This window comes from Microbacterium sp. NPDC091676 (assembly GCF_044756645.1).
Classification (GTDB): Bacteria; Actinomycetota; Actinomycetes; order Actinomycetales; family Microbacteriaceae; genus Microbacterium; species Microbacterium paraoxydans_D.
In genome coordinates, this window is the sequence record NZ_JBIVTI010000001.1 from 445,838 (window position 1) to 501,830 (window position 55,993).

The window sequence follows — 55,993 nt, forward strand, 5'->3', positions numbered from 1 at the left end:
GGACTGCGAGCCGCTGCTGAAGGATGTGGAGCCGATCGCCGTCATCGGCCCACACGTGCTGCTCGAAGCGCGGGAACGGTACGAGCGCACCTTCGATGCGGGGCGCGGACCCGCCGACGACGGGGAGGCACGGGGATGAGCAGAGCACCGGAGTGGACCGAGGTGGTGCCGGGGTTCTTCGGCATCAGCGTGGCGGAGGTCAATTGCTACCTCGTGCAGACCGCGGATGGGCTGACGCTGTTCGATGCGGGGCTGCCGCGCAGCAGGGGCGTGCTGCGCGACGTGCTCGGCCACCTCGGGGCGAAGGAGACCGACATCGATGCGGCCGTCCTGACGCACGGGCACTTCGACCACGTCGGAGTCGCGCGCCGGCTGCATGAGGAGGGCGTCTCCGTGCTCGTCCACCCTCGCGACGCAGAGCTGGCCCGTCACCCGTACAGCTACCGTCCCGCCTCCCCGCGCGTCCCCTACGTGCTCACCCATCCGCGGGGGATCCCCACCATCACCCGGATGGCTCTCGCCGGAGCGCTCAACGTCCGCGGCGTCGATGCGCAGCCCCGCGTGACGCACGAGCATCCGATCGACGCCCCCGGGACCCCGATCGCCCTGTGGACTCCGGGACACACGGCAGGGCACTGCGCGTACTTCTTCCCCGAGGTCGGGGTCCTCGTCGCGGGCGACGCCCTCGTGACGCTCGACCCGTACACGGGGGAGGCCGGGCCCCAGATCGTCGCCAGGGCCGCCACGGCCGACACCACGGAGGCGATGGAATCGCTGGACACCCTGGCACGGACGAGCGCGCGCGTCGTCCTGACGGGTCACGGAGAGCCCGTGCTGGACGGTGTGGGGCCCGCGGTCGCTGCGGCGCGGCGACGCGGACCCCACTGACCCCGCGCCTCAGTCGAGCAGCGTCTCCCCGATGTAGCCGCCCTCCGCGCATCCCGGGGGCACGGCGAACACGGCGGATCCGATCGGGACGGTCCACTCGTTGAGCAGGTCGAGCTCGTCGAGCCGTTGCTGCATGGGGACGAACTGCCGCGCGACGTCGGCCTGGAACGCGGCGAAGAGCAGTCCGGACTCGGAGACGCCGTCTGCGGCCGGGCGCTCGTCGTAGTTGTACGCCCGGCGGAAGATGCGCTCCGCGCCGTCGCCGCGCGCGCGTCGGATGTGCGCGAACGCCGGGATGACGGGGAACCCGATGGCCGTCGTCGCGTCGAAGTCCGGCTCGTCGAACTCCGACGTCCCCGTGAGGGGCGCGCCGTCGCGGAGCGTCCGCCCCACCGAGGCCTCGCGGCCCCCGCGATCCAGGCGGTCCCAGGTGTCGAGGTCCATGCGGATGCGGCGGAGGACCATGCCCGTGCCGCCGGCGAGCCAGCCGTCATCGCTCCACACCACCCGGTCGAAGTCCTCGGTGCCCGGCTGCGGATTGCTCGTGCCGTCGACCTGACCGAAGAGATTGCGCATGGTCGTGCCCGGTCGCTCGGTGCCGTGTGCCCGGCGGAAGCCCTGCTGGATCCATCGCACGGTCGCGAAGCCGCGCGCGTCCTTCAGGAGCATGCGCTGCGCGTGCGCGACGGTCAAGGGGTCGTCGGCTGCGATCTGCAGGAGCAGGTCTCCGTCCGAGAACTCCGGCTGCAGGCGGTCCACGCGGAAGGCGGGCAGGGGAGCGAGCCACGAGGGGGCGCTACCGCCCGCCCGTGCCACGAGCGTCGGACCGAAGCCGAACGTGACGGTCAACCGGGCGGGGGCGACGGCGAGCTCCGGCTCGGAGTCCGCCAGCGCCCCGCGTCCTCGGGTGAGCCGCGCCGCATCGTCCGTGAGGATCCGCAGGAGCCGGCGGAGCGCGTCGCGGTCGACCTCCGGGCGCAGGTCGAGCGCGACGAACGAGCCGTGCGCCTGCGCCGCGGTGTCGATCCCGGCCTGATGGACGCCGTGGAACGGGACGGTGAGGGAGCCGTTGAGCGGAGCGGGGGCCGCGGGAGCCTCCGTGTCCGCTCGCGTGAGGGCGAGGTCCGCCCCGACCGCGACGGCGGCCCCGACACCGGCGACAGCCCCTCCGAGGAGGAACTGCCGCCGGGTCGAGCCGGTGCGGCCGGTGCGCGCGCCCGAGACGCGCGCGGACATCAGTGGTCCATGCCCTCGTGGTCGTCGGCACCGTCGTAGTTCTCGTTCGCGCCGGAGTAGTCCTTCACCGGCGCACGGAAGTCGAACGTGGAGTCATCGGACAGGGTGACCGTGAAGGCGACCTCGTCACCGGCGCGCAGCGGCTCGGCGAGGTCCATCATCATGATGTGGTTCCCCCCGGGCTCGAGGGCGAGGGTGCCGCCGGCGGGGACGACGAAGCCCCCGGCGATCTCCCGCATGACCATCTCCCCGGCCTCGTTCTCGACGGTCTCGTGCAGCTCGATCATCGGCGAGGCGGCGGAGGTGACCGACGTCACCGTCACGTCCTCCTCGCCCTCGTTGACGAGCACGCCGAAGGCCGCGGACATGCCTTCATCGGCCGACTTGACCCAGGCGTCGTCGATCCGGAGGACCTCACCGGCGGGGGCGCTGGTCGGTGTCTCGGCTGTGGGCGTGGTGCATCCGGTGAGCGCGACGAGCGCGAGGACGATCGCCGCGCCGAGGCGGGGGAGGGAGGTGCGAGTGTTCATGATGATGCCTTTCAGGAGTTCTCTGCCGTGTCGTCGCCGGATTCCGGCGCCATGGCGGCCGCGCGACGGCGGCGGAGGATGAGGAGGACGGCGAAGGCGGCGACGGCGAGTGCCGCTCCCGCCCCGCCGACGAGCAGGACCCGGATCGGGTCGCCCGTCTCGTCTGCGTTCTGATCCGATGCGGTCGACGTGTCGTCCGTGGCGGAGGCGGTCGGCTCCGGATTCCCGGTCGACTCCAGCGGGACGGCGTCGCCGATCGCGAAGGGGATGATCCCCGCGATCGGATGTCCGTCCTCGGAGACGACCTGCCACCGCACCTGGTACCCGCCGTCCGGCATACCGGGGACGAGGGCGGCGGTGACATTCCGGCCGCGGACCTCCACCTCGCCCGTCGCCCAGTCCTCACCCTCCGCGTCGACGACGAGGACGACGGCCCCGGCGGTCGACTCGTCGAGGACGAGGAGCTCGCCCGAGAACGTCATCGTGACGCTGACGGGCGCGGTGTCGAGCCGTTCCCCGTCGGCGGGGCTGCTCTCGATGAGTTGGTCATGGGCGGTCGCCGGCGCTGCCGTCGCGAGGATCGCGACAGCCGCCAGCACCGCCCCGGCCGCGAATCTGCGGACAGGGGTCATGGGAAGTGCCTCTCTTCGAACGTCGCCGAGCGACGGGGTACCTGCGTTCGTGCGCGCGTCACCGGGACAGCGCGAGGACGCACCGCGCGGCCGGAGGCCGCGGGCGCGGATCAGAGCGCGGGGAGAGCGGGCGGGGCGCGTCCGAGGAGCGGGGTGAGGAGACGGAGGCGGCGGGCCGTCCGGACGAGGAAGAGACCGGCCAGGCGGAACGGAGAAGCGGCGGAGCGCGGGGCGAGCGTCACGTCCGCCCGTCGACGCACCCAGCGGACCAGTCGGACGGCGAGATCGCGCAGGGTGAGGAGCAGCCGCTCCCCGCGATGGAGCGCCGTCACGGTGACGACCGCCGCGAGGGCATGCCCGAGCCACATCGCGGCATCCGCGGTCGCGACGACCCCGGAGCCTTCGGCTGCGGGGAGCACGAGCGGAGCGCCGTGCACGTGACGGATCGCCGCGCCGGACGGGGTGACCGTGCCGAGCACGAAGAGCACGTGGAAGAGGAACTGGCTCACGGCCACGGAGAGGGTGAGTCGGGTGAGGGAGAGCCTTCGTCCGGCGAGGAGCACGCTCACCATGAAGGCGAACAGCCAGGGCACGAGGATCCCCAAAGGGCCCGGCATCTCGCCGCCGCCGCTCACGTGACCCGCCAGGGCCACGAAGATCGCGAGCGACGAGGTCGCGAAGCCCCGCACGACGGCGGGCTTGCGGGACGGGCTCACGGGCACCAGTCTGCCATGCGCCGGAGATCGTGACGGGCGGGAGCCGTGCGTCAGCTCCGCGGTGCTCCGGAGCGCTTGACGACGTCGTAGGCGGCGAGCGCTGCCTTCCGGGTCTCACCGAGGTCGACGATCGGCTCGGCGGGGGCGTCCGCAGCCCAGCGGCCGATGTACTGCCCCTCGCCGTCGAACTTCTTGGCCTGCAGCTCCGGGTTGAACACGCGGAAGTACGGGGCGGCGTCGGCACCGGAGCCCGCGACCCACTGCCAGTTGAACGGGTTGCTCGCGTCGTCGGCGTCCACCAGCGTGTCCCAGAACCACTCCTCGCCGAGCCGCCAGTCGATGAGGAGGTTCTTGACGAGGAACGATGCCGTGACCATCCGCACCCGGTTGTGCATGTGCCCGGTGTGCCAGAGCTCGCGCATGCCCGCGTCGACGAGGGGGACTCCGGTCTCGCCGTGCTGCCAGAGCTCCAGCCGCGCGGGGTCCAGGGGAGGCCAGGGGAACGCGTCGAACTCGCGCCGCAGGTTCTTCGTCGCGAGATCCGGGAAGTGGAACAGCGTGTGCCAGGCGAACTCGCGCCAGCCGAGCTCCGAGAGGAATCCGCCGGCCCCGTCGACGTCGATCGCCTCGTGCCACACGGTGAAGGGGCTGAGCTCGCCCCAGCGCAGACGCGGAGACAGCCGGGAAGTGGCACCGGCGGCCGGCGCGTCGCGAGCGTGGTCGTACGTGCGGAGTTCTTCGGCGAGGAAGTGCTGCAACCGGCGGCGCGCGGCGGGCTCGCCGGGATCCCACGTGTCGCGGAGACCGCCCGCCCAGTCCGGGGCGGTGGGCAGCAGCCCCCAGTCGTCCAGCGCGTCGGAGGGGAGCCGCCTGGCGGCGCCGCGGAGCTCTCGAGGCTCGGGAAGCGGGGCGCGCGGGGCCGGAAGGGCCAGACAGGCCCGCCAGAACGGTGTGAAGACCGAATAGTGCGTGCCGCTCCCGGTGGTGACCGTCCACGGCTCGTGCAGGAGCGACCCGGCGAACGATCGCACCAGGAGCCCCTCGTCGCGCAGCGTCGTCTTCAGCCCGGCATCGATCTCGCGCCCGGCGGCGCCGTAGCGACGGTTCCAGAAGACCGCTCCCGCACCCGACTCGGCGACCAGCTCTCGCACGACCCGGTCGGCGGGCCCGCGCCGCAGCACCAGCGTCGCCCCCTTCTCACGCAGTCGTCCGGCGAGCGAGGCCAGCGAATGGTGCAGCCACCAGCGCGCCGCGCCGCCCAGCGGACGGATGCCGGGGGACTCCTCGTCGAGGACGAAGAGCGCGATGACCGGCTCGTCGCGCTCGACGGCGGCACGCAGCGCGGAATTGTCGGCCAGGCGGAGATCGTCGCGGAACCAGACGATCGAGGGTGAGGTCATCGGGTCGCCCACAGGGCCCAGGCGATGAGCAGAGGCTGCAGGAACAGGCGGCCGAACCGCCGCCGGTCCGTGTCGAGCCCGGGCGTCGATCGCCCGGTGCGCCACTGATGCCAGTTGCCGGGGAAGACCGCGGCGAAGAAACCCGCCGTGGCCACTCCCATCCGTCGACGCTCGCGCGGCAGAGCCACCAGGCCCGCCGCGAGCGCGACCTCGGCCGCACCCGACGCCAGGACGATCGTGTCCTTGTCCATCCGGGTCAGGCGGGTCGCCCAGTCGGGCACGACGACCCGGAACCCGCGTGTCTGGGTGAAGTGCAGCACGCCCATCGCCCCGAGGGCGAGAGCCAGGAGCCAGCGGGCGATCGTCCGAGTCATGCGCCCACGCTATCGTCCCCGTCGGACGCCGCGGCTGTCACACTGAGGCGATGACCGTGCTGCGCATCACCGTCCTCTTCCTCCTCGCCGCCATCGCCGAGATCGGCGGCGCCTGGCTCATCTGGCAGGCGGTGAAGGAGGACAGGGGCTGGCTGTTCGCGGTCCTGGGGGTCATGGCGCTCGGGGCCTACGGTTTCCTCGCGGCCCTGCAGCCGGATGCGAACTTCGGCCGTGTCCTGGCCGCGTACGGCGGGATCTTCATCGCCGGATCCCTCGCCTGGGGCGTCATCGTCGACGGATTCCGCCCCACCTCGTGGGACGTCATCGGCTCCGTGGTGGCTCTGGCCGGGGCGGCGATCATCATCTTCGCGCCGGCGGCCGCGGATCCGCTGTCGGAGAGCGCCGCGTGACGGTCGGCGACCTGCGAGCGGACGAGTAGCCTAGATCCAGACCCAGATGGAGTGATCAGTGCCTGAAAACGCCCAGCCGACCGACGGCTTCGCCCTGTTCTCTGACCGAAACGTCGTCGCCATGCGCGTCGGCGGCGTCCTGAAGGACCTCGCTGCGACGGTCACCGAGACCGACGACGTCGAGCCCGTCACGATCGACAGCCCCGACGGCCTGAACATCCTGCGTCACTCGACCGCGCATGTGCTCGCGCAGGCGGTGCAGCGGATCAACCCGCAGGCGAACCTCGGCATCGGTCCGCCCATCACCGACGGCTTCTACTACGACTTCGGCGTCGACACCCCGTTCACGCCGGAGGACATCAAGGCGATCTCCAAGGAGATGCAGCGCATCGTCCGCGAGGGCCAGCGCTTCGTCCGTCGCGTCGTGACCGACGAGGAGGCTCGTGCGGAGCTCGCGGACGAGCCGTTCAAGCTCGAGCTCATCGGGCTCAAGGGCCCGTCGGCGGGCTCCGAGGGCGAGATCGCCGAGGGGGCATCCGTCGAGGTGGGCGAGGGTGAGCTCACGATCTACGACAACACCACCCGCGACGGCGAGGTCGTCTGGAAGGACCTCTGCCGCGGTCCGCACCTGCCCAACACGCGCATGATCGGCAACGGCTGGGACCTCACCCGCATCGCCGCCGCGTACTGGCGGGGGAGCGAGAAGAACCCGCAGCTCCAGCGCATCTACGGCACCGCATGGCCGACGAAGGACGAGCTGCGCGCCTACCAGGAGCGCATCGCCGAGGCCGAGCGCCGCGACCACCGCAAGCTCGGCGCCGAGATGGACCTGTTCTCCTTCCCGGACGAGATCGGCTCGGGACTGGCGGTGTTCCACCCCAAGGGCGGCATCATCCGCTACGAGATCGAGGAGAACCTGCGCAAGCACCTGCTGCGCAACGGCTACGACCTCGTCAACAGCCCGCACATCACGAAGAAGGATCTCTTCATGACGTCGGGGCACCTGCAGACCTACGCGGACGGCATGTTCCCCCCGATGCACCTCGACGAGGTCGTCGATGACGAGGGCAACGTCACCCGCCAGGGCCAGGACTACTACCTCAAGCCGATGAACTGCCCGTTCCACAACCTCATCTTCCGTTCGCGCGGGCGTTCCTACCGGGAGCTGCCGCTGCGTCTGGCCGAGTTCGGCACGGTCTACCGCTACGAGAAGAGCGGAACGCTGTCGGGGCTCACCCGCGTGCGCGGCCTGACCCAGGACGACGCGCACATCTACGTCGCCCAGGACCAGGTCAAGGAGGAGCTCACCACCAACCTGAACCTCGTGCTCGACCTGCTCCGCGACTACGGCCTCAACGACTTCTACCTCGAGCTCTCGACGAACGAGGAGGGCAACCCGAAGTTCCTGGGCGAGCCCGAGCAGTGGTCGACCGCGATCGACACGCTGCGCGAGGTCGCGATCGAGTCCGGTCTCGAGCTCGTGGCCGACCCGGGTGGCGCCGCCTTCTACGGCCCGAAGATCTCGGTGCAGGCCCGCGACGCCATCGGCCGTACCTGGCAGATGTCGACCATCCAGCTCGACTTCAACCAGCCCGACCGTTTCGAGCTGGAGTACACCGGTCCCGACGGGCAGAAGCACCGGCCCGTGATGATCCACCGGGCGCTCCTCGGCTCCGTCGAGCGCTTCTTCGCGATCCTCCTCGAGCACTATGCCGGCGACTTCCCGCTCTGGCTCGCACCGAGTCAGGTCGTGGGCGTGCCGGTGGCGGAGCAGTACGGCGACTACCTGGACGACGTCATCGCGCAGCTGCGCGCGGCGGGCGTGCGGGCCGATGTCGACCACTCCGACGACCGCATGCAGAAGAAGATCCGCACCCACACCACGGCGAAGGTCCCGGTCATCCTCATCGTGGGGGAGCAGGACCGCGCCGCCGGCACGGTGTCGTTCCGCTTCCGCGACGGCACGCAGGAGAACGGCGTGCCGGTCGCCGATGCGGTGCGCCGGATCAGCGCCGCCATCGCGTCGCACGCGCTGGTGCTGAAGGCGGGAGACCTCGCATGACGGGCGGTGAGGCGGACCTCGAGGACGCCTCCCGTCTCGTCGGGGTGCCCGACGAGTTCCAACGGCTGTGGACCCCGCATCGGATGGCGTACATCCAGGCCGGGCCGGAGCCGCTGCGCGAGGAATGCCCGTTCTGCGAAGCGCCGAAGTACCCGGATGCGGAGCGGCTCATCGTGGCGCGCGGGGAGACCGCGTACGTGCTGCTGAACCTCTTCCCGTACAACTCGGGGCACCTGCTCGTGTGCCCGTACCGGCACATCGCCACCTACGACCAGGCGACGCCCGAGGAGGTCGCCGAGATCGGCGCCCTCACGCAGACGGCGATGCGCGTGCTCCGCGAGGTCTCCGGCTGCGACGGCTTCAATCTCGGCATGAACCAGGGTGCGGTGGCCGGAGCGGGCGTGGACGCGCATCTGCACCAGCACGTCGTGCCGCGGTGGCGCTCGGACGCGAACTTCTTCCCGATCATCGCCAAGACGAAGGCGCTCCCGCAGCTCCTCGGTGAAGTGCGGGAGGCCGTCGCGGAGGCGTGGCCCGCCGCCGATCGCTGAGTCGTCGCGTCGGCGTCCCCGGGTCGAGGAGGAGTCAGCGCACCTGGCGGGCGGTGAACTGCATCCGCGGGGTCGCGTAGAACTCCTGCGCCTCGACGAGCTGCAGCTCGCGCTCGCCCGAGTCGAGCGTGGCCTGCAACAGGTCGTAGACGCTGGAGGCGGTGCGCTCCAGAGCGGTCTGCGCGCTGCCGGTGTCGACGTAGTGCGCGGTGAACAGCGCCGCCGTCACGTCGCCGGAGCCGTTCGCCTTCATCGGCAGGTGCGGGGTCTGCACGAGCCACGCGCCCGCGTCGTCCACGGCGAGCATCTCGATCGTGCCCTCTTCGCGGTCCGGCCGCTCGACGCTCGTGACGAGCACCGTGCGCGGCCCCATCGCCCGCGCGAGGTCGACGGAGGCGAGGGTCGACTCGAGCGTGTCCGGCTCGGTCTCGGTGAGGAAGCCCAGCTCGAACTGGTTCGGCGTGATGATGTCGGCCACCGGCACCACGCGCTCACGGAGCAGGATCGGGATCGCCGGAGCGACGAAGCAGCCGGACTTGGCGTTGCCCATGACCGGGTCGCAGGCGTACAGCGCCTCGGGGTTCGCCGCCTTCACCCGGGAGACCGCGTCGATGATGACGTCGCCGATGCCCTCGCTGCCCTGGTAGCCGCTGAGCACGGCGTCGATGGAGCCGAACACGCCGCGTTCCTCGATGCCGGTGATGACCTCGCCGACATCGGCGGGGTCGATCAGCGGTCCGCGCCACGCGCCGTAGCCGGTGTGGTTCGAGAAGGTCACGGTGTAGACCGGCAGCACCTCCACGCCGATGCGCTGCAGCGGGAAGACGGCCGCGGAGTTGCCGACGTGACCGTACGCGACGGCGGACTGGATGGACAGGATCTTCATACCCGGTCCCTTTCATTCTGGGCGGGCCGGTGCCCGCGACGGGTGGTCATCGTCCGGCGGCGACGAGGTCGGCGATGAGGGTCTCCGCGTCGTCCTCGGAGAGGTCGTGCACGGTGAGGCGGAGGTGGTGTGAGGGGTCGTCGCGCTCGTCGAGGGCGAAGTCGTCCCCGGTGCGCGCGAGCCACCCGCGGCGCATCAGATGGTCGGCGATGGTGCGTGCGGGCTTCGCGAAGCCGACCCACAGGCTCAGGCCGTCCGGGTCGGGGGCGTCGATCCCCGCGGCGCGCAGGCGTTCCGCGAAGGCGGCGTTGCGCGCGGCGTAGTGGCGACCCGCCTCCGCGATCTCCTCGCGCACGGCGGGGTCGGTGAGCTGGGCGAGCGTGAGCCGCTGCAGCAGGTGGCTGACCCAGGTGGTGCCGGGGCTGAGCCGCATCGCCAGGCGCTCTGCGGTCTCCGGGTCGGTCGCCGCGAGCGCCAGGCACATGTCCGGCCCGAGGAACTTCGACACCGAGCGCACCAGGGCGAACCGCCGGTGGTCGGGGCCGATCAGCGACTCGTACGGACGCTGGGAGAGCAGGGAGAAGTGGTCGTCCTCGATGACGAGCACGTACGGGTGGTCGGCGAGCACCGTGCGCAGCGCCGCCGCCCGAGCGGGGGAGAGGCTCACCCCCGTCGGATTCTGCGCGCGCGGGGTGCAGATGACGGCGCGGACGCCCGCGTCCAGAGCGGCGCGGAGCCCCTCGACCGTCATGCCCTCGCCGTCCACCGGGACCGTGATGGCGCGATACCCGCCGAGCCGCACGGTATGGATGCTCGCGAGGAAGCAGGGATCCTCGAGGGCCACCGCATCGTCGCGCATGAGCGCCTGGGCGAGCAGGCGCTCGACGGCGTCCACCGCTCCACTGGTGACCGTGACCCGGAAGTCCTGGCCCGCGAGATCGGCGCCCATCCACTCCCGTGCCCAGTCCTCGAGCCCGCGGTCGATCACCGGCTCCCCGTAGAGCACGGGGCGGCGACCGATCGTGCCGAGAGCCGCGGACGGGTCGGGGATCCGGGCCGGGTCGGGGTTGCCCGTGCCGATGTCGCGGAGGACGGTGTCGGGCGCGTAGCCCTCCTGCGGCACGACGTCGACGCCGGCGACGACGGTGCCCGCACGCCCCCGCGAGTGCACGAGACCCGCCTGCGCGAGCTGGCGGTACGCGGCGACCGCGGTGTTGCGGTTGACCCCGAGGGTCGCCGCGAGCTCGCGCACGGGAGGAAGGACCTCGCCGGGCCGGAGCGTGCCGCGGTCCCGGAGGGCGCGTACGCTGTCCGCGATCTCCGCCGCGGTGGTTCCCCTGATCTGGTCGCTCATGATCCTCCTCCGCGATTCTAGGTGGAGTGGACAGTGCTACCTTTGATCTAGATCAAAACACATTTCGGATCATCCGACAGGAGACCCCCATGACCGAGCAGCCCACCACCGGATCCGCACGCGTGAAGCGCGGTCTCGCCGAGATGCTCAAGGGCGGCGTCATCATGGACGTCGTCACCGCCGAGCAGGCGAAGATCGCCGAGGACGCGGGAGCCGTGGCCGTCATGGCGCTGGAGCGGGTCCCCGCGGACATCCGCGCGCAGGGCGGCGTCTCGCGGATGAGTGACCCCGACATGATCGACAGCATCATCGACGCGGTCTCCATCCCCGTCATGGCGAAGGCGCGGATCGGGCACTTCGTCGAGGCCCAGGTGCTGCAGGAGCTCGGCGTCGACTACATCGACGAGTCCGAGGTGCTCTCGCCGGCCGACTACGTGAACCACATCGACAAGTTCGGCTTCACCGTGCCGTTCGTCTGCGGCGCCACGAACCTGGGGGAGGCGCTGCGCCGCATCAACGAGGGCGCCGCGATGATCCGCTCCAAGGGTGAGGCCGGCACGGGCGACGTGTCCGAGGCGATGAAGCACATCCGGAAGATCCGGGGAGAGATCGCCGCACTGACCGCGCTGCCGAAGGACGAGCTGTTCGTGGCCGCGAAGGAGCTGCAGGCGCCGTACGAGCTCGTCGCGGAGATCGCCGAGACCGGAAAGCTCCCCGTGGTGCTCTTCGTCGCGGGTGGGGTCGCGACCCCGGCCGACGCGGCGATGATGATGCAGCTCGGCGCTGACGGCGTGTTCGTCGGCTCGGGCATCTTCAAGTCCGGGAACCCGGCCGAGCGGGCGAAGGCCATCGTGAAGGCCACCACGTTCTTCGACGACCCGAAGGTGATCGCCGAGGTGTCCCGCGGGCTGGGCGAGGCGATGGTCGGCATCAACGTGAGCGACCTGCCTGCGCCGCATCGCCTCGCCGAGCGTGGCTGGTAGCCCGCGCGTCGGCGTCCTCGCCCTGCAGGGGGACGTGCGGGAGCACGCCGCGCTCCTGGAAGAGCTCGGCGCCGACGTCACCCTGGTCCGTCGGCCCGAGGAGCTCGCGCGCGTCGACGGTCTCGTGATCCCCGGAGGCGAATCGACCGTGATCGACAAGCTGTCCCGGCTGTTCGGGCTGCAGCAGCCGATCCGCGAGGCGATCGCCGACGGGATGCCGGTGCTCGGCACCTGCGCGGGGCTGATCCTGCTGGCCGACGAGGTGGTGGACGCGATCGACGGGCAGGAGAGCTTCGGTGGACTCGATGCCGTCGTGCGGCGCAATGCGTTCGGGCGGCAGGCCGAGTCGTTCGAGGCGGAGCTGACGGTGCCCGCCTTCGACAACCCGGTCATGGCGGCCTTCATCCGCGGACCCGTCGTGGAGGCGGTGGGATCGCGGGCCTCGGTGCTCGCGACGCTGCCCGACGGCCGCGTGGTCGCCGTGGAGCAGGACGGACTGCTGGGGTTGAGCTTCCACCCGGAGATCACGAACGAGACGCGGTTCCACCGACGCTTCCTCGACCGGGTCGCCCGCCGCTGACGGTGCCGTGGGGTGCCGTGAGTTCAGGCATCGGCGCGAGGACAGGCGCGTCCACGCATGCGCGCCTGAACTCGCGCGACTGCCTGGGTCAGCGCGAGTGCGAGCGCGACCAGAGCGGCGCCGCGGCACGGTTCGATAGACTGGACGACGCCCTGGGCGGCGTTCCGGGGCGCAGACGACGAGCGGAGACTTATGTCCGGGCATTCCAAGTGGGCCACGACCAAGCACAAGAAGGCCGTCATCGACGCGCGCCGTGCGAAGTCCTGGGCCAAGCTCATCAAGAACATCGAGGTCGCGGCCAAGCTGGGCGGCGCCGATCTGCAGGGCAACCCCACGCTCTTCGACGCGGTGCTCAAGGCGAAGAAGACCTCGGTCCCCAAGGACAACATCGACCGCGCCATCAAGCGCGGCGCCGGCATCGGCGGCGAGGCCGTCGAGTACACCTCGATCATGTACGAGGGCTACGGGCCCAACGGCGTCGCCCTCATGATCGAGTGTCTGACCGACAACAAGAACCGCGCAGCGGCCGAGGTGCGCACGGCGCTCAGCCGCAACGGCGGCACCCTCGCCGATCCCGGCAGCGTCGCGTACAACTTCAGCCGCAAGGGCGTCATCGTCGTCGGCTCCGAGGGCACGACCGAGGACGACGTCATGATGGCGGCGCTGGACGCCGGCGCCGAGGAGATCGAGCCGCACGCCGAAGGCTTCGAGGTCATCACCGAGGCGAGCGACCTGGTGGCCGTCCGCTCCGCGCTGCAGGACGCCGGCATCGACTACGAGTCGGCCGACGTCGAGTTCGTGCCGAACCTCAAGGTCGAGATCGACGCCGAGACCGCCCGCAAGGTGTTCCGCCTCATCGATGCGCTGGAGGACAGCGAGGACGTGCAGAACGTCTTCAGCAACTTCGACCTGTCCGCCGAGGTCCAGGCGGAGCTCGAGAACGACGACGCCTAGGCGCGGCGCGAGCCGGCCACGGGGCACGCGGCCTAGCCTGGTCGGGTGACCACTTCGCTGCGTGTGCTCGGCATCGACCCCGGACTGACCCGGTGCGGTGTGGGCATCGTCGACGTCGATCGCGCCCGCCGCGGCACGTTGGTCCACGTGGGGGTCATCCGCTCCGCCCCGGACGCCGAGATCGGTGACCGTCTCGCGATCGTCGCTGCGGGGATCCGCGCCGCGATCGCCGAGCACCGGCCCGACGCGGTCGCCGTGGAGCGGGTCTTCGCGCAGCAGAACACGCACACGGTGATGGGCACCGCGCAGGCGAGCGGGGTCGCGCTGCTGATCGCCGCGGAGGCGGGTCTGCCGGCGGCGACCCACACTCCCAGCGAGGTGAAGGCCGCGGTGACCGGGTACGGCTCCGCCGACAAGCGTCAGGTCCAGGCGATGATCGCGCGGATCCTCCGGCTGGACGCGCCTCCGCAGCCCGCGGACGCGGCGGACGCCCTGGCGATCGCGCTGTGTCACGCCTGGCGCCGCGGCGCTCCGTCGACGAGCCGCACGGGTGGCGGTCTCACTCCCGCGCAGCGTGCGTGGGCCGACGCGGAGCGTGTCGCTCGAACATATCTACGAGCCGGCTCCTAGACTGAGAGGATGATCTCCTCTCTGCACGGCACGGTGCTGCACACGACGCCGGACCAGGTCGTCATCGACGTCGGAGGCGTGGGCTTCGCGGTCGCCGTCCCGGCGGATGTCGCCCACACCGCGACGGTGGGGGAGAAGCTCCTGCTGCACACGAGCCTCATCGTGCGGGAGGACTCGCTGTCCCTGTTCGGCTTCGCCGATCGCGGAGAGCTGGAGATCTTCGGTCTGCTGCTCAGCGTCACCGGGGTCGGCCCGAAGTCGGCGCTCGGTGTGCTGTCGCACCTCACCGCCGACCAGATCGCGGAGGCGGTGACGGCAGAGGACGACGCGCCGTTCCGCCGCGTCTCCGGCATCGGCCCCAAGACGGCGAAGCTCATCGTCGTGCAGCTCGCGGGCAAGGTCCAGGCGGTGGCCGCCCCGTCGGCCGCTGCCGCCTCGAGTGGTGACGACGTCGTCGCCCAGGTCTCGGTCGCCCTGGTGGGCCTCGGCTGGTCGGAGAAGGTCGCGGCGGAGGCGGCCACCCAGACGGCGACGGAGGCGACGGATGCCGAGCGGGCCTCCGTGGCGCTTCTCCTGCGGCGTACGCTCGCGCTCCTCGGTCCGGCGCAGGGAGGCCAGGGCCGTGGCTGACGCCCTCGATCCGACCGAGCCGACCGACGAGTCCGAACTCGCCATCGAGGGCGCTCTCCGCCCGTCGAGCCTCGGCGAGTTCGTCGGACAGCAGAAGGTGCGCGGGCAGCTGCAGCTCCTCCTGGAGGCGGCCCGCATCCAGTCCCGGCCCGCAGACCACATCCTGCTCGCCGGTCCTCCCGGATTGGGCAAGACCACGCTGGCGATGATCGTCGCCCACGAGAGCGATCGTCCGCTGCGCATGTCCAGCGGCCCCGCGATCCAGCACGCCGGCGACCTCGCGGCGCTGCTGTCGAGCCTCGTGCCCGGCGAGGTGCTCTTCATCGACGAGATCCATCGCATGGCCCGGTCGGCGGAGGAGATGCTGTACCTCGCCATGGAGGACTACCGGATCGACATCATGGTCGGCAAGGGCGCGGGGGCCACCAGCATCCCGCTGGAGCTGTCCCCGTTCACGCTCGTCGGCGCCACGACGCGCTCCGGACTGCTGCCGAACCCGCTCCGCGACCGCTTCGGCTTCACCGGTCACCTCGAGTTCTACGACGAGGGCGAGCTGGAGCAGGTCATCGGGCGATCCGCCTCGGTGCTCGGCGTCGACCTCCCGACGGACTCGCTCTCCGAGATCGCCCGACGCTCCCGCGGGACTCCGCGCATCGCGAACCGCCTGCTGCGACGGGTGCGCGACTATGCGCTCGTGCACGGCGGAGGCGAGGCGACCCTCGGGGGTGTGCGGGCGGCGCTCGACCTCTACGACGTGGATGCGATCGGCCTGGACCGCCTGGACCGCGCGGTGCTGGACGCCCTGGTCCGTCGGTTCCGCGGCGGGCCTGTCGGCCTGAGCACACTGGCGGTCGCGGTGGGGGAGGAACCGGAGACCGTGGAGAGCGTGGTCGAGCCCTACCTCGTCCGGATCGGCTTCCTCGGCCGCACGCCCCGGGGGCGGGTCGCGACGCCGGAGGCCTACGCCCACCTCGGCGTGGCGCACCCGGACGGGATGCTGAAGTTGGATGACCTATAATCGCTGAAGACTTCCCCGATACCGCTGTGCGCCCAAAGGCTGGTGCGTGCACCTGAGAAAGGCGCCATCCCCATGCCCATGGAATTTGTCCTCTTCGGACTCCTCGCCGTCCTGCTGATCTTCATGATCTTCAACACGCGCAAGCGCACCCGGCAGATGAAGGCCGAGCAGGAGGAGAAGGCGACCAAGACGGTTCCCGGCGCCAAGGTCCTGCTGCAGGGCGGCATCTACGGCACCATCGTCGCGTACGACGCCGAAGACCTCGACTCCCCGGCGCTCGTGGAGATCGCTCCCGGCACCGTCATCGAGGTGCACAGCCAGGCGATCCTCCGCGTCGTGGAGCCCAAGGACGCCATCGTCGACGCGCCCGTCGACGCCGCGGACGACCACGTCGTCGACGAGACCGCTGCTCCCGCGCTGGAGACGCCGGAGGAGACCCGCGCCCGCCTCGAGCGGGACGCCGACGACAAGTAAGACGAGGGCCGTCGCGGCCTCCCGGATCACCGTCCTTCCAGAAAGCTGAACACACGTGGCTTCATCCTCTCCTGTCCGTCACGCCTGGCGGGTCCTCCTCGGCCTGCTCCTCGTGACGGGCGTGCTCTTCGGCATCAACGCGCTGGGTGTGTACGTCTTCAAGCAGAGCTCGTGGACACCCGAGCTCGCGCTCGATCTGCAGGGCGGCACCCAGATCGTCCTGAGCGCCGAGACGGAGGACGGCGCCGCACCGACACAGGAGCAGCTCGACCAGGCGGCGGCGATCATCCGCCAGCGTGTCGACGCCTCCGGTGTCGCCGAGGCCGACATCACGACCGAGGGCGGACGCAACATCGTCGTCCAGATCCCCGGTCAGGCGGACGAGCAGACGCGGGAGCGCATCCAGTCCAGCGCCCAGCTCGAGTTCCGTCCGGTGCTCTACACCACGGCCGCGAGCACGGAGTTCGTCGGGGAGGACGGTAACTCCACGCCGTACCCGAGCCCCGACCCCTCGCTGAACGACCAGCCGACGGCCGAGCCCACCGACGCCAGCGACCTGTCCTGGGTGACCGACAAGCTCGCGGCGGAGTTCCAGGCGTACGACTGCGCCAATCCGTCCAACGACCCGTCGAAGGCGCCGAAGGACGAGCCGGTCATCGCCTGCTCGCCCGATGACACCGCCAAGTTCATCCTCGGCCCGGCCGAGCTGGACGGCCGCGCGATCACCGACGCGACCGCGGGGCGCGACCCGCGCTCGGGCGCCTGGATCGTGCAGCTCACCATGAACGGCGAGGGCGCGGACGCGTTCGGCCAGGTCAGCACGCGGCTCAACCAGAACCGGATCGACGGGCTGTCGCCGCGCGACCAGTTCGCCTTCGTGCTCGACGGCGAGGTCATCAGCGCACCGCGCATGAACGGCGTCATCCTCGACGGCCGCCCCAGCATCTCGGGCAGCTTCACGCAGGAGAGCGCGACGACCCTGGCCGATCAGCTCAAGTTCGGTGCCCTCCCGCTCAGCTTCGAGGTGCAGAGCTCGGACACGATCTCCGCGACCCTCGGCACCCAGCAGCTCCAGATCGGCCTCATCGCGGGCCTCATCGGCCTCGCGCTCGTGGCGGTGTACTCGCTGCTGTCGTACCGCGCGCTCGGGACGGTGATCATCGCGTCCATCGCGGTCATGGCGGTGCTGACGTACATCGTCATCTGCATCCTGGCGTGGCGGATCGGCTTCCGCCTGTCGCTCGCCGGCGTCGCGGGCTTGATCGTGTCGATCGGCTTCACCGCGGACTCCTTCATCGTCTACTTCGAGCGCATCCGCGATGAGCTGCGCGACGGCAAGTCGATCACGGGTGCCGTCGAGGACGGCTGGGGTCGGGCGAAGCGGACGATCTACATCTCCAAGTCGATCAACGTCCTGGCCGCCGTGGTGCTGTACATCCTCGCCGACTCGACGGTGAAGGGCTTCGCCTTCACGCTGGGCCTCACGACCGTGATCGACGTGCTGATCTTCGTGATCTTCACCCATCCGGTCATGCAGCTGCTCGCGCGTACGCGGTTCTTCGGCGGCGGGCACAAGCTCTCCGGTCTGGATCCGGAGGCGCTGGGCGCCGTGTACCGGAGCCGCTCGCAGTACCGCGAGGTCGCGACGGCGTCCGCGGGACGCGGGGCGAAGAACGCGCGTTCGCGCGGGGAGGCGGATCGCCGGCAGACCATCGCCGAGCGCAAGCGGGCGGAGGCCCTCGCCGCCGAGAGACAGACCACGGCCGGAAGTGAGGGAGACAACTGATGCCTTCCATGAATGAGTTCGGCAACAACCTCTACACGGGCAAGACGTCCTTCCCGTTCGTCGGCCGCCGCCGCCTCTGGTTCATCATCGCGATCGCTCTGGTCGTCGGCTCGGCCCTCGTGCCGCTGTTCCGCCCGATCCAGTTCTCGATCGAGTTCACCGGCGGCTCGCAGTTCACCGTCGCCGCGCCCGACACCACGGATCAGGACACCGCGACCGAAGCGGTGCAGTCCGTCGTGCCCGGGGCCGCGACCAAGGTCGTCATCGTCAACGACCAGGACGTCCGGGTGCAGACCGACCAGATGACCGAGGCGGAGACGCAGCAGGTGGCGCGCGCCCTGGCCGACGCCTACGGCGTCGAGCCGGATGCGGTGGCCTCCTCGTTCATCGGCCCGGCCTGGGGCGAGAGCGTGACCCGACAGTCCCTGTGGGGCCTGGCGATCTTCCTCGCACTGACCTTCCTCATCCTGGCCATCTACTTCCGCACGTGGAAGATGTCGGCGGCGGCGATCATCGGCCTGCTGGACGTGCTCGTGATCACCGTCGGCGTCTACGCCCTGGCCGGGTTCGAGATCTCGCCGGCGGCCGTCATCGGCTTCCTGACGATCCTCGCCTACTCCCTGTACGACACCACCGTCGTGTTCGACAAGATCAGGGAGAACACCACGGAGGACGGGGAGAAGACCTCGCGGCTCTTCGGGGAGTCGGTCAACCTCGCGGTGAACCAGACCCTCATCCGCTCGATCAACACCTCCGTGGTGGCCGCGCTGCCGGTCGGCGCGATCCTCTTCATCGGCGCCTTCTGGCTCGGTGCGGAGACGCTGACCGACATCTCGCTTTCGATCTTCGTGGGCATCCTCGTGGCGACCTACTCGACCCTGTTCGTGGCGGCGCCGCTGTACTCGCTCTTCCGCGAGAACGAGCCGCAGATCAAGGAGCGCGACGCCCGCATCCGCGCGGCACGGAGCAAAGCGGCTGTCGACGTCTGACGCCCCGCCGCGGGGCCGACCCCCGCTCAGCGCGCGTAGGATTGTCTGATTCGGAGGTGAGTGGATGGCGGAGCCGCAGACGGCATCGCAGGGTTCGAGTCTGCGACGGCTGGTGCCCCGCATCTTCTCGCGTGCGTCCCGGATCAACGATCTCGACAATCTGATCCGCACCGTCAGGGCCAACCACCCCAAGGGTGACTTCGCCGTCATCTCCCGTGCCTACGCCGTGGCGAAGGAGAAGCACGAGGGACAGAAGCGGCAGAGCGGCGAACCCTACATCACGCACCCGCTCGCCGTCGCCCAGATCCTCGCGGAGCTGGGACTCGGACCGCGGGCGATCGCCGCCGCGCTGCTGCACGACACCGTCGAGGACACCGGCTACGCCCTCACCGATCTCACCGCCGAGTTCGGCGACGAGGTCGCGATGCTCGTCGACGGTGTGACCAAGCTCGACAAGGTCAAGTACGGCGAGAGCGCCCAGGCCGAGACCGTCCGCAAGATGATCGTCGCGATGTCCAAGGACATCCGCGTGCTGCTCATCAAGCTCGCCGACCGGCTGCACAACGCCCGCACCTGGGGCTTCGTCCCTCCGGAGAAGGCGGCGAAGAAGGCCAAGGAGACGCTGGAGATCTACGCGCCGCTGGCCAACCGCCTCGGTATCCAGGCGATCAAGTCGGAGCTCGAGGACCTCTCCTTCGCCGTCCTGCACCCGAAGATCTACAACGAGATCCACAGCCTCATCGCCCAGCGCACCCCGCAGCGGGAGAAGTACCTGAGCCAGGTCATCGAGGAGATCGACGAAGACCTCCGCGACCTGCGCATCCGCGGCAAGGTCGTCGGCCGGCCCAAACAGCTCTACTCGGTGTACCAGAAGATGGTCATCCGCGGCCGCGAGTTCGACGACATCTACGACCTGATCGGGATCCGTGTCCTCGTCTCGTCCGTGCGCGACTGCTACGCCGTGCTCGGGGCCATCCACGCCCGCTGGACGCCGCTGCCCGGCCGGTTCAAGGACTACATCGCCACCCCGAAGTTCAATCTCTATCAGTCGCTGCACACGACAGTGATCGGCCCGGCCGGACGCACGGTCGAGATCCAGATCCGCACACACGAGATGCATCACCAGGCGGAGTACGGTGTCGCCGCGCACTGGATGTACAAGGAGCGGATGAACGGCGGCGGCAAGGCCGAGGTCCGTGCCTCCGACACCGACATGGCGTGGCTCGCGCACATCTCCGACTGGCAGGCCGAGACCGCAGACCCCGGGGAGTTCCTCGACTCCCTGCGGTTCGAGATCGGCGCCAAGGAGGTCTACGTCTTCACGCCGAAGGGACGCGTGATCGGTCTCCCGGCCGGCGCCACCCCGGTCGACTTCGCCTATGCCGTGCACACCGAGATCGGGCACCGCACCATGGGCGCCAAGGTCAACGGACGCCTGGTGCCGCTGGAGTCCGAGCTGAAGAGCGGCGACGTCGTCGAGGTCTTCACGTCCAAGAACCCGGATGCGGGGCCCAGCCAGGACTGGCTCGGCTTCGTCAAGAGCACGCGAGCCAGGAACAAGATCCGCGGCTGGTTCACGAAGGAGCGCCGCGAAGAGGCCATCGAGCAGGGCAAGGAGGCCATCGCGCGCGCGATGCGCCGGCAGAACCTGCCGCTGCAGCGGCTGATGAGCCAGGACTCGTTCACCGAGGTCGCCCACCAGATGCACTACGAGGACGTCTCGGGTCTCTATGCCGCCGTCGGCGAGGGGCACGTCTCGACCCAGTCGGTGCTCGAGAAGGTCACCGCGCTCGTCGCCACCGACGAGCCCACGACCGGGGCGATCGACCTGCCGGGAAGCGTCCAGACCCGCGAGACCCGGGGCGGCGATTCCGGTGTGCTCGTGCGCGGCGCGAACGACATCCTGGTGAAGCTGGCGAAGTGCTGCACGCCCGTCCCCGGCGATCCGATCGTCGGGTTCGTCACCCGGGGGAGCGGCGTCTCCGTGCACCGGGCGGACTGCGTGAACGTGAAGGCCCTCAGCGGCGAGCAGGACCGCTTCGTCGAGGTCTCCTGGGCGCCGACCAAGAAGAGCGTCTTCCGGGTGCAGATCCAGGTCGAGGCCCTCGATCGTTCCGGCCTCCTCTCGGACGTCACACGGGTGCTCAGCGAGCATCATGTGAACATCCTCTCGGCGACCGTGTCGACGACGGACGAGCGCCTGGCGCTGAGCCGTTTCGTGTTCGAGATGGGCGACGCCGTGCACCTGGACCGCGTCCTGAACGCGGTGCGCCGGATCGATGCGGTCTACGACGTGTACCGCGTCACCTCCTCCTGACCAGACGCTCCAGCGCGGCGAGGCCGCTGACGCTCCCGGGGACCCGGTTCCGGGTCCGCAGGGCCTCCATCGCGTCGTCGAGCGCCGCGGGGTGGACCTGGGCGAGCGCCTGCATCCACGGGAGCACGCGGGGATCCCGATGCAGCGTGGTGGCGAGATCGCACAGCGTGCGGACGGGCGTGGACACGGCGATGCCCCCGATGATCTGCACGTCCGTCCGCGGAAGCCTGGTGTCGTGGAAGACCACCCTGCTGTCCATCCGCGGGCGTACCCGCCGCTCGACCCACCGACGCGCATGGTGGACGGTCGGCGGGCGATCGCCGGCGCCGTGGATCCAGGCGGCGCTGGGCCCGCAGGCGGCGGCGCCTTCCTGGATGAGCGAGGCGATGCTGCTCGCCCGGACGTCGGCGGACTCCGGCAGATCGGCAGGGATGTAGGCGTCGCCGATCTCGACGACATGCCCGTCGAGGCGAGCAGCGCAGAGTTCCGGTTGGCTGAGCCGCAGGCCCGGCAGATAGAGCAGAGCGGGGTGCATGACGCCAGTGTGGCGTCGCGCGCCCCGCTCAGACGGAGTTGGCCGGACCTGTGGAGAGCTCAGCCGCCGAGAGCGTTGAGCCAGGCGCGACGGGCCTCGAGGGCGTCCGCGGCCTCCTTGGCGGCCTTGCTGTCGCCGGAGGCCTCGGCGGCGGCGAGCTCCGCCTCCAGCTTCTCGATCGCCTCGTGGAGCTGCGAGCTCATGTCGTTCGCACGCGCCTTCGTCTCCGGGTTGTTCTTCTTCCAGTCGACGTCCTCGCGGGCCTTGAGCGCCTGCTCGATGACGCGGAGCTTGTCGTCGAGCGCACGCTCCTTGTCACGCGGGAAGATGCGACCGACCTCGTCCCACTCGCGCTGGATGCGCGTGAGCAGGGCGCGGGCGCGCTTGATGTTCGGCTCGTCGGCGACCGCCTTGGCCTGCTCGAGCAACGCCTGCCGGGCTTCGATCTTGGGAGCGGAATCCGCCTCCTCGGCGGCGGCCTGCTCCGCGCGTGCGGCGTAGAGCGCGTCGCCGGCGGCCTTGAAACGCGCCCAGAGGGCGTCGTCGGCCTTGCGTCCGGCGCGTCCGGCCGTCTTCCACTCATCGAGGAGCGAGCGGTAGGCGGGGATGCCGTCGACGCCGCGCGGGGCCAGGGCCTCGGCGCGCTCGACCAGTCGGGACTTCGCGTCGCGCGCCGCCTTGTGCGCATCGTCGAGCTCGGAGTAGAACGCCCGGCGGTGCTTGTCGACGACGGCCCTGGCATCGCGGAACCGCTTCCAGAGCTGCTGCGAGACGCCCTTCGACAGGCGCGGACCGTTCTGCTGCTGCGCCTGCCAGGATTCGAAGAGCTCGTTGAGCTCGGCGGTGACCTGCTTCCACTGCACCTTGCTCAGGTCGCGGGCGGCGATGGCTTCGGCACGCTCGACGAGGGCGGTGCGCTCGGCGACGGCCTGCTCGACGAGCTCCTTCGCCTGCTGCGCCTCCTGGGCGGTGGCCTCGGACAGCGACGCGGTCAGAGCGGTGAGACGGTCGCGGAGCCCGGCGAGGTCTCCGACGGCCGCGGCATCCGTGGCCTCGTCGATGAGGTGCGCGGCCTGCTTGGACAGGTCGCTCGCGGAGGCGCCGCCGGCCTGGTGGCGCTGCTCCAGGGCGACGACCTTGAAGGCGATGTCGTCGTACTTGCGGACGAAGTAGGCCAGAGCCTCGTCGGGGGTCCCGTCCGGGTACTGACCGACGACGCGCCAGGACTCGCCCTCGCGCACCTCGACGGTGCCGTCTTCGGAGACGCGGCCCCATTCGCCGGCGGAGGAGACCGGGGTCGGCTTCGTAGCGGCCGGGGCGACGGCGGCCGGAGTCGGCGTCTTCCGCGGCATCGGCACGGCAGGCGGGGTGGGAACGGGCGGGGTCGGCTTCGCGGGCTCGTTGGCAGACACGGTGATTCTCCTTGCGCGGTCACGCCGCGGGAGGCGGAAAGGACGAGGCTCAGCCTAGTACGCCCTCTCTGATCCGCGAGACCCCGTCTTCCCGCCGAGACCCCGCGTTTCGTGCGTGAATGAGGCGGGGTGTGGGCGACGACCCGGGGGCTCACGGCGCGGGACGTTACCGTTTCGTGAGCAGAACGTTCGACGCAGGAAACACTCCGCGTCATCTCCGGGTAACACGGCGCTCCTATCGTCGCGACCACGACAGTCCCCAGGTCGACAGGAGTTCCATGGACGACAACGCAGCGCGTACGGCGGAGATCGTCGTCGTGGGGGCGGGGGTGGCGGCGCACCGCTTCGTCGCGCGGATGCTGGAGGATCCGGACCGCGCCGTGCGGATCACGGTGTTCGGAGACGAGGGGCGTCTGCCCTACGACCGCTCCGTCGTGGCTCGCGTCGTCGGCGGAGCCCCGGCCTCGGCGGGGGACCTGGACCGCGCGCCGTTCCGCGACGATCGTGTCCGCCTCATCGACGACGACCGGGTCCTGCGGATCGACAGAGCGGGACGCCGCGTGCGCACCCGCGCGCAGCGCTGGTACGACTACGACACCCTCGTGCTCGCCACCGGGACCCACGCGCATCGGCTGGACGTGCCGGGGATCGCCGCGCGCGGCTCGTTCGCCTTGCGCACGATGGAGGACGCGCACCGGCTGCGTGCGTTCCTCGCGGTCCGCGCGACCGAGGTGCCGCGTGCGCTCCGTGCGGTGGTCGTGGGCGGCGACGAGGGCGGAGTGGACGCCGCGTGCGCGCTGCAGGACGCGGGGGTGCAGACGACGCTCGCGGACACCGCGGATCGTCTGCTTCCCGCGAGGCTCGGGACGGCCGCCGCGGCTGCTCTCCGCGGGATCGTCGAGGACCGCGGCATCACCGTCCGGTCGCGGACGCGGGTCACGCGCGTCGACCCCGACGCGACGGGCGCGGTGACGGCCGTGGAGTTCCAGGACGGGACGTTCACCCGGGCCGACCTCATCGTCACGGTGGGGGCGCGCGCACGGGATGAGCTGGCGCGGAACGCCGGGCTGCCCACACGGGCGGAGGGCGGTGTCCTCGTGGACGCCGCCGGGAGGACGGCCGACCCGCGGGTGCTCGCCATCGGCGATGTCGCCGCGGGCGCGGGGGAGAGCGGACGGGCGGCGGCGCAGGTATCCGCGGATCGGGCGGCGGCAGCCCTGTGCGGGTATCCGGTCGCGAACGCCGCAGGACGCGAGTGGCGCGGGGCGCCCGGCGGCGTCGAGATCGCCGTCCTGCACCTCGCGGACGGTGACGAGGGCGGAGCGCCCTTCGGGGTGCCGCTTCCCGCGGACGGCGACCGCATGTTCGGCGAGGTGCTGCTCTCCGCGGATGGCCGCGTCGTGCACGGCGCGACGTTGATCGGGAGGCACGCGCACGTCACGCTGGCGGGCCTCGGGCGCGATGCCGCCGGCCGTCGGGAGGCGGTGCGCGCGCTCCTGGTCGCCGCGGCCGTCGGGGACGGCACGGGAACCTGCGGCCACGAGCTCCTGGCACCGTCCGTGGAGGCTCTGGCAGCGCAGCTGCGCAGCAGCGGGATCCGCACGTTCGCCCAGGCCCTCGACGCGACCGGGGGGATCCGCGACTGCGGCCCGTGCCTGCGGCGCCTCGCGCTCGCGCTGCCGGAGCACACCCTGCCGGAAGCCGTCCTGTGGTCTGAAGGTCGGGGGAGAGCCCCCGTCGAGGTCCGTGTTCAAGGCACCGCGGTCGCTCCGGTCCTGGAGGTGCGGGTCGGGACCGAGGTCGGGTCGGCGCTCCTCGTCGTGATCGGGCGGCTCGCTGCGCGACGCGATGCGACGGTGCGGATCGATCGGGGTCTCCTCAGCGTCGACGGACTCCGCGCGGACGACGTGCCGGAGGCTGTGAGCGCCCTCCGGGATGCCGGCGCCGTCATTCCGGAGGCACCGATCCGCGGGGTCGGGCCCGTGCTGTCGGCGTCTCCGCGCGCCGGTCGTCCGATCGGCGCGGTCCGTCCGGCGGCGACGGGGCGGCGCGAGCGCGGACGTGCCGGTGGTGCGAGGTCGGCGGAGGGCTCGGCGTGAGTGCGCCCCCGCGCCCCGCTCCGGCGCTCGTCGGCTGCCGCGTCGTCGTGGTCGAGGTGCCGCGGCCGGTCCGGCCGGAGCCGGTCGATGTCGACACCCTCCTGCGCACCCTCGCCGCGACCGGGTCGGAGGCCACGCGGATCATCCCGCCGCGGGCGGACCATGCGATCCCGGCAGGCACGAAGCGGACGCTCTACCGGATCGCGTCCGGTCAGGTGGACGCCGTGCTCTTCCCGGCCGCGGAGGGCGTGGCCGCGTGGCTGGCGGCCGTGGAACGACTCGGCATGCTCGAGGCGATCCGCGGCCGGACGCAGGCGGCGCGTCTGCTGCTGGTCACGACCGACGTCGCCGCGACCACGAGGCTGGCGGAGAGCGGGCTGCCCGCAGCGACGTCGTGCGGGCCCACCGCGGACGACCTCGCGCGCACCGCTCTCGGTCCGCTCGCGCGCGGCGTCACCGAGAGACGGACGGTGATCGGACGCGTGGCCGTGCGCAGCGGGGGCGCGCTGATCGACGGCGGCTTCGTCCCGCTCTCCCGCGGCGCCGTCGGCATCCTCGAAGCGCTGCTGGTCGCCGACGGCCGCGTGCTCACCAGGGCGGAGATCGGCCAGGTGCTTCCGGGCGGCCGACGCAGCGCCCGAGCGGTCGAGGTCGCCGTGGCGCGGCTGCGCGAGTCCCTCGGCGACGCGGATCTGGTGCAGACGGTCGTCAAGCGCGGGTACCGGCTCGCGGTCGTCGACGACGAGTGACGGGCCCCGACGCCGAGGAGGTCACTCCGACGGCGTGGCGGGAGCGCTGGGCTCGAGGGTGGGGCCGTCGCTCGGGGACGGCGAGGGGGCTGTCGACGAGGAGGGCGACGGCGTCGGCTCGGGTGCGGCCACCTGCGCGTGCACGACCTGGCTGACGATGGCGCCCACGACGATGAGAGATCCCACGGTGACCGCGATGATGTTGTCGCGAGTGCGTCGACGGATCTGGTCCTGGTGCCAGCGGGTGCGAGCGGTGTGCAGCCGAGCGCGCTCCGCCTCGGTGCGTGTCTGCGCCTTCTTGGAACCGCGTGCGGCCATGCCCTGCTTCTCCCGTCCGACGCCGGTCCACGACGTCGCCTGAGAGCCTACCGGGGCCCCGGCCTCGCCTCGTGTCCCCGGCCGCCGTTAGCCTGGAGGAATGTCCTCTCCCTCCGCCCTGCTCTCCGGGCAGACACCGCTCGCCGTGCGCATGCGCCCGGTGTCGCTGGACGAGGTCGCGGGGCAGCGCCACCTGTTGCGGGCCGGGTCGCCCATCGTCGCCCTCGCCGACCCGGAGGCGAGCTCTCCCGGTGCGGTGTCGATCATCCTGTGGGGGCCGCCCGGAACAGGGAAGACCACACTCGCCCAGGCGATCGCCCGTTCCTCCGGCCGCCGGTTCGTCGAGCTCTCGGCCATCACCGCCGGCGTCAAGGACGTCCGGGAGGTCATGCAGGAGGCCATCACCCAGCGCGACCTCTACGGACAGACGACGATCCTCTTCCTCGATGAGATCCACCGCTTCACCAAGGCCCAGCAGGATGCCCTGCTTCCCGGCGTGGAGAACGGGTGGGTCATCCTCATCGCCGCCACCACGGAGAACCCCTCGTTCTCGGTGATCTCGCCGCTGCTGTCCCGGTCGCTGCTCCTCACCCTGCAGCCGCTCACCGATGACGACATCGGGGTGCTCGTGGACCGCGCGGTGGCGGATGCTCGCGGCCTCTCCGGCGCAGTCGCGCTCAGCGACGAGGCGCGCTCCGCCCTCGTGCGCCTGGCGTCGGGGGACGCCCGTCGCGCCCTCACCGGGCTGGAGGCCGCTGCCGCCGTGGCGCTGTCGCACGCGGCGACGGCCGACGACGAAGGCGAGGGCGAGGGCCAGGAGACGGCCGTCCCCGAGGTCACCGCGGACGACGTGGCCCAGGCCGTCGACAAGGCGCTGCTCCGCTACGACCGGCAGGGCGACGAGCACTACGACGTCATCAGCGCCTTCATCAAGTCGATCCGCGGTTCCGACCCCGACGCCGCGCTGCACTACCTGGCCCGCATGATCGAGGCCGGGGAGGACCCGCGGTTCATCGCCCGTCGGCTCGTCATCTCCGCCTCCGAAGACGTGGGGCTCGCCGACCCCCAGGCTCTCGGCATCGCCGTGGCCGCGGCCGACGCCGTGGCCTTCATCGGGATGCCGGAGGGGCGTATCCCGCTCGCCGAGGCCACCGTGTATCTGGCCACGACCGCGAAGTCGAACGCGGCGTACGTCGGCATCGACGCCGCCATCGCCGACATCCGCGCCGGCGGATTCGGCCGCGTGCCGCTCCACCTCCGGGACGCGCACTATCCCGGTGCGAAGCGCCTGGGCCACGGCCGTGGCTACCGCTACGCGCACGACAGCGAGTACGGCATCGTGCCGCAGCAGTACCTGCCGGACGAACTCGACGGACGGCACTACTACGAGCCGAAGAACCTGGGCGCGGAGCGCGACATCAGCGCGCGGCTGGAGCGCATCCGCCGCATCCTCGGAGACCGCTGATCCGCCACTCATGGCCTCCGTCGTCGTCTGATAGACTTGAGCGGCTCGAAACCGAGTTTTCGGGCATCTCCTCGTTCACACCTCACCTTGCTGGCGCCCCGGCGTGCGCTCCAAGGAAGAACGCGGGTGATACGTCCGCGAGTCGCGAAAGTCGCGACCGCGTCATCGGAAGGACAGCTTCGTGACCACGAAGTCCCAGGACCGCCGCAAGGTGCGTCTCAGCCGCGCCCTCGGCGTCGCTCTCACCCCGAAGGCCGCCCGCTACCTCGAGAAGCGTCCCTACGCTCCGGGCGAGCACGGCCGCACCAAGCGCAAGGCCGACAGCGACTACGCCGTCCGTCTGCGCGAGAAGCAGCGTCTGCGCGAGCAGTACGGCATCCGCGAGAAGCAGATGCGCAACACGTTCAACGAGGCCCGTCGTCAGGACGGTCTGACCGGTGAGAACCTCGTCGAGCTGCTCGAGATGCGTCTCGACGCCCTCGTGCTGCGTTCGGGCTTCGCCCGCACCACGGCGCAGGCTCGCCAGCTCGTCGTGCACCGTCACATCCTCGTCGACGGCCAGCTCGTCGACCGCCCGTCGTTCCGCGTGAAGCCGGGCCAGCTCATCCACGTCAAGCCCAAGAGCGAGGGCACCGAGCCCTTCCAGGTGGCGGCCGCCGGCGGTCACGCCGAGGTCCTGCCGGCCGTTCCGGGCTACCTCGAGGTCGAGCTCGACAAGCTCCAGGCCCGTCTGGTCCGTCGTCCGAAGCGCGCCGAGGTCCCCGTGACCTGTGAAGTGCAGCTCGTCGTCGAGTACTACGCGGCTCGCTGATCCAGCGGAAGAGCATCAGGCAGGAGGCGTCGGGGTTCCCGACGCCTCCTGTCGTTTCCGCCTACGATGGAGAGACCGCGCCTTCGCGGCTCTAGGGCAAGGATGACGACATGAAGACTGTGCTGTGGTTCCTGATCGGCGTGATCGGCGGCTTCGTCGCGGCTCACTTCATGAACAAGGACCCGCGGGGCCACGACATCCTGGCCGACGTCGACGCCCGCCTCAACGGCCTCGCCGCGATCCTCAGCGACGCGTATCGCGCGCAGGAGGCTCGGCTGACCGAGCCGGGCGAGAACTGACCCCCCGCATCTGCGCCTCGGCGCGCCCCCTCACGCAAGGACATCCGGCACTCCTATGAAAACTGCGGAAATCGCGCAGCGCTACCTCTCCTACTTCGAGAAGAACGACCACCTCATCGTCCCCTCGGCGTCGCTGGTCAGCGACGACCCGTCGCTGCTGTTCACGGTGGCCGGCATGGTCCCGATGATCCCGTACCTCACGGGCGTGGTCCCGGCGCCGCACCCGCGCATCGCCGACCTGCAGAAGTGCATCCGGACCAACGACATCGAAGAGGTCGGGCGGACGGCGCGCCACGGCACCTTCTTCCAGATGCTCGGGAACTGGTCGTTCGGCGACTACTTCAAGGAAGGCGCGATCCGTTACGCCTGGGAGCTCCTCACGAGCTCGGAGGCCGACGGCGGCCTCGGCTTCGACGAGAAGGACCTCTGGGTCACCGTCTACGAGACCGACGACGAGGCCGAGGCGATCTGGCGCGACATCATCGGGCTCAAGCCGGAGCGCATCCAGCGCCTCGGCCGCGCGGACAACTACTGGAACACCGGCCAGCCCGGTCCCGGTGGCCCTGACTCCGAGATCTTCTTCGACCGCGGCCCGGCCTACGGCAGGGACGGCGGCCCTGCCGTCGACGACTCGCGGTTCCTGGAGATCTGGAACCTCGTGTTCATGCAGGACTTCATCGAGAACATCCGCGGCAAGACCGAGTTCGACATCGTCGGCGAGCTGCCGATGAAGAACATCGACACCGGCATGGGGCTGGAGCGCGTCGCCTTCCTCAAGCAGGGCGTCGAGAACATGTACGAGACCGACCAGGTGCGTCCGGTGCTCGACCGCGCCGTCGAGCTCTCCGGCCGCCGTTACGGGGCCGTGCACGAGGACGACGTCCGCTTCCGTGTAATCGCGGACCACGTGCGCTCCTCGCTCATGCTGCTCTCCGACGGCGTGCGTCCGTCGAACGAGGGCCGCGGGTACATCCTGCGGCGCCTGATGCGCCGCACCGTGCGCGCCATGCGGCTGCTGGGCGTCGACGACCCCGCGTTCCCCGAGCTGTTCGCCGCCTCCCGCGATGCGATGAAGTCGTCGTACCCGGAGCTGGAGCGCGACTGGTCCGTGCTCTCCTCGGCGGCCTTCGCCGAGGAGGAGACCTTCCGGCGCACCCTGGCGCAGGGATCGACCATCCTCGACCTCGCCCTGGACGAGACGAAGAAGGGCGGCGGGAAGACCCTCAGCGGCTCCGAGGCGTTCCTGCTGCACGACACCTACGGCTTCCCGATCGACCTCACCCTGGAGGTCGCCGAAGAGGCCGGGCTTGCCGTGGACCGCGCCGCGTTCGACTCGCTCATGCAGGAGCAGCGTCAGCGCGCCAAGGACGACGCCCGCAACCGCAAGCGCCAGCTCGCCGACGTCTCGGTGTACCGCGACCTGCGCGCGCTGGGCGAGACGGGCTTCGACGGCTACACGGCTCTCGAGGTGGAGTCCCGCGTGCTCGGCCTGCTCGTCGACGGCGCGCCGGTGCGCAGCGCCGCCGAGGGCCAGATCGCCGAGGTCGTGCTCGCCGAGACGACGCTGTACGCCGAGTCCGGCGGTCAGGTCGCCGACAAGGGCACCATCGTGGGCCCCGGCTACGAGCTCGAGGTGCTCGACGTGCAGCGTCCCGTCCCCGGGCTGATCAGCCACACGGTCGAGGTGTCCCGCGGCACGGTCGCGGTCGATGACATCGCGACGACGATCGTCGACGCCGCGAACCGGCGCGCCGCCCGTCAGGCGCACTCCGCCACCCACCTCGTGCACGCCGCCCTCCGCGACACGCTCGGTCCGACGGCCACGCAGTCCGGCTCGCTCAACCGCGCCGGGTACATGCGGTTCGACTTCGCCTGGTCGCAGGCGCTGTCGACGGACACCCGCACGGAGATCGAGGAGATCACCAACCGCGCCGTGCAGGACGCCCTCGAGGTGACCACCCGCATCGTGACGCTCGACGAGGCCAAGGAAGCGGGCGCCATGGCGCTCTTCGGCGAGAAGTACGGCGACGTCGTGCGGATGGTCGACATCGGCGGCCCGTGGTCGCGCGAGCTCTGCGCCGGCACACACGTGTCGACCAGCGCGGAGATCGGTCTGGTCAGCGTGGTGGGGGAGTCGTCGGTCGGCGCCTCCAACCGCCGGATCGAGGCTCTCGTCGGCGCGGATGCCTTCCGTGAGCTCGCGGCGGAGCGGGCTCTCGTCTCGCAGCTCACCGCCTCTCTGAAGACCCCGCGCGAGCAGCTCCCGGAGCGGATCGCCGATCTCGCCGCGAGCCTCAAGGCCGCGGAGAAGCGCATCGCGCAGTTCGAGGCGAAGGAGCGGGCGGGGCGCATCCCCGCGATCACCGAGGCCGCGACGCGCGTGGGCGACTTCCGCGTGGCGGCACAGACGCTGGGTGACGTGGCCTCGGCGGACGACGTCCGCGAGCTCGTCAACGGCGTGCGCGACCGGCTCGGCTCCGACCCCGCGGTCGTCGCGCTCGGTGCGGTCGTCAACGGTCGCCCCGTCGTCGTCGTCGCCACGAACGAGGCCGCGCGCGGTGCCGGTGCGAAGGCGGGGGCGCTCGCGAAGCGCGCCGCCGGTGTGCTCGGCGGAGGCGGCGGCGGTCGGGACGACGTCGCTCAGGGCGGCGGTACCGACGCAGCGGCACTGCCCGCCGCGCTCGAGGCCGTCTCCCAGGAGCTGCGCGGCGCGTGAGCGGCTACCGCCGCGGTGTCCGGCTCGGCATCGACGTCGGGCGCGCCCGTGTGGGCGTGGCCCGGTCCGATCCGGACGGGATGCTGGCCGTCCCCGTCGAGACCGTGCCGCGCGACGAGCGCTCGCTCACGCGCATCGCGGAGCTGGCCGCGGAGTACGAGCCGCTGGAGATCGTCGTCGGGCTGCCGGTGAACATGCAGGGCGCGGACACGCCGTCGACGGTCGATGCGCGGGAGTTCGCGGCCGCGCTCCAGGGGCGCAGCGGCGTGCCGGTCCGCCTCGTCGATGAGCGTCTGAGCACGGTCTCCGCGCATGCGGCGTTGCGGAGTTCTGGGCGATCACAGAAGAACTCTCGTAGCATTGTGGATCAGGTCGCCGCCGTGGTGCTGCTGCAGCAGGCGATCGACACGGAGAAGAGCACCGGAAACCCGGCCGGTGCCCCGGTCCCCGTTGACGAGGAGCCCGCCTGAACATGTCCGAACGCGAGAGCCGTGCGCCCGAGCACGAGCAGAGCACCCCGTTGGGGGATCTGTTCGAGAACCTCCCCGCTCCGTCCCCGCAGGTCCCGACCGCCGGGGACGACACGCCGGCACCCGGATCCCGCCGCGCGGCCAGGGAGGCCGCGGCGCGCGAGCAGGACGCCCCGCCCGCTCCGGACGCACCCGGTGCCGCTGTGCCCGCCCGTCCGGTCTCGGCGTCGGCGGCGACCACCGCGGAGACACCGGCGGACGACCACCGGCCGGCGGTTCCCCGCGCGGATGCCGAACCGGTCGTGACACGCGCGATGCCCGTCGCCGCGACGAGCGCGGACGAGGCCCCCGCCCCGGGCCCGCGCCGGTCGACCGGCACCGAAGACCCCGCACCGGCGCTGGGCGGAGGACTCGACGAGATCTTCGCGGCGCAGGACGACGGCCGCGATCACGGTGCGCCGACCAAGAAGAAGCGCCGCAAGGGCTGCCTCATCGCCCTGATCATCGTCCTGGTGATCCTCGGCGGCATCGCCGCCGGCGGCGTCTGGGTCGCGAACACCTTCGGCGACCGCATCGCCGACGCCATGGGGTGGGGGGAGCCGAAGGACTGGGAGCCCGGTCAGGCGACCGGCGAGGTGTACGTCACGATCAAGCAGGGGGACACGGGCGGCCCCGTGTCGACGGCCCTGTACGAAGCCGGCGTCACGAAGACCGAGGACGTCTTCTACGACTACCTCATCGACGAGAACATCGCGGTGACCTTCTATCCCGGCGTCTACCGTCTCCAGGAGAAGATGACCGCCGAGGACGCCCTCGCCGCACTCCGCAACGAGGACAACAAGCTCGAGAACACCGTCTCCATGCCGGAGGGCGGGACGATCTCATCGGCCCTGCCATCCATGGCGGAGACTCTCGGGATGCCACTGGCCGACCTCGAGGCGGCCGTCGCCGATCCGTCCGCGTACGGCGTGGAGGCGCAGAGCCTGGAGGGGTGGCTGTTCCCCGCGGTATACACGTTCGACCCCGAGGTCACCGCGACGCAGGTCATCCAGCGCATGGTCGACCGGACGCGCGAATCGCTCGCCGCCGCCGGCGTGCCGGACGAGGACGCGGAGCGGATCCTCACGATCGCCTCGATCATCCAGCGCGAAGGCCGCACGGACGACTTCGCCAAGGTGTCGCGCGTGATCCAGAACCGCCTCGACGACGACATGCTGCTCCAGATGGACTCGACGGCGCAGTACGGGTACGGCTCCCTGCACGAGGGCGTGGTCTCGAGCTCGGCGGAGGCTCTGGAAGACCCCAACGAGTGGAACACCTACGTGAACAAGGGGCTTCCGGCCACGCCGATCGCCAGCCCGAACGATGCCGCGATCGATGCCGCGATGCACCCCGCGGACGGGCCGTGGCTCTACTTCGTCACCGTCAACCTCGAGACCGGCGAGACGCAGTTCTCGGAGACCCTCGCGGAGCACGAGCAGGGCGTGGAGAAGTGGCGGGACTGGTGCCGCGGGAACCCCGACGCCGGATGCTGACGCGGTGAACCGGAGACGGCTGGCGGTCTGGGGCGACCCGATCGGGCACTCCCGTTCGCCGGAGCTGCACGCCGCGGCGTACGGCGTGCTCGGGCTGGACTGGGAGTACGGGCGCCGCCAGGTCGGCGCGGCGGGCTTCGCGGACGCGGTCGAGGCGCTCGATCACACCTGGCGCGGCCTGTCGCTGACGATGCCGCTCAAGGAGGAGGCGTACCGATACGCCACCACCCGGGACACCCACGCGGAGCTGACCGGCGCGGTCAACACGCTCCTGCTCTCCGAGACCCCGGCGGGATTCAACACCGACGTCGGCGGGATCGTCGATGCGCTCGGGGACACCGGCATCCGCGAGGTCGGGACGGCACGGATCCTGGGCGCCGGAGCCACGGCGGCCTCGGCCCTCGTCGCCCTCGCCGACCTGGGGGCGACACGCGTCGAGGTCGCCGCCCGTCGGCCGGAGCGCGCCGCGGGGCTCGTCCGGATCGGGGAGCGACGCGGCGTCGTGGTCACGCCGCGATCGCTCGACGAGGCGGACGCGGTCGTCGACATCACGGTGGCGACCCTGCCCTCCGGCACCACGCTGCCGCCGGAGAGTGCCGCCCGTCTTGCCGAGACCGGCGGCACGCTGTTCGACGCCGCCTACGCCCCCTGGCCGTCCGCCCTGGCGGCGGCATGGGGCGCGGCACCGGTGGTCTCCGGGCTCGGGATGCTGCTGCATCAGGCGGTCCGGCAGATCCGTATCTTCCTGCACGGCGATCCGGTCACCGCGCTGCCGGACGAGCATGCGGTCCTCGCCGCCATGCGTGCCACCCTCTGAGCGCCACCCGACGAAACGCGGCACGGCGCGGGGGGAAACGCATGGGAGACTAGAGCACATGCTCCGCGTGCTCACGGCCGGCGAATCGCACGGCCCAGAACTCATCGCCGTCATGGAGGGTCTGCCCTCCGGCGTCCCGGTGTCGTCCGAGGCCATCCAGGCCGACCTCGCCCGCCGCAAGCTCGGCTATGGACGCGGCTCCCGGATGAAGTTCGAGCAGGACGAGCTCACGATCTCCGGTGGCGTCCGGCATGGGAAGACCCTGGGCAGCCCCATCGCCCTGCGCATCGGCAACACCGAGTGGCCGAAGTGGATCGAGGTCATGAACCCGGAGCCGGTGGAGCTCACCGACCGCTCGCGCGGACGGGGCGCCCCGCTGACCCGGCCGCGGCCGGGGCACGCCGACCTCGTGGGCATGCAGAAGTACGACTTCGACGAGGCCCGTCCGATCCTCGAGCGTGCGAGCGCACGGGAGACCGCCGCCCGCGTGGCGCTCGGCGCCGTCGCCCGCTCCTTCCTCGGCGAGCTCGGCATCCGCCTCGTCAGCCACACCCTCTCCATCGGGCCGGTGCGGGTGCCGGACGGGGCGGCGCTGCCGACCCCGGACGACGTCGACGCGCTGGACGCCGACCCGCTGCGGTGCTTCGACCCCGCGACCTCGGCGCTCATGGTCGCCGAGGTCGACGACGCCAAGAAGGACGGCGACACCCTCGGCGGCATCGTCGAGGTCCTCGCGTACGGCCTGCCCCCGGGGCTCGGCTCCCACGTGCACTGGGATCGTCGTCTGGACGCCCGACTGGCCCAGGCGCTCATGAGCATCCAGGCGATCAAGGGCGTGGAGGTCGGCGACGGCTTCGAGACCACGCGCCGCCGCGGCTCCGCCGCCCACGACGAGCTCTTCGTCACCGCCGACGGCATCGCCCGCGGCACGGATCGTGCCGGTGGTACCGAGGGCGGCATGTCGACCGGAACCGTGTTGCGCGTCCGCGCCGGCATGAAGCCGATCGCGACCGTGCCGCATGCGCTGCGCACGATCGACGTGGCGACCGGCGACGAGGCGACCGCGCACCACCAGCGTTCCGACGTCTGTGCCGTGCCCGCGGCGGGCGTCGTCGCGGAGGCCATGGTCGCCATCGAGCTGGCCCGCGCCGTGCTGGAGAAGTTCGGCGGCGACAGCATCCGCGAGACGCGCCGCAACCTGGAGGGGTACCTCGACGGCATCCCCGCGGAGCTGCGCACGGCCCCCGCGTCCGAGGCGGCGCTCATCGCGCATGACGAACGAGGCTGAGCCGCTGACGCTGGTCCTCGTCGGACCGATGGCGGCCGGCAAGACCAGCGTCGGGCGACGGGTCGCGCGGCGGCTGGGCGTCGCCTTCATCGACACCGACAAGCGCATCGTCGCCGCGCACGGGCCCATCCCGGAGATCTTCGCCGCGCACGGCGAGGCGCACTTCCGGGACCTGGAGCGCGCGGCGGTCCGCGAGGCCCTCGCCGAGGGCGGAGTGATCTCCCTCGGCGGCGGCGCCGTCACGGATCCGGAGACGCGCGCGCTGCTGCGCGCCCACCCCGTGGTCTTCCTCACCGTGAGCGAGGCCGCCGTCGCCGACCGCCTGCGCGGCGGTACGCGCCCGCTTCTGGCGGGCGAGGACCCGGTCGAGAAGTGGAAGCGCATCTTCGCCGAACGGCGAGGATGGTACGACGAGGTGGCGTCGACCACGTTCGACACCTCGCGGCGTCCGATGCAGCGCATCGCGGACGAGATCGTGGCATGGAGGAGAGAACAGCGATGAGCACGACGACCATCAGCGTCACCGGGAACGACGCCTACGACATCACGATCGGACGGGGGATCCTCGACCAGGTGTCGGCGGCCCTGGCACCGGGCGTCCGCAAGATCCTCGTCGTGCACCCGCCGACCCTCGCGGCCCGCGCCGCCGAGCTCCGCGACCGGCTCCTCGCCGACACCGAGGACGGCCCGCGCGAGGTGCTGCTCGCCGAGATCCCGGATGCCGAGCAGGGCAAGCGCATCGAGGTCGCCGCGTTCTGCTGGCAGGTCATGGGCCAGGCCGACTTCACGCGGACGGACGCCGTGGTCGGCTACGGCGGGGGAGCGGTGACCGACCTCGCCGGCTTCGTCGCGGCGACCTGGCTGCGCGGCATCCAGATCGTCCAGGTGCCCACCACCGTCCTCGGCCTCGTGGACGCCGCCGTCGGCGGCAAGACCGGGGTCAACACCGCGGAGGGCAAGAACCTCGTCGGCGCCTTCTGGGCACCGCGCGCGGTGATCGGCGACCTCGACGAACTGGGCAGCCTGAGCCCCAACGAGGCCACCGCCGGCTTCGCGGAGGTCGTCAAGGCCGGCTTCATCTGGGCACCGGAGATCCTCGACATCATCGAGGCCGATCCGGCGCGCGCGGTCGACTCCACGACGGACGAGTTCCGCCGAGCGGTCGAACTCGCGATCGACATGAAGGCGCAGGTCGTCTCGGACGACTTCCGCGAGGCCGGACAGCGCGAGATCCTGAACTACGGCCACACGCTCGGCCACGCGATCGAGCACGCCGAGCGGTACCGCTGGCGGCACGGGGCGGCCATCTCGATCGGCATGCTGTACGCCGCGGAGCTGTCCCGGCTGGCGGGACGCCTCTCGGACGCCGCGGCGGAGCGCCACCGCACGATCCTCGAGTCGCTGGGCCTGCCCACGTCGTACCGTGCCGGCGCCTGGCCGCAGCTGCTCGCCACGATGCAGCGCGACAAGAAGAGCCGCGGCGGGATGCTCCGATTCATCCTCCTCGACGACATCGCCAAGCCCACCGTGCTCCAGGCGCCGGACGAGTCTCTGCTCTTCGCCGCCTACCAGGAGATCGGCGCATGACCATCGCCGTCCGGCGCGTCACGCCGGAGGACTGGCGGGAGGTCAAGGCGCTGCGGCTGCAGGCCCTTGCCGACCCGGCCGCGCCGATGGCCTTCCTCGACACCGTCGAGCACGCCACGGCGCAGGCCGACCGCTTCTGGCAGGAGCGCGCGGCCAACGCGGCCGGTGACGCCGCCGCGGCGCAGTTCGTCGCGATCACGGACGACGGCACCTGGACCGGGACCGTGACCGTGCTCCCGCATCGCGAGCAGCACGACGCCGGACTGGTCGTGGGGGTCTACGTGGCGGATACGCACCGCGGCGCGGGCGTCATCGACGCGCTCCTCGACGCCGCGGCCGCCTGGGCACGCGATCGTGGCCTGCATGCGCTCGTGCTCGAGGTGCACGTGGACAACGAGCGGGCGCAGGCGGTCTACCGTCGACGCGGCTTCGTCCGGACCGGGGAGATCGAGACCGCCGGCTTCGGGCGGGAATGGGTCATGCGTCGCGACCTGGCCGACACGGGGAGCGTCTCCGCATGACGGTGCCACGTCGGCTGCTGCTCGTCAACGGCCCGAACCTGAACCTCCTCGGCACGCGCGAACCCGAGGTCTACGGCACGGCGACCCTCGCCGACGTCGAGCGGATCACGGCGGAGACCGCTGCCGCGCTCGGGTTCGAACTGCGGGCGTTGCAGAGCAACCACGAGGGCGTCCTCATCGACGCGATCCACGATGCTCGCGCGGACTGCGCGGGCATCGTCATCAACCCGGGCGGGCTCACCCATACGTCGGTGGCCCTGCGCGACGCGCTCACCGGCGTCGCGTTGCCCTTCGCCGAGGTCCACATCTCCGACGTGTACGCCCGCGAGGAGTTCCGTCACCACTCGTACCTGCACGACGTCGCCGCGGTCCGCGTCATCGGACGCGGCGTGGCGGGCTACGCCGACGCGGTGCGGGAGCTCATCACGCACCTCTGACGCGGCGGGATCAGGGCAGGCCGACGAGCAGCACGCACACGGTGATGCCCACGAGCGTCAGCAGGGCCATGGCGAGGAAGCACGCGGCGAGCGCGCGGAGCCGAGGACGCACGCTCGCCACCGCGAGGCGGATGACGACCATCGCGACCAGGCCCAGGATCAGGATGATCGCAGTGACCAGCCCGACGGTCCCCGCGGCGCCCCCGCTGCGGACGATCCCGATCAGGGGCACGAGGCTGACCGCCGTGAAGATCGTGGCGACGATGAGCCACACCGCGCCGGACGACGTCCGCAGCGCCGGCTGATTCGCCATCCTGGTCGGGTCCCGGTCGCGATCGTCCTCGCTCATGTCGACTCCTCCTGTCCTCGTCCACGCTGCCCGGGGCGACGGGCATCGTCACGGGGCTTCCGCTCTCGCGGAGGAGCGTCTATCGTGCCCCCGCGGCGGCCCGCGCCGGGCATCCCGTAGAATCGACTGTCGGCCGCCCCGGCCCCCACGGACTCAGGAACGGAACTCCTCGCACATGGCATCCACCGCAGACATCAAGAACGGCGTCGTCCTCAGCATCGACGGGCAGCTCTGGAGCGTCATCGAGTTCCAGCACGTCAAGCCCGGCAAGGGTGGCGCGTTCGTCCGCACGAAGCTGAAGAACGTCGTCTCGGGCAAGACCGTGGACCGCACGTACAACGCCGGCGCGAAGATCGACATCGAGAACGTCGACCGCCGCGACTACACCTACCTCTACACCGACGGTGACGGGTTCGTGTTCATGGACCAGACCGACTTCGACCAGATCACGCTGCCGGCGGCCACGGTCGGCGACGCGAAGAACTTCCTGCTCGAGAACCAGCAGGTCACCATCGCCCTCAACAACGGCAACCCCCTCTACATCGACCTCCCGGCGTCGGTCATCCTCGAGGTGACTTACACCGAGCCCGGCCTGCAGGGCGACCGCTCGTCGGCCGGTACCAAGCCCGCCACGCTCGAGACCGGCTACGAGATCCAGGTCCCGCTGTTCCTGGAGACCGGCACGAAGGTCAAGGTCGACACCCGCACGGGCGAGTACCTCGGCCGCGAGAAGTAAGGCGTGAGCGCCCGCACGAAGGCGCGCAAGCGCGCGCTCGACATCCTGTTCTCCGCCGACGTCCGCGGCGACGAGGTCGCGGTGGCCCTCGCCGCCGAGGCGAAGCGCGCGGCGAACGAGCCCGCACGTGAGGCGTCGTGGCTGTACGCCCGCGAGATCGTCGACGGCATCATCGACCAGCGCGACGAGATCGACGAGCAGATCACGACGCACAGCCGTGACTGGAAGCTCGAGCGGATGCCCGCCGTCGACCGCGCCCTGCTGCGCATCGGCGCGTGGGAGATCCTCTACAACGACGAGGTGCCGACCGCGGTCGCGATCGACGAGGCGGTGGAGCTCGCGAAGGAGTTCTCCACCGAGGAGTCGGGCGCGTTCGTGCACGGCGTGCTCGCCCGCGTCGCGCGCTCGGCCTGAGCGCCGCAGCGGCGGTGTCGGCGGTGCCGGGCAGGATCGTCTCATGATCCGCCCGCCCGCCTCCGCCGCCCCGGGAGACGGCGCGCGGGACTGGCGTGCCCTGTTCGACGCGGGCGCTGCGCCGACGGCGGCGACCCCTCTCGCCCTCGGGTTCGAGGTGCGTGTCCGCGACGCCCGAGGAGCCAATCCCTGGGCGTCACGCCCGCAGCGCACCGCGACCCCACGGGATGTCGCGAAGGGGACCGGAGAGATCCTCCTCGGCATCCGTCCGCTGGAGCGGAGCGCGGCGACGGGGTCCTGGGTGCTCGGCTCCGCCACCTGGGACGCGGTCCGCCGCGCACCGGACCAGTACGGTCGGGAACGGTCGCGGTGGTTCGCCGATCTGCTGAGCATCGCGCGGGACACGCTGCTCTCCGGCACGGCGGGGGACTGGCTCGTCGCCGATCTGATCGAGTCGCGGCTCCTCTGGGGGCATCTGCGGTCGGCGACCGACCTCGGCATCCCGCTCGTGGCGTCGCAGCGGTCGACGACGCTCGTCCTCGCGGAGACCGCGGAGCTGACGGCGGCCGTGTCCCGCGACGACGACGGCGGCCTCGTGGTCCGGCCGGTCGTGACGGTGGACGGGCGCGAGACGCCGCCGGGCAGCATCAGGACCCTCGGGCGCTCCGGCGTGTACGAGGTCGCGCAGAGCGGATCGCGCCTCCAGGTGACGCTCGCGGAGCTTCCGCTCGCGGGCCCCGCGCAGTCGCTGATCCGCGCTCAGACGCTCGTGGTCCCCGTGGAGGAGGAGACGGCCTTCCTCCAGGATGCCTATCCGCTCCTGGCGCGCCGCCTCCCCGTCCGCGCGGTCGGCCGCGTCTCGCTGCCCGCGCTCCCGCCGCCGCGGGCCGTGCTCCGGGTGGCATTCCGTCGCGGAGACACCGTGGAGTACGCCGTCGAGTGGGACTATCGCGGCTTCGGGCGGGTGCCGTTCACACCCGGTCCGGAGGCCGTGCGCGACCCGGAGGCCGAGGCCGGGGTGACGGAGCGGATCCGGAGCGTCTGGGCGGAGCACGGCGTCGCGTTCGCTCCCTCGGGGGCCTTCCACGACGTGGCGGCTGCGGAGTTCATGACCCGCGTGGTCCCGGCGCTGGACGCGGAGGGCGTCGAGCTGGAGGTGTCCGGCCGTCGCAAGACGTATCGCGAGCTCGCCGGCGAGCCGGAGATCACCGTCTCGACCGTGGAGAGCACCGACCCGGACTGGTTCGACCTTGGCGTCATCGTCCGCATCGACGGACGGAGCATCCCGTTCGAGCCGCTCTTCACCGCCCTGAGCGCGGGCCGGCGAAAGCTCCTGCTCGTCGACGGCAGCTACTTCTCCCTGAACCACCCGGCGCTCGACCGGCTGCGCGCCCTCCTCGACGAGGCCGGAGACCTCGACGAGTGGGAGACGGGGCCGCGGATCAGCCGGCACCAGACGGATCTGTGGGAGGAGTTCGAGGATCTGGCGGACGAGGCGCTTCCCGCGGTGAGCTGGCGAGCCACGGCGGAGGGACTGCGCAGCGCCACCGCGGTGCCGGCGGTGGCGATCCCGCCGGGGCTCACCGCACAGTTGCGGCCTTACCAGAAGGAAGGCCTCGACTGGCTCGCGTTCCTCTGGTCGCACCGGCTCGGCGGCATCCTCGCCGACGACATGGGTCTCGGGAAGACGGTCCAGCTGCTCGCCCTCATCCTGCACGCCCGTGCGGCGGGGGAGGGACGTCCGTTCCTCGTCGTGGTCCCGACGTCCGTGCTGGCCACCTGGCGCACCGAGGCGGCGCGGTTCGCTGCGGGACTCCGCGTGATCACCCGGGATTCCACCGGCGGCCCTTCCGTGGCGGTCATGGCTCGCGAGGCCGATGTGGTGCTCACGACCTACGCCGTCGCCCGGCTCGACGAAGAGGGGTTCGCAGCCGTCGCCTGGGCCGGACTGATCCTCGACGAAGCCCAGTTCGTGAAGAATCCGGCCACGAAGCTGCACCGCGCCGTCGCCCGCTTCCCTGCCGACGTCACCATCGCGGTCACGGGCACGCCCCTGGAGAACAGCCTCGAGGAGCTCTGGGCGCTGCTGAAGCTCACGGCGCCCGGCCTGTTCGCCTCGGCGCGGAAGTTCCGCGAGCACTACATCCAGCCGATCGAGCAGGGGAAGGTCCCGGAGAACGTGGAGGGCGGACCGTACCGGCAGCGCCGCCTCGCGCAGCTCCGACGACGGATCCGCCCGCTCGTGCTCCGCCGCACCAAGGAGCTCGTCGCCCCCGAGCTCCCACCGAAACAGGAGCAGGTGCTGGAGGTCGAGCTCAGCGCCGGGCATCGCGAGCTCTACGAGACGGTGCTGCAGCGGGAGCGGCAGAAGGTGCTCGGCCTGCTGGAGGACCTGGACCGCAACCGCTTCATCGTGTTCCGCTCCCTGACGCTCCTGCGCATGCTGAGCCTCGCTCCGGCGCTGATCGACCCGGCCGACGCGCGCCTCGGCTCCCGCAAGCTCGACGACCTCCTGGAACGGATCGTCGAGCTGCAGGCGGAGGGACACCGCGCGCTCGTGTTCAGCCAGTTCACTTCCTTCCTCGACATGGCGGCCGCCCGTCTGGACGCCGCCGGCATCCCGTACGCGCACCTCGACGGATCGACGCGGCATCGCGAGCGCGTGGTCACGGACTTCGCGGAGGGGGAGCAGCCCGTCTTCCTCATCAGCCTGAAGGCCGGCGGGTTCGGACTCACCCTGACCGAGGCCGACTACGTCTTCCTCCTCGACCCGTGGTGGAACCCCGCCGCCGAGGCGCAGGCCGTCGACCGCACGCACCGCATCGGCCAGCGCAGCCAGGTGTTCGTCTACCGCATGATCGCGACCGGCACGATCGAGGAGAAGGTCCTCGCGCTGCAGCGGCGCAAGGCCCGCCTGTTCACCGCCGTGCTCGACGACGACGCGCTCTTCGCCCAGGCGCTCACCGCCGACGACATCCGCGGTCTCTTCGACGACTAGACCGTTTTCCCCGGCCCGTCCCGCCGGGTGCTCAGGGAGCCGTCGGTACAATCGAACGGTTCATCTTCGAGAGGAATGCAATGCGGATCACGGGACTCGGCCACGCCGGCATGTTCATCGAGACGGTCGGCGGCAACATCATCTGCGACCCGGTGCTGGGCCCGTCCTTCTTCGGGTCCTGGTTCCCGTTCCCGGACAACCGAGCCCTCGACTGGGAGCGCTACGGCCGCGAAGCCGACTTCCTCTACATCTCGCACCGGCACCGCGACCACTTCGATCCGGCGCTGCTGGAGCGGTACATCCGCAAGGACATCGAGGTGCTCCTGCCGGAGTACCCGATCGACGACCTGGAGCAGGACATCCGGGCGCTCGGCTACACGAACATCACCTACGCGCCCGCCGGCGAGATCATCGAGCGCGGGGCGCTCAAGATGATGATCACCCCGCTGCGCGCGCCGAGCGACGGACCGATCGGCGACTCGTCGCTCAGCGTGGACGACGGCACCGGATCGATGCTGAACCAGAACGACTCGCACCCGCTCGACCTCGACAAGCTGCTGCACTTCGGGAAGCCCGACGCCTACTTCACGCAGGTCTCCGGAGCGATCTGGTGGCCGATGGTCTACGACCTCCCGCTGGATGCGAAGCAGAATTTCGCGCGACTCAAGCGCGAGGCGCAGAACAAGCGGGCGATGTACTACATCGAGAAGGTCGACGCTCCGCACGTCTTCCCGATGGCGGGCCCGCCCATGTTCCTCCGCGACGACCTCTTCGACTTCAACGGGATGGGCCGCAACGGCGAGTCCATCTTCACGGACCAGAAGCAGTTCATCGCGCACATGAAGGAGCTGGCGCCGAAGTACGACGGGCAGCTCTTCGTCCCCGGCACGCTCGTCACGATCGACGGCGGTGCGGTGACCACCGAGCAGACGCTCTACACCGAGGCCGAGCTCGCCCACATCTTCGACGAGAAGTGGGAGTACCTCGAGGAGCAGCGCGCGGCCAGGCAGCAGGAGATCCGCGACGAGGAGGCGTCCCGCGCCGAGATCATCCCGCCCGACGAGATGCTGGCGGCGATCAAGGAGTGGTGGGAGCCGCTGCTGAAGAAGTCGCGCACCATCCGCCTCGGAGTCGGCGGGCACGTCCGCTTCCGCATCGGGGAGCTGGACATGGTGGTCGACTTCCCGCGCGCCAAGGTCCGCGAGTACGCGGGGGAGGAGTGCGTGTACTGGTACACGATCCCGGCCGACCTCGTCTCGACGAACATCCGCGACCACGAGATCGACTGGTCGAACTCGATCTTCCTGTCGATGCAGTTCTCGGTCGGGCGCAGCGGCAAGTTCAACGAGTTCCTCACCACCTTCCTCAAGTGCCTCTCGGTCGACCGGATCGAGTACGTGGAGAACTGGTACCAGGAGCAGACCGACCAGACCGAGGACGCGGAGATCGGCGACTGGGTCGTCCAGCGCCGCTGCCCGCACCTGCGCGCCGACCTCACCAAGACGGGGAAGGTCGACGAGGACGGCATCCTCACGTGCAGCATGCACGACTGGAAGTGGGATCTGAAGACCGGACGCTGCCTCTCCACGAGCGGCCACCCGATCCGTTCCTCGAAGATCGACGACGTGACGGATCCTGTGCTCCGCGAGGCGAGCTGAGCGCGCCTGTACCACCGAGCGCAGCCGGTGGTACAGTGAGGCGATGCCGACCGCTCTGACCCGTATCCAGGTGACGCAGACCGCCGCGCTGCGCGAGGCGCTGGAACTCGCGGAAAGCGAGTGGCCAGGACTACCGAAGTCGGAGCAGGTGGCGAGGCTCGCGGTGCTGGGGGCGGAGCGGCTCGCAGAGCGAGGATCCCACCGGCGCGCGACCCGGCGGGCGGCGCTCGAGGCGACGCGGGGATCGATCGCCTATCCACCGGGGTATCTCGACGCTCTCCGGAAGGACTGGCCGGAGTGATCGTCGTAGACGCCGGTGTCCTCATCGCGCACCTTTCCACCGACGATGTCCACCAGGAGGCGGCGTTCGACATCCTCGATACCGAGGAAGACCTTCTGATCCACCCGATCACCCTCGCGGAGGCGCTCGTGCATCCGGCGCGGATGGGCACAGAGCTCGCCGATCTCGCCAAGATCGACTCCCTCGGGCTGCTGCGTCGGGAGGAGACGGTCGACGAACCGGTCCATATCGCGCGGCTCCGCGCCGCGACCTCTCTGAAGCTCCCGGACTGCGCGGTGCTGGTCACGGCGGAGGCGTTCGGCGCGACTCTCGCCACCTTCGACCGCCGTCTCGCGACGGTCGCCAGAGAGCGCGGTGTCGAGGTCGTCGGCGCCTGATCCCTCCGATAGACTGGGGGGCATTAGCAACCTTTAACACCGTCCTGTGAGGCGGAGAAGGGAGCGGCTGATGAGTGTGCGCACTGTGCTGCACCAAGCCGACATCTCACGAGCGCTGACCCGGATCGCGCACGAGATCCTCGAGTCCAATCGCGGGGCCGACGACCTCGTCCTGCTGGGCATCCCGACCCGCGGCGTCACGCTGGGCCACCGGCTCGCCGCCCTGATCAGCGAGATCGCCCAGGTCTCCGTCCCGGTCGGCTCCCTCGACGTGACGCTCTTCCGCGACGACCTCGCCAAGCACCCGACGCGGTCCCCGCAGCCGACGGAGATCCCCCCGGGCGGCATCGACGGGAAGACGGTCGTCCTCGTCGACGACGTCCTGTTCTCCGGCCGGAGCATCCGCGCCGCGCTCGACGCCCTGCAGTCGATCGGCCGTCCCGCCGTCGTGCGGCTCGCGATCCTCATCGACCGCGGACACCGGGAGCTTCCCATCCGCCCGGACTTCGTGGGCAAGAACATCCCCTCCGCGCGCACCGAGCGCGTCAACGTGCGTCTGTTCGAGAACGACGGCGCCGAGGAGGTGACGATCGGCGAATGAGGCACCTCCTCGACACCCGCACGCTCGACAGAGCGACCGCCCTGCGCATCCTCGACGTCGCGGAGGACATGGCCGATACGCAGTCCCGCGAGGTCAAGAAGCTCCCCACGCTCCGTGGCAAGACGGTCGTGAACCTCTTCTTCGAGGACTCCACGCGCACCCGCATCTCGTTCGAGGCCGCGGCGAAGCGCCTGTCCGCCGACGTCATCAACTTCGCCGCGAAGGGCTCCAGCGTCTCCAAGGGCGAGAGCCTGAAGGACACCGCGCAGACGCTCGAGGCCATCGGCGCCGACGCGGTCGTCGTGCGGCACCCCGGGTCCGGCGCCCCGCAGACCCTGGCCACGAGCGGCTGGATCTCCGCCGGCGTCGTGAACGCGGGCGACGGCACCCACGAGCACCCCACGCAGGCGCTCCTCGACGCCTTCACCATCCGCAAGCGGCGATTCGGTGCGGACAGCCGGGGGCGCGATCTCGCCGGTTTCCGCGTCACGATCGTCGGCGACGTGCTGCATTCGCGGGTGGCGCGCTCCAACGTCTGGCTGCTCACGACACTCGGAGCCGAGGTCACGCTCGTGGCGCCGCCCACCCTGGTTCCGCAGAACGTGTCCCTGTGGCCGGTCCGCGTGGTCTACGACCTGGACGAAGCCCTCGCGGAGGGGCCGGACGCCGTGATGATGCTGCGCATCCAGCTCGAGCGGATGAATGCGGCGTATTTCCCGACTGAGCGGGAGTATTCGCGCCGGTGGGGCCTGGACGCACGGCGCGTGGCGGCTCTGCCGGGCGGTAGCATTGTCCTGCACCCCGGACCCATGAACCGGGGACTGGAGATCTCCTCCGAAGCTGCCGATTCCCCCCGTTCGACGGTGCTGGAACAGGTGTCGAACGGGGTCTCCGTGCGCATGGCGGTGCTGTACCTGCTGCTGGCAGGGGAACGAGACGACGAACGAGGGGGAGACCTGTGAGCGAGACCCTCGTCATCACCGGTGCACAGCTGCTCGGCGCGGACAGCGCCGACATCATCATCGAGAACGGCGTCATCGCCGAGATCGGAGCGGGGCTCACCCGCACCGGCGCGCGCGTGATCGACGCCGCGGGCCTGGTCGCACTGCCGGGTCTCGTCGATCTGCACACCCATCTGCGCGAACCAGGGTTCGAGGCCTCCGAGACGATCCTCACCGGCACCAGAGCGGCCGCCGCCGGCGGGTTCACCGCCGTGTTCGCGATGCCGAACACCTCTCCGGTCGCCGACACGGCGGGCGTGGTCGAGCAGGAACTCGCCCTCGGCGAGGCGGCCGGCTACGCGACCGTGCAGCCGATCGGCGCCGTCACCGTGGGGCAGAAGGGCGAGCGCCTCGCGGAACTCGGTGCCATGGCCACCTCCCGGGCCCAGGTGCGGGTCTTCAGCGACGACGGCTTCTGCGTGTGGGACCCGCTGATCATGCGCCGGGCCCTGGAGTACGTGAAGTCCTTCGACGGCGTCATCGCCCAGCACGCGCAGGACCCGCGGCTCACCGAGGGCGCCCAGATGAACGAGGGCACCGTCTCGGCCGAGCTCGGGCTGGCCGGGTGGCCGGCCGTCGCCGAGGAGTCGATCATCGCCCGCGACGTGCTCCTCGCCGAGCACGTCGGCTCGCGACTGCATGTCTGCCACCTCTCGACGGCCGGCTCCGTCGACATCATCCGCTGGGCCAAGAAGCGCGGCGTCGACGTGACGGCGGAGGTCACGCCGCACCACCTGCTGCTCACGGACGAACTCGTCCGCGGCTACGACGCGCGATTCAAGGTCAACCCGCCGCTGCGCCGCGAAGAGGACGTCCTCGCGGTCCGGGAGGGTCTGGCCGACGGCACGATCGACATCGTCGCGACCGATCACGCGCCGCACCCCAGCGAGCACAAGGCGTGCGAGTGGCAGGCCGCCGCGAACGGCATGGTCGGTCTGGAGAGCGCCCTGCGGGTCGTGCACCAGTCGATGGTGCAGACCGGCCTGCTCGACTGGGCCGACGTGGCCCGGGTCATGAGCGCGACGCCCGCCCGCATCGGACGGCTCTCCGGCCACGGCACGCCGCTCGCCGCCGGGCAGCCCGCGCACATCACGCTGTACGACCCCGCGGTCGACGGCGTGTTCACGGCCGCTGACCTGCACGGGCGCAGCGAGAACTCGCCCTACCTGGGCCGCGCCCTGCCCGGACGCGTGGAGTACACCGTGCACGGCGGCCTCCTCACGGTCGACGGCGGCGCCGTCGTCGAGGAGCTCGGCGCATGAGCGCACGGGACCTCGCGGTCGCGATCATCATCGCCGTCGCGCTGCTGATCCTGCTCTCGATGCTGTTCGCCTGGCGACGACGAGTGCGGCGCGATGCCGCGTACACGGCCCCGCTCGGGGTGCCGGAGCACGCGGAGGTGACGCGCCGCGACGAGGTGCTCTACGTGTCCACCACTCGGCACGAGCAGCCCCTCGAACGGCTCGCGATCACCCCGCTGGCGTTCCGCGCACGCGGCGAGCTGGCTGTGACCGACCGCGGCATCGCGCTGGCCCTGGACGGTGCCCCCACCGTCTTCCTCGCCGCCGAACGCCTCGTCTCCGTCGACCGTGCGACCGTCACCATCGATCGCGTCGTGGAGCCCGGCGGGCTCGTGCGCATCTCGTGGCACGTCGACGACACGACCGTGGTCGACAGCTATGTGCGCCTCACCGGCGGCGACCTCCCGACCCTCATCTCCGACCTGCAGCGGCTCATCCCCGCCGCCCCTGACACAGGAGCCTCGTCATGACCCTCTCGACTTCCTCCCCGCAGGCCTCCGCGGCCCGCCTTCCCGACCCCGCCGTCCTCGTCCTGGAGGACGGCACCCGACACCGCGGACGTGCCTACGGCGCGCGCGGGCGCACGCTCGGCGAGGTCGTGTTCGCCACCGGCATGTCGGGATACCAGGAGACCATCACCGACCCGTCCTACGCCGGGCAGATCGTCCTGCAGACCGCCCCGCACATCGGCAACACCGGCATGAACGACGAGGACACCGAGTCCCGCCGCATCTGGGTCGCCGGGTACATCGTGCGCGACCCCTCGCGCGTCGTGTCGAACTGGCGGGCGAACGCGTCCCTCGACGAGGTCCTCGTCGAGGACGGCATCGTCGGCATCAGCGGCATCGACACCCGCGCGGTCACCCGGCACATCCGCTCCGCAGGCTCCATGCGCGGCGGCATCTTCTCGGGGGCGGATGCGGAGCTCGACCCGGAGGAGCAGCTGCGCATCGTGCGCGAGGCCCCGGAGATGACCGGCCTCAACCTCTCCGCTCAGGTGTCTGTCGAGAGCGCGACCGTCACCCCGGCGGTGGGGGAGCGCATCGGCAACCTCGCCGTGCTCGACCTCGGCGTGAAGCAGGCGACGATCGACAACCTCGCCGCCCGCGGCTTCGACGTGCACGTCCTCCCGCAGGACGTCAGCATCGACGAGATCCGGGCGATCGAGCCGGTCGCCGTCTTCTACTCGAACGGTCCCGGCGACCCCGCGGCGTCGGGCGACCACGTCGAACTGCTGCGCGCGGTCCTCGACGACGGGCTGCCCTTCTTCGGGATCTGCTTCGGGAACCAGCTCCTCGGCCGGGCCCTGGGGCTCGGCACGTACAAGCTGCCGTTCGGTCATCGCGGCATCAACCAGCCCGTGCTGGACAAGCAGACGGGCAAGGTGGAGATCACCGCCCACAACCACGGCTTCGCCGTCGAGGCGCCCCTGGAGGGCTCCTTCGACAGCCCGCACGGCTACGGCAAGGTCGAGGTCAGCCACGTCGGCCTCAACGACAACGTCGTGGAGGGCCTGCGCGCCCTCGACATCCCCGCCTTCTCGGTGCAGTACCACCCCGAGGCCGCGGCCGGACCGCACGACGCCAACTACCTCTTCGACCGCTTCCGCGACATGGTCATCGCGAACAAGAAGGACGCAAAGTAATGCCCAAGCGCGACGACATCCACTCCGTCCTCGTCATCGGCTCCGGCCCGATCGTCATCGGCCAGGCCTGCGAGTTCGACTACTCCGGCACCCAGGCGTGCCGCGTCCTCCGTGAGGAGGGCGTCCGGGTCATCCTCGTCAACTCCAACCCCGCGACGATCATGACCGACCCCGACTTCGCCGACGCGACCTACATCGAGCCGATCACCCCCGCGGTGATCGAGACGATCATCGCTAAGGAGAAGCCCGACGCGATCCTCCCGACGCTCGGTGGTCAGACGGCGCTGAACGCCGCGATGGCGCTGCACGAGCAGGGGATCCTCGAGAAGTACGACGTCGAGCTCATCGGCGCGAAGGTCGACGCCATCAAGAAGGGCGAGGACCGTCAGGTCTTCAAGGAGCTCGTCCTCGAGGCGGGCGCGGACGTCGCCAAGAGCGTCATCGCCCACACCATGGACGACCTCCTCGCCGGGGCCGAGCAGCTCGGCTACCCGCTCGTGGTGCGCCCGTCCTTCACGATGGGCGGGCTGGGCTCCGGCTTCGCCTACGACGAGGAGGACCTGCGCCGTATCGGCGGAGCCGGCCTGCGCGACTCGCCGACGACCGAGGTGCTCCTGGAGGAGTCGATCCTCGGCTGGAAGGAGTACGAGCTCGAGCTCATGCGCGACACCGCCGACAACACGGTGGTCGTCTGCTCCATCGAGAACGTCGACCCGGTCGGCGTGCACACCGGCGACTCGATCACGGTGGCTCCGGCGCTGACCCTGACGGACCGCGAGTACCAGAAGCTCCGCGACATCGGCATCGACATCATCCGCGCCGTGGGCGTGGACACCGGTGGCTGCAACATCCAGTTCGCGGTCAACCCCGAGAACGGGCGCATCATCGTCATCGAGATGAACCCGCGTGTCTCCCGGTCGAGCGCCCTGGCGTCGAAGGCCACCGGCTTCCCGATCGCCAAGCTCGCGGCCAAGCTCGCCCTCGGCTACCGCCTCGACGAGATCCCGAACGACATCACCGGCGTGACCCCGGCGAGCTTCGAGCCGACGCTCGACTACGTGGTCGTCAAGGTCCCGCGCTTCGCTTTCGAGAAGTTCCCGGCCGCCGACGCCACCCTCACCACCACCATGAAGTCGGTCGGCGAGGCGATGGCCATCGGCCGCAACTACGCCACCGCGCTGCAGAAGGCGCTGCGGTCGCTCGAGAAGCGGGGCTCCAGCTTCCACTGGGGCGAGGAGCCGCGCACCGTCGAGGAACTGCTCGAGATCGCGAAGACCCCGACCGATGGCCGGATCGTCACCCTGCAGCAGGCGCTGCGCAAGGGCGCGACCATCGAGCAGGCGTTCGAGGCCACGGCCATCGACCCCTGGTTCCTCGACCAGATCGTCCTCATCAACGAGGTCGCCGAGGTCGTCCGCACCGCCGGCGAGCTGGACGACGCGACGCTGCGCTACGCCAAGGAGCACGGCTTCTCGGACGCGCAGATCGCCCAGCTCCGCGGCGAGAGCGAGGCCGAGATCCGCGGCGTGCGCCACGGCCTCGGCATCCGCCCCGTCTACAAGACGGTCGACACCTGTGCGGGCGAGTTCCCCGCGCTGACGCCGTACCACTACTCGAGCTACGACGCCGAGACCGAGGTCGCGCCGTCCGACCGCACCAAGGTCGTCATCATCGGCTCCGGCCCGAACCGCATCGGTCAGGGTGTCGAGTTCGACTACTCCTGTGTGCACGCCTCGTTCGCGCTGTCCGACGCGGGCTTCGAGACCGTGATGATCAACTGCAACCCGGAGACCGTGTCGACCGACTACGACACGTCCGACCGGCTGTACTTCGAGCCGCTGACGCTCGAGGACGTGCTGGAGGTCCTGGACGCGGAGGCGGCGAGCGGCACCATCCTCGGCGTCGTCTGCCAGCTCGGCGGCCAGACCCCGCTCGGGCTCGCGAAGGGCATCGAGGCGGCCGGCTACACGGTCCTCGGGACGAGCCCGGAGGCCATCGACCTGGCCGAGGAGCGCGAGCTGTTCTCGCGACTGCTCGACGAGGCCGGACTCCTCGCCCCTCGCAACGGCACGGCGATCGACGTGGAGGGCGCGGTGCGCATCGCCGAGGAGATCGGCTACCCGGTGCTCGTGCGCCCGAGCTTCGTGCTCGGCGGCCGGGGCATGGAGATCGTCTACGGCACCGATGCACTGCGCGACTACTTCGTGCGGACGGCCGGGGAGGTCATCATCGAGGAGGGCAAGCCGCTCCTGGTCGACCGGTTCCTCGACGACGCGATCGAGCTCGACGTGGATGCCCTGTACGACGGCACCGACCTCTTCATCGGCGGCGTCATGGAGCACCTGGAGGAGGCCGGCATCCACTCCGGTGACTCGAGCTGCACGCTGCCGCCGGTCTCGCTCGGCCGCAGCGACGTCGACCGTGTCCGCGAGGCCACCCTCGCCATCGCGCAGGGCGTCGGCGTGCGCGGTCTGCTGAACGTGCAGTTCGCGATCAGTGCCGGCGTCCTCTACGTCATCGAGGCCAACCCCCGGGCCAGTCGCACGGTGCCGTTCGTCTCCAAGGCGCTGGGCATCCCGATGGCGAAGGCCGCCAGCCGCATCATGGCCGGCTCCACCATCGCCGAGCTCCGTGCCGAGGGCATGCTGCCCGCGCAGGACGGCTCGCGCGTCCCGCTGGACGCCCCGGTCTCGGTCAAGGAGGCCGTGCTGCCCTTCAAGCGGTTCCGCACCGCCGACGGCAAGACGGTCGACTCGGTCCTCGGCCCGGAGATGCGCTCGACCGGCGAGGTCATGGGCATCGACCGCGACTTCCCGACCGCGTTCGCGAAGTCGCAAGCCGCTGCCTACGGCGGCATGCCGACCTCGGGCACCGTGTTCATCTCGGTCGCCGACTCCGACAAGCGCGCGGTGATCCTCCCGGCACACCGCCTGCAGCAGCTCGGCTTCACGATCGTCGCGACCGAGGGCACGGCGGAGATCCTCTCGCGCAACGGCATCGCCGTCACAGTGGTCGAGAAGTACAGCGAGACGCAGGAGTCGGGCGCCCGGAACATCGTCGACCTCATCAACGACGGGGAGATCGACATCGTCGTGAACACCCCGTCGGGTGGTGCCGCTCGCGCGGACGGCTACGAGATCCGCGCCGCCGCGGTGGCCGCCGACAAGGCGCTCTTCACGACCATCGCCGTGCTCGGTGCGGCCGTGAGCGGGATGGACGCCGCGCACGAGGGCTTCCAGGTCAAGAGCCTGCAGGAGTACGCGCAGGACCGGATGGCCGCGGTATGACGGCACGCTTCGGCGAGCGGGCCCGCGCGGCCCTCGAGGCGCACGGCCCGCTCTGCGTCGGCATCGACCCCCACGCCGCTCTGCTGGCGGCGTGGGGGCTGACGCCCGATGCGGCCGGAGTCCGCGAGTTCGGGCTTCGAGCCGTCGACGCCGCCGCCGGTCGCGTCGGGGTCGTCAAGCCGCAGGTGTCGTTCTTCGAGCGACACGGCGCGGCCGGGTTCGCCGCCCTGGAGGAGGTGCTGGCCGCCGCGCGGGCGGCCGGACTGCTCGTGATCGCCGACGCCAAGCGCGGCGACATCGGGTCGACGATGACGGACTACGCCCAGGCGTGGCTGCCCACCGGCGCGCCGCTGGAAGCCGATGCGCTGACGGTGAATCCGTATCTGGGGGCCGGAGCCCTGGAGGGCGCGTTCGCCCTGGCCGAGGAGCACGGCAAGGGACTCTTCGTCCTCGCTGCGACGAGCAATCCCGAGGCGACCCTGCTGCAGCGGGCGACGACCGCGGACGGCGCCACGGTGTCCGCCGCCGTCATCGCCGAGGTGTCGCGGCGGAACGCCGACGCGACGCCCGCGGGGGAGTGGGGGAGCTTCGGCTTCGTCATCGGTGCCACGGTGGACCAGGAGCAGGCCGGCATCGCGCCGTTCGCGCCCGTCGCCCCGATCCTCGCCCCCGGTTTCGGCGCGCAGGGCGCCACTCCCGCGGATCTCGCCCGCCGCTTCGGCCCCCAGGCCGCCTCGGTGATCGCGAGCGAGAGCCGCAGCCTCCTCTCCGCGGGCCCGGCGGCCCTCGCCGAGACGATCGCCGACCGTGCCGCCCAGTATCGAGAGGTCAGCCGTGGGTGAGGAACGCCGCACCGTCCCCGAGGTCGACAGGGCCGCCGCGGCGCGCCGCGCCGTCGAGAGACGACGTGCCAGGGCCTCGGTGAAGCGCGACCTGACGATGCGCGTCGTCACCCCGCAGTCCGTGCTGCATCGCGCGACGGAGGACCCCGACTCCGTCGAGGGCTCCATGCGCATCACCGACTTCCTCCTGGCTCTCCCGGCGATCGGGGCGGGAAAGCGCGACCGGGTGCTGGAGCAGCTGCACATCTCGCCGGTCAAGCGCCTCGGCGGACTCGGGGCGCGGCAGCGCCGGGTGCTGGAGGAGTGGCTGGACGAGCGCTTCCCGGTGCCGACGCCCCGCGGGGCGCGCAGCCGGCTCCTCGTCCTGGCCGGCCCCACGGCGGTGGGCAAGGGGACGGTCGCCGCGCACATCCGCGAGAACAACCCCGAGATCCACCTGTCCGTGTCGGCCACCACCCGACCACCGCGCCCCGGCGAGATCGACGGCGTGCACTACTACTTCGTCGACGACGCCGAGTTCGATCGTCTGATCGCCGACGGTGAGCTGCTGGAGTACGCGGTGGTGCACAACCGCTCCCGCTACGGCACTCCGCGCGCCCCCATCGACGCCGCCCTGGCCGAGGGGAAGACCGTCCTGCTGGAGATCGACCTGCAGGGCGCGCGCCAGGTGCGCGAGGCCGAGCCGTCCGCGACGCTCATCTTCCTCCTGCCGCCGAGCTGGGACGAGCTGGTGCACCGGCTCGTCGGGCGCGGCACCGAGGACGCCGAGGAACGGACCCGCCGACTGCGCACCGCGAAGGTCGAGCTGGCCGCGCAGAACGAGTTCGACCACCTCATCGTGAACGAGGACGTCGCCACCGCCGCTCGCGAGGTCGTAGACTTGTCTACAAGCTCTGCGCGCTGACCCGTTTCCGGGGTCGAGCACCACGCCCGTCCCCGAGTCCGTCGAAGGGACGCGCGCCCGCAGCATCGTCTTCGCGGCGAATCCCGTCGCCTGATCAGGAGGTCCACCCATGGCCGGACGCAACAACGGCATCATCGATCCCCCCATCGACAACCTGCTCGAGCGCGTCGACTCCAAGTACGAGCTCGTGATCTACGCCGCCAAGCGCGCCCGTCAGATCAACGACTACTACTCCGACCTGCACGAGGGGAACCTCTTCGACAACGTGGGCCCGCTCGTCGACTCCTCGGTCGAGGACAAGCCGCTCACCATCGCCCTGCACGAGATCAACGAGGACAAGCTCCGCCTGCGTCACGCGGAGTAACTCGACGACCGCGCCGCCCCGACGTCGGTGGCGCGGTCCAGAATGGGTGCCACACCCTCCCACCGTCCGTCCCCGTTCTGGAGCATCGATGAGCGCGCTGCGTCTGTTCACGTCCGAGTCCGTCACCGAAGGGCATCCGGACAAGATCTGCGACCAGATCTCGGACAGCATCCTCGACGGGCTCCTCGCGAAGGATCCCGGTTCCCGGGTCGCGGTCGAGACGCTCGTCACGACCGGCCTCGTCCACGTGGCGGGGGAGATCCGCACGGACGCCTACGTCGACATCCCGACGATCGTCCGCCAGGTCGTGAACGGCATCGGCTACACCTCCTCCGACACCGGCTTCGACGGCGACTCCTGCGGCGTCAGCGTCTCGGTGGGGGAGCAGTCCACCGACATCGCCCACGGCGTCGACAACGCTCAGGAGCACCGCGACGGCTCGTCCGTGGATCCGCTCGACGGTCTCGGCGCCGGAGACCAGGGCATCATGTTCGGGTTCGCCACCAACGAGACCCCGCAGCTCATGCCGATGGCCGCATGGACCGCGCACCGCATCGCCGAGCGGCTGACGGAGGTGCGCCGCAGCGGGCTGCTGCCCTTCCTGCGCCCGGACGGGAAGACGCAGGTCACCCTCGGCTACGACGGCTTCACCCCGAAGACCGTCGACGCGGTCGTGCTGTCCACGCAGCACAACCCGGACATCGCCCAGGACGACCTCAAGGCGCAGATCCGCGAGCACGTCATCGACCCGGTGCT

The 55,993-nt window shown here is 71.0% G+C and carries 57 protein-coding genes (2 of these 57 cut by a window edge); 45 read left to right on the forward strand and 12 right to left on the reverse strand.

Going from position 1 to position 55,993, the window contains the following annotated elements:
* Together ACIQID_RS02310 and ACIQID_RS02315 are read left to right on the forward strand one after the other, a co-directional pair.
* Positions 1-139: the end of a DUF6098 family protein gene (locus ACIQID_RS02310; protein WP_400281655.1), read on the forward strand. It extends 359 nt beyond the left edge of the window; 139 of the gene's 498 nt are visible here — the last part of the coding sequence; its start codon lies beyond the left edge, outside the window; its stop codon occupies positions 137-139.
* Positions 136-888 (forward strand): MBL fold metallo-hydrolase, encoded by a 753-nt coding sequence (locus ACIQID_RS02315; RefSeq protein ID WP_400281658.1) that lies wholly within the window; start codon positions 136-138, stop codon positions 886-888. The genes ACIQID_RS02310 and ACIQID_RS02315 overlap by 4 nt, the downstream gene beginning before the upstream one ends.
* A gap of 9 nt (positions 889-897) precedes the next feature.
* Here ACIQID_RS02315 and ACIQID_RS02320 read toward each other — a convergent pair whose 3' ends face one another.
* The 6 genes from ACIQID_RS02320 to ACIQID_RS02345 form a co-directional block, all read right to left on the reverse strand.
* Entirely contained in the window at positions 898-2,124 is a 1,227-nt protein-coding gene (locus ACIQID_RS02320; RefSeq protein WP_400281661.1) for a Dyp-type peroxidase, read from the reverse strand.
* On the reverse strand, positions 2,124-2,654 hold the full coding sequence (locus ACIQID_RS02325) for a copper chaperone PCu(A)C (RefSeq protein ID WP_400281664.1): 531 nt from the start codon (positions 2,652-2,654) through the stop codon (positions 2,124-2,126). The genes ACIQID_RS02320 and ACIQID_RS02325 overlap by 1 nt, the downstream gene beginning before the upstream one ends.
* 11 nt (positions 2,655-2,665) lie before the next feature.
* Positions 2,666-3,286 (reverse strand): copper resistance protein CopC, encoded by a 621-nt coding sequence (locus ACIQID_RS02330; RefSeq protein WP_400281667.1) that lies wholly within the window; start codon positions 3,284-3,286, stop codon positions 2,666-2,668.
* A gap of 110 nt (positions 3,287-3,396) precedes the next feature.
* Positions 3,397-4,002: a hypothetical protein gene (locus ACIQID_RS02335; RefSeq protein WP_400281670.1), complete on the reverse strand. Its 606-nt coding sequence runs from the start codon at positions 4,000-4,002 to the stop codon at positions 3,397-3,399.
* A gap of 50 nt (positions 4,003-4,052) precedes the next feature.
* A complete protein-coding gene (locus tag ACIQID_RS02340) occupies positions 4,053-5,402 on the reverse strand; it encodes a cryptochrome/photolyase family protein (RefSeq protein ID WP_400281673.1) in 1,350 nt (449 codons plus the stop codon).
* Complete coding sequence (locus ACIQID_RS02345; RefSeq protein WP_400281676.1) at positions 5,399-5,776, reverse strand: hypothetical protein; 378 nt, start codon at positions 5,774-5,776, stop codon at positions 5,399-5,401. Before ACIQID_RS02345 ends, ACIQID_RS02340 begins: the two co-directional genes overlap by 4 nt.
* 50 nt (positions 5,777-5,826) lie before the next feature.
* On the opposite strand from ACIQID_RS02345, the gene ACIQID_RS02350 reads away from it, so the two are divergent.
* The 3 genes from ACIQID_RS02350 (at position 5,827) to ACIQID_RS02360 (ending at position 8,799) form a co-directional block, all read left to right on the forward strand.
* Positions 5,827-6,186 (forward strand): YnfA family protein, encoded by a 360-nt coding sequence (locus ACIQID_RS02350; RefSeq protein WP_400281679.1) that lies wholly within the window; start codon positions 5,827-5,829, stop codon positions 6,184-6,186.
* 121 nt (positions 6,187-6,307) lie between these two features.
* Positions 6,308-8,248 (forward strand): threonine--tRNA ligase, encoded by a 1,941-nt coding sequence (gene thrS, locus ACIQID_RS02355; protein ID WP_400285611.1) that lies wholly within the window; start codon positions 6,308-6,310, stop codon positions 8,246-8,248.
* Complete coding sequence (locus tag ACIQID_RS02360) at positions 8,245-8,799, forward strand: HIT domain-containing protein (RefSeq protein WP_025103533.1); 555 nt, start codon at positions 8,245-8,247, stop codon at positions 8,797-8,799. The genes thrS and ACIQID_RS02360 overlap by 4 nt, the downstream gene beginning before the upstream one ends.
* A 34-nt stretch (positions 8,800-8,833) precedes the next feature.
* On the opposite strand, the gene pdxY is transcribed toward ACIQID_RS02360, so the two are convergent.
* Positions 8,834-9,685 (reverse strand): pyridoxal kinase PdxY, encoded by an 852-nt coding sequence (gene pdxY, locus ACIQID_RS02365; protein ID WP_400281683.1) that lies wholly within the window; start codon positions 9,683-9,685, stop codon positions 8,834-8,836.
* Positions 9,686-9,731: 46 nt separating this feature from the next.
* A complete protein-coding gene (locus ACIQID_RS02370; RefSeq protein WP_400281686.1) occupies positions 9,732-11,039 on the reverse strand; it encodes an aminotransferase class I/II-fold pyridoxal phosphate-dependent enzyme in 1,308 nt (435 codons plus the stop codon).
* An 89-nt stretch (positions 11,040-11,128) separates the two neighbouring features.
* Between ACIQID_RS02370 and pdxS the strand changes: the two genes are divergently transcribed.
* From pdxS to ACIQID_RS02420, 10 genes are all read left to right on the forward strand, one after another.
* Positions 11,129-12,022 (forward strand): pyridoxal 5'-phosphate synthase lyase subunit PdxS, encoded by an 894-nt coding sequence (pdxS, locus tag ACIQID_RS02375; protein WP_025103530.1) that lies wholly within the window; start codon positions 11,129-11,131, stop codon positions 12,020-12,022.
* A complete protein-coding gene (gene pdxT, locus ACIQID_RS02380; protein WP_400281690.1) occupies positions 12,012-12,602 on the forward strand; it encodes a pyridoxal 5'-phosphate synthase glutaminase subunit PdxT in 591 nt (196 codons plus the stop codon). The genes pdxS and pdxT overlap by 11 nt, the downstream gene beginning before the upstream one ends.
* A 192-nt stretch (positions 12,603-12,794) precedes the next feature.
* Positions 12,795-13,556 (forward strand): YebC/PmpR family DNA-binding transcriptional regulator, encoded by a 762-nt coding sequence (locus ACIQID_RS02385; protein ID WP_312672437.1) that lies wholly within the window; start codon positions 12,795-12,797, stop codon positions 13,554-13,556.
* A 45-nt stretch (positions 13,557-13,601) separates the two neighbouring features.
* Positions 13,602-14,186 carry a crossover junction endodeoxyribonuclease RuvC gene (ruvC, locus tag ACIQID_RS02390; protein ID WP_060922276.1) on the forward strand — a complete coding sequence of 195 codons (585 nt, stop codon included), beginning with the start codon at positions 13,602-13,604 and terminating at the stop codon, positions 14,184-14,186.
* Positions 14,187-14,195: 9 nt separating this feature from the next.
* On the forward strand, positions 14,196-14,816 hold the full coding sequence (ruvA, locus tag ACIQID_RS02395; RefSeq protein ID WP_400281694.1) for a Holliday junction branch migration protein RuvA: 621 nt from the start codon (positions 14,196-14,198) through the stop codon (positions 14,814-14,816).
* Complete coding sequence (gene ruvB / locus ACIQID_RS02400) at positions 14,809-15,834, forward strand: Holliday junction branch migration DNA helicase RuvB (protein WP_060922274.1); 1,026 nt, start codon at positions 14,809-14,811, stop codon at positions 15,832-15,834. Before ruvA ends, ruvB begins: the two co-directional genes overlap by 8 nt.
* Before the next feature lie 72 nt (positions 15,835-15,906).
* Positions 15,907-16,308 (forward strand): preprotein translocase subunit YajC, encoded by a 402-nt coding sequence (gene yajC / locus ACIQID_RS02405; RefSeq protein WP_370670655.1) that lies wholly within the window; start codon positions 15,907-15,909, stop codon positions 16,306-16,308.
* Between the two features lie 55 nt (positions 16,309-16,363).
* The gene (gene secD, locus ACIQID_RS02410) at positions 16,364-18,094 is read left to right on the forward strand and encodes a protein translocase subunit SecD (RefSeq protein ID WP_312672441.1); all 1,731 of its coding nucleotides are present in this window, start codon (positions 16,364-16,366) and stop codon (positions 18,092-18,094) included.
* On the forward strand, positions 18,094-19,083 hold the full coding sequence (gene secF, locus ACIQID_RS02415) for a protein translocase subunit SecF (RefSeq protein WP_331202884.1): 990 nt from the start codon (positions 18,094-18,096) through the stop codon (positions 19,081-19,083). Before secD ends, secF begins: the two co-directional genes overlap by 1 nt.
* 64 nt (positions 19,084-19,147) lie before the next feature.
* Positions 19,148-21,400, forward strand: a complete 2,253-nt coding sequence (locus ACIQID_RS02420; protein WP_025103521.1) for a bifunctional (p)ppGpp synthetase/guanosine-3',5'-bis(diphosphate) 3'-pyrophosphohydrolase — start codon at positions 19,148-19,150, stop codon at positions 21,398-21,400.
* Here the strand turns inward: ACIQID_RS02420 and ACIQID_RS02425 are convergent.
* Positions 21,387-21,935 carry a type IV toxin-antitoxin system AbiEi family antitoxin gene (locus tag ACIQID_RS02425; RefSeq protein ID WP_400281701.1) on the reverse strand — a complete coding sequence of 183 codons (549 nt, stop codon included), beginning with the start codon at positions 21,933-21,935 and terminating at the stop codon, positions 21,387-21,389. The two genes, ACIQID_RS02420 and ACIQID_RS02425, sit on opposite strands and share 14 nt — an antisense overlap.
* A gap of 59 nt (positions 21,936-21,994) precedes the next feature.
* Complete coding sequence (locus tag ACIQID_RS02430; RefSeq protein WP_400281704.1) at positions 21,995-23,347, reverse strand: DUF349 domain-containing protein; 1,353 nt, start codon at positions 23,345-23,347, stop codon at positions 21,995-21,997.
* Positions 23,348-23,625: 278 nt separating this feature from the next.
* Between ACIQID_RS02430 and ACIQID_RS02435 the strand changes: the two genes are divergently transcribed.
* On the forward strand, positions 23,626-25,446 hold the full coding sequence (locus ACIQID_RS02435; RefSeq protein ID WP_400281706.1) for an FAD-dependent oxidoreductase: 1,821 nt from the start codon (positions 23,626-23,628) through the stop codon (positions 25,444-25,446).
* Positions 25,443-26,195 carry a winged helix-turn-helix domain-containing protein gene (locus tag ACIQID_RS02440; protein WP_312672450.1) on the forward strand — a complete coding sequence of 251 codons (753 nt, stop codon included), beginning with the start codon at positions 25,443-25,445 and terminating at the stop codon, positions 26,193-26,195. The genes ACIQID_RS02435 and ACIQID_RS02440 overlap by 4 nt, the downstream gene beginning before the upstream one ends.
* Positions 26,196-26,216: 21 nt before the next feature.
* Here the strand turns inward: ACIQID_RS02440 and ACIQID_RS02445 are convergent, their stop codons facing one another.
* Positions 26,217-26,513, reverse strand: a complete 297-nt coding sequence (locus ACIQID_RS02445; protein ID WP_312672451.1) for a hypothetical protein — start codon at positions 26,511-26,513, stop codon at positions 26,217-26,219.
* A 100-nt stretch (positions 26,514-26,613) separates the two neighbouring features.
* Between ACIQID_RS02445 and ACIQID_RS02450 the strand changes: the two genes are divergently transcribed.
* The 12 genes from ACIQID_RS02450 to aroQ all read left to right on the forward strand — a co-directional run bounded on the left by ACIQID_RS02450 (position 26,614) and on the right by aroQ (position 38,459).
* Complete coding sequence (locus tag ACIQID_RS02450; protein ID WP_312672452.1) at positions 26,614-27,978, forward strand: replication-associated recombination protein A; 1,365 nt, start codon at positions 26,614-26,616, stop codon at positions 27,976-27,978.
* Between the two features lie 181 nt (positions 27,979-28,159).
* Positions 28,160-28,789: a 30S ribosomal protein S4 gene (gene rpsD, locus ACIQID_RS02455; RefSeq protein WP_060922265.1), complete on the forward strand. Its 630-nt coding sequence runs from the start codon at positions 28,160-28,162 to the stop codon at positions 28,787-28,789.
* Between the two features lie 110 nt (positions 28,790-28,899).
* Positions 28,900-29,088, forward strand: a complete 189-nt coding sequence (locus tag ACIQID_RS02460) for a hypothetical protein (RefSeq protein ID WP_312672453.1) — start codon at positions 28,900-28,902, stop codon at positions 29,086-29,088.
* A gap of 55 nt (positions 29,089-29,143) precedes the next feature.
* Positions 29,144-31,804 (forward strand): alanine--tRNA ligase, encoded by a 2,661-nt coding sequence (alaS, locus tag ACIQID_RS02465; protein ID WP_400281714.1) that lies wholly within the window; start codon positions 29,144-29,146, stop codon positions 31,802-31,804.
* Positions 31,801-32,274 (forward strand): Holliday junction resolvase RuvX, encoded by a 474-nt coding sequence (gene ruvX, locus ACIQID_RS02470; protein WP_149085354.1) that lies wholly within the window; start codon positions 31,801-31,803, stop codon positions 32,272-32,274. The genes alaS and ruvX overlap by 4 nt, the downstream gene beginning before the upstream one ends.
* A 2-nt stretch (positions 32,275-32,276) precedes the next feature.
* Positions 32,277-33,809 (forward strand): endolytic transglycosylase MltG, encoded by a 1,533-nt coding sequence (mltG, locus tag ACIQID_RS02475; protein ID WP_400281718.1) that lies wholly within the window; start codon positions 32,277-32,279, stop codon positions 33,807-33,809.
* Between the two features lie 4 nt (positions 33,810-33,813).
* The gene (locus ACIQID_RS02480; RefSeq protein WP_400281721.1) at positions 33,814-34,626 is read left to right on the forward strand and encodes a shikimate dehydrogenase; all 813 of its coding nucleotides are present in this window, start codon (positions 33,814-33,816) and stop codon (positions 34,624-34,626) included.
* A gap of 58 nt (positions 34,627-34,684) precedes the next feature.
* On the forward strand, positions 34,685-35,914 hold the full coding sequence (gene aroC / locus ACIQID_RS02485) for a chorismate synthase (protein ID WP_312672458.1): 1,230 nt from the start codon (positions 34,685-34,687) through the stop codon (positions 35,912-35,914).
* Positions 35,898-36,416: a shikimate kinase gene (locus ACIQID_RS02490; RefSeq protein WP_312672459.1), complete on the forward strand. Its 519-nt coding sequence runs from the start codon at positions 35,898-35,900 to the stop codon at positions 36,414-36,416. Before aroC ends, ACIQID_RS02490 begins: the two co-directional genes overlap by 17 nt.
* Complete coding sequence (aroB, locus tag ACIQID_RS02495; RefSeq protein ID WP_400281726.1) at positions 36,413-37,501, forward strand: 3-dehydroquinate synthase; 1,089 nt, start codon at positions 36,413-36,415, stop codon at positions 37,499-37,501. The genes ACIQID_RS02490 and aroB overlap by 4 nt, the downstream gene beginning before the upstream one ends.
* Complete coding sequence (locus tag ACIQID_RS02500; protein ID WP_312672464.1) at positions 37,498-38,022, forward strand: GNAT family N-acetyltransferase; 525 nt, start codon at positions 37,498-37,500, stop codon at positions 38,020-38,022. The genes aroB and ACIQID_RS02500 overlap by 4 nt, the downstream gene beginning before the upstream one ends.
* Positions 38,019-38,459, forward strand: coding sequence for a type II 3-dehydroquinate dehydratase (gene aroQ / locus ACIQID_RS02505; protein ID WP_400281728.1), 441 nt, complete (start codon positions 38,019-38,021; stop codon positions 38,457-38,459). The genes ACIQID_RS02500 and aroQ overlap by 4 nt, the downstream gene beginning before the upstream one ends.
* Positions 38,460-38,469: 10 nt before the next feature.
* Here aroQ and ACIQID_RS02510 read toward each other — a convergent pair whose 3' ends face one another.
* Positions 38,470-38,808 carry a hypothetical protein gene (locus tag ACIQID_RS02510; RefSeq protein WP_312672466.1) on the reverse strand — a complete coding sequence of 113 codons (339 nt, stop codon included), beginning with the start codon at positions 38,806-38,808 and terminating at the stop codon, positions 38,470-38,472.
* A gap of 175 nt (positions 38,809-38,983) precedes the next feature.
* Here ACIQID_RS02510 and efp point away from each other — a divergent pair, with 175 nt between their 5' ends.
* From efp to metK, 16 genes are all read left to right on the forward strand, one after another.
* A complete protein-coding gene (efp, locus tag ACIQID_RS02515; RefSeq protein WP_025103502.1) occupies positions 38,984-39,544 on the forward strand; it encodes an elongation factor P in 561 nt (186 codons plus the stop codon).
* Positions 39,545-39,547: 3 nt separating this feature from the next.
* Positions 39,548-39,958, forward strand: coding sequence for a transcription antitermination factor NusB (gene nusB, locus ACIQID_RS02520; RefSeq protein WP_136052755.1), 411 nt, complete (start codon positions 39,548-39,550; stop codon positions 39,956-39,958).
* A 43-nt stretch (positions 39,959-40,001) separates the two neighbouring features.
* Positions 40,002-42,956 carry a DEAD/DEAH box helicase gene (locus ACIQID_RS02525; RefSeq protein ID WP_400281733.1) on the forward strand — a complete coding sequence of 985 codons (2,955 nt, stop codon included), beginning with the start codon at positions 40,002-40,004 and terminating at the stop codon, positions 42,954-42,956.
* Between the two features lie 80 nt (positions 42,957-43,036).
* A complete protein-coding gene (locus ACIQID_RS02530; RefSeq protein WP_312672468.1) occupies positions 43,037-44,614 on the forward strand; it encodes a Rieske 2Fe-2S domain-containing protein in 1,578 nt (525 codons plus the stop codon).
* 43 nt (positions 44,615-44,657) lie between these two features.
* Positions 44,658-44,915 (forward strand): hypothetical protein, encoded by a 258-nt coding sequence (locus ACIQID_RS02535; protein ID WP_060922159.1) that lies wholly within the window; start codon positions 44,658-44,660, stop codon positions 44,913-44,915.
* Entirely contained in the window at positions 44,912-45,292 is a 381-nt protein-coding gene (locus ACIQID_RS02540; RefSeq protein ID WP_312672470.1) for a PIN domain-containing protein, read from the forward strand. Before ACIQID_RS02535 ends, ACIQID_RS02540 begins: the two co-directional genes overlap by 4 nt.
* Before the next feature lie 70 nt (positions 45,293-45,362).
* The gene (gene pyrR, locus ACIQID_RS02545) at positions 45,363-45,893 is read left to right on the forward strand and encodes a bifunctional pyr operon transcriptional regulator/uracil phosphoribosyltransferase PyrR (RefSeq protein WP_071328635.1); all 531 of its coding nucleotides are present in this window, start codon (positions 45,363-45,365) and stop codon (positions 45,891-45,893) included.
* On the forward strand, positions 45,890-46,855 hold the full coding sequence (locus ACIQID_RS02550) for an aspartate carbamoyltransferase catalytic subunit (protein WP_400281739.1): 966 nt from the start codon (positions 45,890-45,892) through the stop codon (positions 46,853-46,855). Before pyrR ends, ACIQID_RS02550 begins: the two co-directional genes overlap by 4 nt.
* Positions 46,852-48,156: a dihydroorotase gene (locus tag ACIQID_RS02555; protein ID WP_400281742.1), complete on the forward strand. Its 1,305-nt coding sequence runs from the start codon at positions 46,852-46,854 to the stop codon at positions 48,154-48,156. The genes ACIQID_RS02550 and ACIQID_RS02555 overlap by 4 nt, the downstream gene beginning before the upstream one ends.
* Positions 48,153-48,665, forward strand: coding sequence for a hypothetical protein (locus tag ACIQID_RS02560; protein ID WP_331202871.1), 513 nt, complete (start codon positions 48,153-48,155; stop codon positions 48,663-48,665). Before ACIQID_RS02555 ends, ACIQID_RS02560 begins: the two co-directional genes overlap by 4 nt.
* Entirely contained in the window at positions 48,662-49,840 is a 1,179-nt protein-coding gene (gene carA, locus ACIQID_RS02565) for a glutamine-hydrolyzing carbamoyl-phosphate synthase small subunit (protein WP_312672477.1), read from the forward strand. The genes ACIQID_RS02560 and carA overlap by 4 nt, the downstream gene beginning before the upstream one ends.
* Entirely contained in the window at positions 49,840-53,127 is a 3,288-nt protein-coding gene (gene carB / locus ACIQID_RS02570; RefSeq protein WP_331202870.1) for a carbamoyl-phosphate synthase large subunit, read from the forward strand. The genes carA and carB overlap by 1 nt, the downstream gene beginning before the upstream one ends.
* Positions 53,124-53,969 (forward strand): orotidine-5'-phosphate decarboxylase, encoded by an 846-nt coding sequence (gene pyrF / locus ACIQID_RS02575; protein WP_400281747.1) that lies wholly within the window; start codon positions 53,124-53,126, stop codon positions 53,967-53,969. The genes carB and pyrF overlap by 4 nt, the downstream gene beginning before the upstream one ends.
* Positions 53,962-54,873, forward strand: a complete 912-nt coding sequence (gene gmk / locus ACIQID_RS02580) for a guanylate kinase (protein WP_400281750.1) — start codon at positions 53,962-53,964, stop codon at positions 54,871-54,873. The genes pyrF and gmk overlap by 8 nt, the downstream gene beginning before the upstream one ends.
* Before the next feature lie 109 nt (positions 54,874-54,982).
* A complete protein-coding gene (gene rpoZ, locus ACIQID_RS02585) occupies positions 54,983-55,237 on the forward strand; it encodes a DNA-directed RNA polymerase subunit omega (protein ID WP_025103490.1) in 255 nt (84 codons plus the stop codon).
* 88 nt (positions 55,238-55,325) lie between these two features.
* On the forward strand, positions 55,326-55,993 hold the 5' portion of the coding sequence (gene metK / locus ACIQID_RS02590; protein ID WP_136052764.1) for a methionine adenosyltransferase. 526 nt of this gene lie beyond the right edge of the window; 668 of the gene's 1,194 nt are visible here — the first part of the coding sequence; it begins with the start codon at positions 55,326-55,328; its stop codon lies off the right edge, out of view.

What these genes read in the sequence shown, in the direction of transcription:
- ACIQID_RS02425 (WP_400281701.1), bottom strand. Translation starts at nt 21,935, where the DNA reads ATGCACCCCGCTCTGCTCTATCTGCCGGGCCTGCGGCTCAGCCAACCG.
- ACIQID_RS02325 (WP_400281664.1), bottom strand. Translation starts at nt 2,654, where the DNA reads ATGAACACTCGCACCTCCCTCCCCCGCCTCGGCGCGGCGATCGTCCTC.
- pdxY (WP_400281683.1), bottom strand. Translation starts at nt 9,685, where the DNA reads ATGAAGATCCTGTCCATCCAGTCCGCCGTCGCGTACGGTCACGTCGGC.
- ACIQID_RS02420 (WP_025103521.1), top strand. Translation starts at nt 19,148, where the DNA reads ATGGCGGAGCCGCAGACGGCATCGCAGGGTTCGAGTCTGCGACGGCTG.
- ACIQID_RS02340 (WP_400281673.1), bottom strand. Translation starts at nt 5,402, where the DNA reads ATGACCTCACCCTCGATCGTCTGGTTCCGCGACGATCTCCGCCTGGCC.
- rpoZ (WP_025103490.1), top strand. Translation starts at nt 54,983, where the DNA reads ATGGCCGGACGCAACAACGGCATCATCGATCCCCCCATCGACAACCTG.
- ACIQID_RS02450 (WP_312672452.1), top strand. Translation starts at nt 26,614, where the DNA reads ATGTCCTCTCCCTCCGCCCTGCTCTCCGGGCAGACACCGCTCGCCGTG.
- aroC (WP_312672458.1), top strand. Translation starts at nt 34,685, where the DNA reads ATGCTCCGCGTGCTCACGGCCGGCGAATCGCACGGCCCAGAACTCATC.
- ruvA (WP_400281694.1), top strand. Translation starts at nt 14,196, where the DNA reads ATGATCTCCTCTCTGCACGGCACGGTGCTGCACACGACGCCGGACCAG.
- ACIQID_RS02315 (WP_400281658.1), top strand. Translation starts at nt 136, where the DNA reads ATGAGCAGAGCACCGGAGTGGACCGAGGTGGTGCCGGGGTTCTTCGGC.
- pyrR (WP_071328635.1), top strand. Translation starts at nt 45,363, where the DNA reads ATGAGTGTGCGCACTGTGCTGCACCAAGCCGACATCTCACGAGCGCTG.
- efp (WP_025103502.1), top strand. Translation starts at nt 38,984, where the DNA reads ATGGCATCCACCGCAGACATCAAGAACGGCGTCGTCCTCAGCATCGAC.
- mltG (WP_400281718.1), top strand. Translation starts at nt 32,277, where the DNA reads ATGTCCGAACGCGAGAGCCGTGCGCCCGAGCACGAGCAGAGCACCCCG.
- ACIQID_RS02445 (WP_312672451.1), bottom strand. Translation starts at nt 26,513, where the DNA reads ATGGCCGCACGCGGTTCCAAGAAGGCGCAGACACGCACCGAGGCGGAG.
- pdxS (WP_025103530.1), top strand. Translation starts at nt 11,129, where the DNA reads ATGACCGAGCAGCCCACCACCGGATCCGCACGCGTGAAGCGCGGTCTC.
- alaS (WP_400281714.1), top strand. Translation starts at nt 29,144, where the DNA reads ATGAAAACTGCGGAAATCGCGCAGCGCTACCTCTCCTACTTCGAGAAG.
- ACIQID_RS02345 (WP_400281676.1), bottom strand. Translation starts at nt 5,776, where the DNA reads ATGACTCGGACGATCGCCCGCTGGCTCCTGGCTCTCGCCCTCGGGGCG.
- carA (WP_312672477.1), top strand. Translation starts at nt 48,662, where the DNA reads ATGACCCTCTCGACTTCCTCCCCGCAGGCCTCCGCGGCCCGCCTTCCC.
- yajC (WP_370670655.1), top strand. Translation starts at nt 15,907, where the DNA reads ATGCCCATGGAATTTGTCCTCTTCGGACTCCTCGCCGTCCTGCTGATC.
- pyrF (WP_400281747.1), top strand. Translation starts at nt 53,124, where the DNA reads ATGACGGCACGCTTCGGCGAGCGGGCCCGCGCGGCCCTCGAGGCGCAC.
- ACIQID_RS02560 (WP_331202871.1), top strand. Translation starts at nt 48,153, where the DNA reads ATGAGCGCACGGGACCTCGCGGTCGCGATCATCATCGCCGTCGCGCTG.
- ACIQID_RS02320 (WP_400281661.1), bottom strand. Translation starts at nt 2,124, where the DNA reads ATGTCCGCGCGCGTCTCGGGCGCGCGCACCGGCCGCACCGGCTCGACC.
- ACIQID_RS02525 (WP_400281733.1), top strand. Translation starts at nt 40,002, where the DNA reads ATGATCCGCCCGCCCGCCTCCGCCGCCCCGGGAGACGGCGCGCGGGAC.
- secF (WP_331202884.1), top strand. Translation starts at nt 18,094, where the DNA reads ATGCCTTCCATGAATGAGTTCGGCAACAACCTCTACACGGGCAAGACG.
- ACIQID_RS02500 (WP_312672464.1), top strand. Translation starts at nt 37,498, where the DNA reads ATGACCATCGCCGTCCGGCGCGTCACGCCGGAGGACTGGCGGGAGGTC.
- carB (WP_331202870.1), top strand. Translation starts at nt 49,840, where the DNA reads ATGCCCAAGCGCGACGACATCCACTCCGTCCTCGTCATCGGCTCCGGC.
- ACIQID_RS02460 (WP_312672453.1), top strand. Translation starts at nt 28,900, where the DNA reads ATGAAGACTGTGCTGTGGTTCCTGATCGGCGTGATCGGCGGCTTCGTC.
- ACIQID_RS02330 (WP_400281667.1), bottom strand. Translation starts at nt 3,286, where the DNA reads ATGACCCCTGTCCGCAGATTCGCGGCCGGGGCGGTGCTGGCGGCTGTC.
- aroQ (WP_400281728.1), top strand. Translation starts at nt 38,019, where the DNA reads ATGACGGTGCCACGTCGGCTGCTGCTCGTCAACGGCCCGAACCTGAAC.
- ACIQID_RS02435 (WP_400281706.1), top strand. Translation starts at nt 23,626, where the DNA reads ATGGACGACAACGCAGCGCGTACGGCGGAGATCGTCGTCGTGGGGGCG.
- ACIQID_RS02385 (WP_312672437.1), top strand. Translation starts at nt 12,795, where the DNA reads ATGTCCGGGCATTCCAAGTGGGCCACGACCAAGCACAAGAAGGCCGTC.
- ACIQID_RS02490 (WP_312672459.1), top strand. Translation starts at nt 35,898, where the DNA reads ATGACGAACGAGGCTGAGCCGCTGACGCTGGTCCTCGTCGGACCGATG.
- ACIQID_RS02360 (WP_025103533.1), top strand. Translation starts at nt 8,245, where the DNA reads ATGACGGGCGGTGAGGCGGACCTCGAGGACGCCTCCCGTCTCGTCGGG.
- aroB (WP_400281726.1), top strand. Translation starts at nt 36,413, where the DNA reads ATGAGCACGACGACCATCAGCGTCACCGGGAACGACGCCTACGACATC.
- ACIQID_RS02530 (WP_312672468.1), top strand. Translation starts at nt 43,037, where the DNA reads ATGCGGATCACGGGACTCGGCCACGCCGGCATGTTCATCGAGACGGTC.
- thrS (WP_400285611.1), top strand. Translation starts at nt 6,308, where the DNA reads ATGCGCGTCGGCGGCGTCCTGAAGGACCTCGCTGCGACGGTCACCGAG.
- ACIQID_RS02550 (WP_400281739.1), top strand. Translation starts at nt 45,890, where the DNA reads ATGAGGCACCTCCTCGACACCCGCACGCTCGACAGAGCGACCGCCCTG.
- ACIQID_RS02350 (WP_400281679.1), top strand. Translation starts at nt 5,827, where the DNA reads ATGACCGTGCTGCGCATCACCGTCCTCTTCCTCCTCGCCGCCATCGCC.
- ACIQID_RS02370 (WP_400281686.1), bottom strand. Translation starts at nt 11,039, where the DNA reads ATGAGCGACCAGATCAGGGGAACCACCGCGGCGGAGATCGCGGACAGC.
- ACIQID_RS02535 (WP_060922159.1), top strand. Translation starts at nt 44,658, where the DNA reads ATGCCGACCGCTCTGACCCGTATCCAGGTGACGCAGACCGCCGCGCTG.
- ACIQID_RS02510 (WP_312672466.1), bottom strand. Translation starts at nt 38,808, where the DNA reads ATGAGCGAGGACGATCGCGACCGGGACCCGACCAGGATGGCGAATCAG.